Source organism: Microbacterium ulmi (genome assembly GCF_011759705.1).
Classification (GTDB): domain Bacteria; phylum Actinomycetota; class Actinomycetes; order Actinomycetales; family Microbacteriaceae; genus Microbacterium; species Microbacterium ulmi.
The window spans coordinates 500247-555267 of sequence record NZ_JAAOZF010000001.1; the positions used below are offsets into that span (position 1 = coordinate 500247).

Annotated in this window: 54 protein-coding genes and 2 pseudogenes (1 of these 56 running past the window's edge); 27 read left to right on the forward strand and 29 right to left on the reverse strand. The window is 71.6% G+C overall.

All coding sequences use genetic code 11. The features are described 5' to 3' along the window. Positions 1 to 408 precede the first annotated feature (408 nt). Entirely contained in the window at positions 409 to 834 is a 426-nt protein-coding gene (locus tag FHS08_RS02350; protein ID WP_167035119.1) for a CoA-binding protein, read from the forward strand. 190 nt (positions 835 to 1024) lie between these two features. Here the strand turns inward: FHS08_RS02350 and FHS08_RS02355 are convergent, their stop codons facing one another. The 4 genes from FHS08_RS02355 to FHS08_RS02370 form a co-directional block, all read right to left on the reverse strand. Continuing rightward, positions 1025 to 1789 (reverse strand): hypothetical protein, encoded by a 765-nt coding sequence (locus FHS08_RS02355; RefSeq protein ID WP_167035121.1) that lies wholly within the window; start codon positions 1787 to 1789, stop codon positions 1025 to 1027. A gap of 349 nt (positions 1790 to 2138) precedes the next feature. Further along, the gene (locus FHS08_RS02360) at positions 2139 to 2672 is read right to left on the reverse strand and encodes a bifunctional nuclease family protein (RefSeq protein WP_167035122.1); all 534 of its coding nucleotides are present in this window, start codon (positions 2670 to 2672) and stop codon (positions 2139 to 2141) included. 218 nt (positions 2673 to 2890) lie between these two features. Further along, complete coding sequence (locus tag FHS08_RS02365) at positions 2891 to 3787, reverse strand: EamA family transporter (RefSeq protein ID WP_167035124.1); 897 nt, start codon at positions 3785 to 3787, stop codon at positions 2891 to 2893. Between the two features lie 131 nt (positions 3788 to 3918). Further along, positions 3919 to 4095 (reverse strand): hypothetical protein, encoded by a 177-nt coding sequence (locus FHS08_RS02370; protein ID WP_167035126.1) that lies wholly within the window; start codon positions 4093 to 4095, stop codon positions 3919 to 3921. A gap of 136 nt (positions 4096 to 4231) precedes the next feature. Between FHS08_RS02370 and FHS08_RS02375 the strand changes: the two genes are divergently transcribed. Next, positions 4232 to 4594, forward strand: coding sequence for an HNH endonuclease (locus FHS08_RS02375; protein ID WP_167035128.1), 363 nt, complete (start codon positions 4232 to 4234; stop codon positions 4592 to 4594). A gap of 25 nt (positions 4595 to 4619) precedes the next feature. Here the strand turns inward: FHS08_RS02375 and FHS08_RS02380 are convergent, their stop codons facing one another. Beyond that, positions 4620 to 5843: an MFS transporter gene (locus FHS08_RS02380; protein ID WP_167035130.1), complete on the reverse strand. Its 1224-nt coding sequence runs from the start codon at positions 5841 to 5843 to the stop codon at positions 4620 to 4622. Positions 5844 to 5969: 126 nt separating this feature from the next. Here FHS08_RS02380 and FHS08_RS02385 point away from each other — a divergent pair, with 126 nt between their 5' ends. After that, a complete protein-coding gene (locus FHS08_RS02385) occupies positions 5970 to 6422 on the forward strand; it encodes a MarR family winged helix-turn-helix transcriptional regulator (RefSeq protein WP_167035132.1) in 453 nt (150 codons plus the stop codon). A gap of 78 nt (positions 6423 to 6500) precedes the next feature. Continuing rightward, positions 6501 to 7529, forward strand: coding sequence for an LLM class flavin-dependent oxidoreductase (locus FHS08_RS02390; protein WP_167035134.1), 1029 nt, complete (start codon positions 6501 to 6503; stop codon positions 7527 to 7529). A gap of 9 nt (positions 7530 to 7538) precedes the next feature. Here the strand turns inward: FHS08_RS02390 and FHS08_RS02395 are convergent, their stop codons facing one another. From FHS08_RS02395 to FHS08_RS02410, 4 genes are all read right to left on the reverse strand, one after another. Beyond that, positions 7539 to 7844, reverse strand: a complete 306-nt coding sequence (locus FHS08_RS02395) for a monooxygenase (RefSeq protein WP_167035136.1) — start codon at positions 7842 to 7844, stop codon at positions 7539 to 7541. 63 nt (positions 7845 to 7907) lie between these two features. Next, positions 7908 to 8768, reverse strand: a complete 861-nt coding sequence (gene fdhD, locus FHS08_RS02400; protein ID WP_167035138.1) for a formate dehydrogenase accessory sulfurtransferase FdhD — start codon at positions 8766 to 8768, stop codon at positions 7908 to 7910. Position 8769: 1 nt separating this feature from the next. Further along, a complete protein-coding gene (moaA, locus tag FHS08_RS02405; protein ID WP_167035140.1) occupies positions 8770 to 9861 on the reverse strand; it encodes a GTP 3',8-cyclase MoaA in 1092 nt (363 codons plus the stop codon). A 231-nt stretch (positions 9862 to 10092) separates the two neighbouring features. Further along, positions 10093 to 10968 (reverse strand): NAD(P)H-binding protein, encoded by an 876-nt coding sequence (locus tag FHS08_RS02410; RefSeq protein ID WP_167035142.1) that lies wholly within the window; start codon positions 10966 to 10968, stop codon positions 10093 to 10095. 99 nt (positions 10969 to 11067) lie between these two features. Between FHS08_RS02410 and FHS08_RS02415 the strand changes: the two genes are divergently transcribed. The 6 genes from FHS08_RS02415 to FHS08_RS02440 all read left to right on the forward strand — a co-directional run bounded on the left by FHS08_RS02415 (position 11068) and on the right by FHS08_RS02440 (position 18840). Beyond that, complete coding sequence (locus tag FHS08_RS02415) at positions 11068 to 11460, forward strand: winged helix-turn-helix transcriptional regulator (RefSeq protein ID WP_167035144.1); 393 nt, start codon at positions 11068 to 11070, stop codon at positions 11458 to 11460. A gap of 93 nt (positions 11461 to 11553) precedes the next feature. Further along, a complete protein-coding gene (locus FHS08_RS02420) occupies positions 11554 to 12996 on the forward strand; it encodes a cytochrome ubiquinol oxidase subunit I (RefSeq protein WP_167035146.1) in 1443 nt (480 codons plus the stop codon). A 9-nt stretch (positions 12997 to 13005) separates the two neighbouring features. Next, positions 13006 to 14037 carry a cytochrome d ubiquinol oxidase subunit II gene (gene cydB / locus FHS08_RS02425; RefSeq protein WP_167035148.1) on the forward strand — a complete coding sequence of 344 codons (1032 nt, stop codon included), beginning with the start codon at positions 13006 to 13008 and terminating at the stop codon, positions 14035 to 14037. Between the two features lie 102 nt (positions 14038 to 14139). Then, on the forward strand, positions 14140 to 15858 hold the full coding sequence (gene cydD / locus FHS08_RS02430; protein ID WP_167035150.1) for a thiol reductant ABC exporter subunit CydD: 1719 nt from the start codon (positions 14140 to 14142) through the stop codon (positions 15856 to 15858). A 131-nt stretch (positions 15859 to 15989) separates the two neighbouring features. Then, positions 15990 to 17621, forward strand: a complete 1632-nt coding sequence (cydC, locus tag FHS08_RS02435; RefSeq protein ID WP_167039527.1) for a thiol reductant ABC exporter subunit CydC — start codon at positions 15990 to 15992, stop codon at positions 17619 to 17621. Between the two features lie 364 nt (positions 17622 to 17985). Then, a complete protein-coding gene (locus tag FHS08_RS02440) occupies positions 17986 to 18840 on the forward strand; it encodes a DUF2690 domain-containing protein (protein ID WP_167035152.1) in 855 nt (284 codons plus the stop codon). A gap of 79 nt (positions 18841 to 18919) precedes the next feature. On the opposite strand, the gene FHS08_RS02445 is transcribed toward FHS08_RS02440, so the two are convergent. The 5 genes from FHS08_RS02445 to FHS08_RS02465 are packed head-to-tail and all read right to left on the reverse strand — an operon-like array spanning position 18920 to position 22688. Further along, on the reverse strand, positions 18920 to 19522 hold the full coding sequence (locus FHS08_RS02445; protein WP_167035154.1) for a GNAT family N-acetyltransferase: 603 nt from the start codon (positions 19520 to 19522) through the stop codon (positions 18920 to 18922). A 9-nt stretch (positions 19523 to 19531) separates the two neighbouring features. After that, positions 19532 to 20671, reverse strand: coding sequence for an ABC transporter ATP-binding protein (locus FHS08_RS02450; protein WP_167035156.1), 1140 nt, complete (start codon positions 20669 to 20671; stop codon positions 19532 to 19534). A gap of 31 nt (positions 20672 to 20702) precedes the next feature. After that, entirely contained in the window at positions 20703 to 21506 is an 804-nt protein-coding gene (locus tag FHS08_RS02455) for an ABC transporter permease (RefSeq protein ID WP_167035158.1), read from the reverse strand. Further along, entirely contained in the window at positions 21503 to 22297 is a 795-nt protein-coding gene (gene modA / locus FHS08_RS02460; protein ID WP_167035159.1) for a molybdate ABC transporter substrate-binding protein, read from the reverse strand. Before modA ends, FHS08_RS02455 begins: the two co-directional genes overlap by 4 nt. 1 nt (position 22298) lies before the next feature. Next, positions 22299 to 22688, reverse strand: a complete 390-nt coding sequence (locus FHS08_RS02465) for a TOBE domain-containing protein (RefSeq protein WP_167035161.1) — start codon at positions 22686 to 22688, stop codon at positions 22299 to 22301. A 135-nt stretch (positions 22689 to 22823) separates the two neighbouring features. On the opposite strand from FHS08_RS02465, the gene FHS08_RS02470 reads away from it, so the two are divergent. From FHS08_RS02470 to FHS08_RS02495, 6 genes and pseudogenes are all read left to right on the forward strand, one after another. Continuing rightward, a complete protein-coding gene (locus tag FHS08_RS02470) occupies positions 22824 to 23930 on the forward strand; it encodes a ThiF family adenylyltransferase (protein WP_167035163.1) in 1107 nt (368 codons plus the stop codon). Continuing rightward, positions 23927 to 25177, forward strand: coding sequence for a molybdopterin molybdotransferase MoeA (locus FHS08_RS02475; protein ID WP_167035165.1), 1251 nt, complete (start codon positions 23927 to 23929; stop codon positions 25175 to 25177). The genes FHS08_RS02470 and FHS08_RS02475 overlap by 4 nt, the downstream gene beginning before the upstream one ends. After that, a pseudogene (gene moaC, locus FHS08_RS02480) lies at positions 25174 to 25638 on the forward strand (cyclic pyranopterin monophosphate synthase MoaC); the annotation flags it as partial. The gene FHS08_RS02475 and the pseudogene moaC, both read left to right, overlap by 4 nt. A 778-nt stretch (positions 25639 to 26416) precedes the next feature. Next, positions 26417 to 27088 carry a molybdenum cofactor guanylyltransferase gene (gene mobA / locus FHS08_RS02485; RefSeq protein WP_167035166.1) on the forward strand — a complete coding sequence of 224 codons (672 nt, stop codon included), beginning with the start codon at positions 26417 to 26419 and terminating at the stop codon, positions 27086 to 27088. Next, positions 27085 to 27348: a DUF6457 domain-containing protein gene (locus tag FHS08_RS02490; RefSeq protein WP_167035168.1), complete on the forward strand. Its 264-nt coding sequence runs from the start codon at positions 27085 to 27087 to the stop codon at positions 27346 to 27348. The genes mobA and FHS08_RS02490 overlap by 4 nt, the downstream gene beginning before the upstream one ends. Next, positions 27348 to 27581: a MoaD/ThiS family protein gene (locus tag FHS08_RS02495; RefSeq protein WP_167035169.1), complete on the forward strand. Its 234-nt coding sequence runs from the start codon at positions 27348 to 27350 to the stop codon at positions 27579 to 27581. The genes FHS08_RS02490 and FHS08_RS02495 overlap by 1 nt, the downstream gene beginning before the upstream one ends. 6 nt (positions 27582 to 27587) lie before the next feature. On the opposite strand, the gene FHS08_RS02500 is transcribed toward FHS08_RS02495, so the two are convergent. From FHS08_RS02500 to FHS08_RS02520, 5 genes are all read right to left on the reverse strand, one after another. Continuing rightward, positions 27588 to 28016, reverse strand: a complete 429-nt coding sequence (locus FHS08_RS02500; protein ID WP_167039529.1) for a molybdenum cofactor biosynthesis protein MoaE — start codon at positions 28014 to 28016, stop codon at positions 27588 to 27590. Beyond that, positions 28013 to 28489, reverse strand: coding sequence for a MogA/MoaB family molybdenum cofactor biosynthesis protein (locus FHS08_RS02505; RefSeq protein WP_167035171.1), 477 nt, complete (start codon positions 28487 to 28489; stop codon positions 28013 to 28015). Before FHS08_RS02505 ends, FHS08_RS02500 begins: the two co-directional genes overlap by 4 nt. A 46-nt stretch (positions 28490 to 28535) precedes the next feature. Then, entirely contained in the window at positions 28536 to 31037 is a 2502-nt protein-coding gene (locus tag FHS08_RS02510) for an FdhF/YdeP family oxidoreductase (RefSeq protein WP_167035172.1), read from the reverse strand. A 69-nt stretch (positions 31038 to 31106) separates the two neighbouring features. Further along, on the reverse strand, positions 31107 to 33110 hold the full coding sequence (locus tag FHS08_RS02515; RefSeq protein WP_167035174.1) for a helicase HerA-like domain-containing protein: 2004 nt from the start codon (positions 33108 to 33110) through the stop codon (positions 31107 to 31109). 51 nt (positions 33111 to 33161) lie between these two features. Further along, a complete protein-coding gene (locus tag FHS08_RS02520) occupies positions 33162 to 33809 on the reverse strand; it encodes a phosphatase PAP2 family protein (RefSeq protein ID WP_167035176.1) in 648 nt (215 codons plus the stop codon). Positions 33810 to 33911: 102 nt separating this feature from the next. Between FHS08_RS02520 and FHS08_RS02525 the strand changes: the two genes are divergently transcribed. Next, positions 33912 to 34403, forward strand: a complete 492-nt coding sequence (locus FHS08_RS02525; protein ID WP_167035177.1) for a nitroreductase family deazaflavin-dependent oxidoreductase — start codon at positions 33912 to 33914, stop codon at positions 34401 to 34403. Between the two features lie 49 nt (positions 34404 to 34452). On the opposite strand, the gene FHS08_RS02530 is transcribed toward FHS08_RS02525, so the two are convergent. Then, positions 34453 to 35844, reverse strand: coding sequence for a multidrug effflux MFS transporter (locus FHS08_RS02530; RefSeq protein ID WP_170283211.1), 1392 nt, complete (start codon positions 35842 to 35844; stop codon positions 34453 to 34455). Between the two features lie 341 nt (positions 35845 to 36185). On the opposite strand from FHS08_RS02530, the gene FHS08_RS02535 reads away from it, so the two are divergent. The 3 genes from FHS08_RS02535 to FHS08_RS02545 are packed head-to-tail and all read left to right on the forward strand — an operon-like array spanning position 36186 to position 38062. Further along, positions 36186 to 36905, forward strand: coding sequence for a DUF3105 domain-containing protein (locus FHS08_RS02535; protein ID WP_167035179.1), 720 nt, complete (start codon positions 36186 to 36188; stop codon positions 36903 to 36905). Between the two features lie 40 nt (positions 36906 to 36945). Then, a complete protein-coding gene (locus tag FHS08_RS02540) occupies positions 36946 to 37605 on the forward strand; it encodes a DUF305 domain-containing protein (RefSeq protein WP_167035181.1) in 660 nt (219 codons plus the stop codon). Between the two features lie 49 nt (positions 37606 to 37654). Next, positions 37655 to 38062, forward strand: a complete 408-nt coding sequence (locus FHS08_RS02545) for a hypothetical protein (protein ID WP_167035182.1) — start codon at positions 37655 to 37657, stop codon at positions 38060 to 38062. Here the strand turns inward: FHS08_RS02545 and FHS08_RS02550 are convergent. The 8 genes and pseudogenes from FHS08_RS02550 to FHS08_RS02585 form a co-directional block, all read right to left on the reverse strand. After that, a pseudogene (locus FHS08_RS02550) lies at positions 38026 to 40495 on the reverse strand (HAD-IC family P-type ATPase). The gene FHS08_RS02545 and the pseudogene FHS08_RS02550 sit on opposite strands and share 37 nt — an antisense overlap. Before the next feature lie 9 nt (positions 40496 to 40504). Continuing rightward, positions 40505 to 41524, reverse strand: a complete 1020-nt coding sequence (locus tag FHS08_RS02555; RefSeq protein WP_167035184.1) for a substrate-binding domain-containing protein — start codon at positions 41522 to 41524, stop codon at positions 40505 to 40507. A gap of 90 nt (positions 41525 to 41614) precedes the next feature. After that, positions 41615 to 42532 carry a carbohydrate ABC transporter permease gene (locus FHS08_RS02560; RefSeq protein ID WP_167035186.1) on the reverse strand — a complete coding sequence of 306 codons (918 nt, stop codon included), beginning with the start codon at positions 42530 to 42532 and terminating at the stop codon, positions 41615 to 41617. After that, positions 42529 to 43503 carry a carbohydrate ABC transporter permease gene (locus FHS08_RS02565; RefSeq protein ID WP_167035188.1) on the reverse strand — a complete coding sequence of 325 codons (975 nt, stop codon included), beginning with the start codon at positions 43501 to 43503 and terminating at the stop codon, positions 42529 to 42531. The genes FHS08_RS02560 and FHS08_RS02565 overlap by 4 nt, the downstream gene beginning before the upstream one ends. Before the next feature lie 69 nt (positions 43504 to 43572). Next, positions 43573 to 44853: an extracellular solute-binding protein gene (locus FHS08_RS02570; RefSeq protein WP_167035190.1), complete on the reverse strand. Its 1281-nt coding sequence runs from the start codon at positions 44851 to 44853 to the stop codon at positions 43573 to 43575. A gap of 215 nt (positions 44854 to 45068) precedes the next feature. Further along, positions 45069 to 45458 (reverse strand): 50S ribosomal protein L7/L12, encoded by a 390-nt coding sequence (gene rplL, locus FHS08_RS02575; protein WP_167035192.1) that lies wholly within the window; start codon positions 45456 to 45458, stop codon positions 45069 to 45071. A 45-nt stretch (positions 45459 to 45503) separates the two neighbouring features. Further along, positions 45504 to 46019 carry a 50S ribosomal protein L10 gene (gene rplJ, locus FHS08_RS02580; protein WP_167035194.1) on the reverse strand — a complete coding sequence of 172 codons (516 nt, stop codon included), beginning with the start codon at positions 46017 to 46019 and terminating at the stop codon, positions 45504 to 45506. A 264-nt stretch (positions 46020 to 46283) separates the two neighbouring features. Then, a complete protein-coding gene (locus tag FHS08_RS02585; protein ID WP_167035196.1) occupies positions 46284 to 46919 on the reverse strand; it encodes a VOC family protein in 636 nt (211 codons plus the stop codon). A 138-nt stretch (positions 46920 to 47057) separates the two neighbouring features. Between FHS08_RS02585 and fdhA the strand changes: the two genes are divergently transcribed. The 6 genes from fdhA (at position 47058) to FHS08_RS02615 (ending at position 53124) form a co-directional block, all read left to right on the forward strand. Then, positions 47058 to 48275, forward strand: coding sequence for a formaldehyde dehydrogenase, glutathione-independent (gene fdhA, locus FHS08_RS02590; RefSeq protein ID WP_167035198.1), 1218 nt, complete (start codon positions 47058 to 47060; stop codon positions 48273 to 48275). Between the two features lie 76 nt (positions 48276 to 48351). Beyond that, on the forward strand, positions 48352 to 48753 hold the full coding sequence (locus FHS08_RS02595) for a GlcG/HbpS family heme-binding protein (RefSeq protein ID WP_167035200.1): 402 nt from the start codon (positions 48352 to 48354) through the stop codon (positions 48751 to 48753). 117 nt (positions 48754 to 48870) lie between these two features. After that, a complete protein-coding gene (locus FHS08_RS02600) occupies positions 48871 to 49527 on the forward strand; it encodes a YqaJ viral recombinase family protein (RefSeq protein ID WP_167035202.1) in 657 nt (218 codons plus the stop codon). Between the two features lie 178 nt (positions 49528 to 49705). Next, positions 49706 to 51400 carry an MDR family MFS transporter gene (locus FHS08_RS02605; protein WP_243847203.1) on the forward strand — a complete coding sequence of 565 codons (1695 nt, stop codon included), beginning with the start codon at positions 49706 to 49708 and terminating at the stop codon, positions 51398 to 51400. Between the two features lie 10 nt (positions 51401 to 51410). Beyond that, positions 51411 to 51926, forward strand: a complete 516-nt coding sequence (locus tag FHS08_RS02610; protein WP_167035204.1) for a MarR family winged helix-turn-helix transcriptional regulator — start codon at positions 51411 to 51413, stop codon at positions 51924 to 51926. 166 nt (positions 51927 to 52092) lie between these two features. Next, positions 52093 to 53124 (forward strand): NADP-dependent oxidoreductase, encoded by a 1032-nt coding sequence (locus FHS08_RS02615; protein WP_167035206.1) that lies wholly within the window; start codon positions 52093 to 52095, stop codon positions 53122 to 53124. A 718-nt stretch (positions 53125 to 53842) separates the two neighbouring features. Here the strand turns inward: FHS08_RS02615 and FHS08_RS02620 are convergent. Beyond that, positions 53843 to 54733, reverse strand: a complete 891-nt coding sequence (locus FHS08_RS02620; RefSeq protein WP_167035208.1) for a LysR family transcriptional regulator ArgP — start codon at positions 54731 to 54733, stop codon at positions 53843 to 53845. A gap of 71 nt (positions 54734 to 54804) precedes the next feature. Between FHS08_RS02620 and FHS08_RS02625 the strand changes: the two genes are divergently transcribed. Continuing rightward, positions 54805 to 55021, forward strand: partial view of a LysE family transporter gene (locus FHS08_RS02625; protein WP_167035209.1) — the 5' end (the start) only. The gene runs 635 nt beyond the window's last position; the window shows 217 of its 852 coding nt (coding positions 1-217); the start codon lies at positions 54805 to 54807; the stop codon falls past the right edge of the window.

The window sequence follows — 55021 nt, forward strand, 5'->3', positions numbered from 1 at the left end:
CGAGTCCGGCACAACTCCGATCCGGGACTGTTCGATCCCGGCACAACTCCGATCCGGGACTGTTCGATCCCGGCACAACTCCGATCCGGGACTGTTCGATCCCGGCACAACTCCGATCCGGGACTGTTCGATCCCGGCACAACTCCGATCCGGGACTGTTCGATTCCGGCACAGCTCCGATCCGGGACTGTTCGATCCCGGCACAGCTCCGATCCGGGACTGTTCGATTCCGGCACAGCTTTGGGTCTGACACCTCGTGGGTCTGACACCGCTTGGGTCTGACACCGCGCGGTCCTGGCACAGCCCAGCTCTGGCGCGGCGCGGAGGAGGCGGCAACCCACCCCGTGAGATGCGGCACGACTTCGCGTTCACGGGAATCGCCGGCGGCGCCCCCGCGTTGCGCCAAGCATGAACGACAGTGAGCTCGCGTCCCTGCTCGAATCGTCGCAGACGGTCGCGATCGTCGGCCTGTCGACCGACCCCGCGAAGCCGTCGCAGGCGATCGCGCGCATCCTCCTCGATGCCGGTTTCGACGTGATCCCTGTGCATCCGACCGCCGGCGAGATCATGGGCCTCACGGCCTACCGATCGCTGTCCGACATCCCCGTGCCCATCGACGTCGTCGACGTGTTCCGGCCGTCAGGTGAGACCCCGCGCATCGCGGAGCAGGCCGTAGCCGTCGGGGCGAAGACCCTGTGGCTGCAGCTCGGCATCGCCTCGGCCGAGGCGCGCACGATCGCGGAGAGCGCGGGCCTGCAGGTCGTCGAAGACACCTGCATCGGCGCGACGACGAGGCGACTCGGCGTTCGCAGCGCAGGAGCCGCGACCGTCTGACGACGTCCCGCGGTCTCAGAGCACCCACAGCTCAAAGCACCCACAGCTCAAGCACCCACGGCACAGAGCACCCACGGCACAGAGCACCCACGACTCAGAACATCCACGACTCAGAACATCCACGACTCAGAGCACCCACAGCTCAGAGCATCCACGGCTCAGAGCATCCACGGCTCAGAGCATCCACAGCTCAGAGCATCCACGGCTCGAAGCCCGTGGTGCTGCCCGTGGGCGGATCGGCGATGACCGCAGGCGGAGTCTGCCGGCGACGCCACCGACGCCGGAACACGTTGGCGAGCCGGCCCGCGAGTCCCGTCCTCCCCGCACGCAGCCGCACGAGCTCGCGGGCGCGCGGACCCGTCGGGATGTCGCGCGGCAGCTCCCCCGCGCCGACGATCCAGCGCGGCATCCCGAGCAGCCGCAGCACGCTGCCGAGACGCTCCGACTCGAAGACGCTGTCCGGGTCGAGATCCTCCTCGAGCAGCTCGGCGAGCTCCTCGGCGGCGTCGGCGCGACCCCACAGGTGCGCGATCGCCTCGGCGTGCTCGGAGCCGAAGGGCTCCGCCAGCACGTCGTCGTCGGCGCCGGGCTCGTTCGCCGGATCGCTGCAGTACCGTCCGATCTCTTCCGGGCCGCGCCATCCCACGATCGAGAGCTGGCGGTCGCCGCGCACGCGTGCCGCGAGCACCGGCATCCCGAGCTCATCGGCGATCAGCGCGCCGACCTCGATCACCCCGCGTCTGTCCCGCGCGACGACGCCGTCGCCCGGGTCTCCCAACACGACGGTCCAGCCGTCGCGCTGCGGGGCGATCCACCCCGAGAAGCGGATGCCGCGCAGCAGTGCGAGGACGCCGGGCAGCGCCGCCACGTCCCCGCGGAAGAGCGCGGCCCCGTACGAGTACCCGCCGGACGCCTCTTCGCCGAGCGGGGCGGGCTGGATGGGGGGCAGGTACACGCGTCGATCATCCCGCACGCGCGCCGCGGTCGGGCAGGGATGGCCGGGGGCACGTACGGACTCACGGCAGGATGAGCCGCGGGGCAGGGACGCCCCGGCACAAACGGACACACGACAAGACAAACCCCAGGCAGGTACGCCCCGGAACGAACGGGGCCCACGGCAGGATGAGCCCCCGGGCAGGTACGCCCCGGCACGAACGGACTCACGGCAGGATGAGCCCACGTGCAGCTACGCCCCGGCACCAGCAGTCCTGCTGCAGGGATGGCCTTCCGGCAGGGATGGCCTTCCGGCAGGGAGGGCCGGCGGCGCGGGCGCGCCGCGATGCCGCCGGTGCTGGCGCAGGCGATCAGCTGCCGAAGTCCTCCGGCTCGACGTCGTCGAGGAAGCGCTTGAACTCGTCGAGCCGCTCTGCCGTCACCGTGTCGGCATCGGTCTCGATCTCACCGTCCGCGTCGGCATCGGCGCCCGTCACGGTGTCGGGAACGCTCGCCTCGTCCATGACGGCGTCGGCCACCCAGATCGGCGCGCCCACGCGCGACGCGAGGGCGATCGCGTCGGACGGCCTCGCGTCGACGATGCGCTCGCCGAGCACCGTCGACAGCGTGATCTCGCCGTAGAAGGTACCCTCCTCGATGCGCGCGACCTCGACGCGGACGACCGTCGCACCGAGCGTCTCGACGAGAGATCGCATGAGATCGTGGGCGAGCGGCCGCGGCACGACCGCGCCCTCGATGGCGATGAGGATCGACGTCGCCTCCTGCTGGCCGATCCAGATGGGCAGGATGCGGCCGCCGCCCTCTATCTCGCCGATCGGCTTGAGCAGGATGACGTGCTGCTCGGTCGCATCGAGCGCGACGCCGGCGACGCGGACCTGGACCATGCCGCCTCCTTCCATGTGGGGAGGTGTCCTGCCATGGTAGGCACGCTCAGCCGGTGGCGGGGGCGGCATCCCACCGATGCAGCGCCCGCGTCGCGAAGAACGTGACCCACTTCGGGGGCTCGCCCGGCGCACGTACACCTCGAACCAGGCGCGACCTACAGGCGAGCCGCGCCCCACGATGCATGCGAGATGCTCCAGCCCTACGCGGGACCATCCGGTCACGTCGACAGGCTGGCCGCGCTCGATGGTGCGGGCGAGCGGACACGGCCCGCGAGCGCCGCGCTGCCTCCGCCCGCAATCGCGACGAGAAGGATTCCCAGCCAGGTCGTGGCATCCAGCGTCTGCGCGAGGAGCGCGACCCCGAGGAGGGCCGCGAGCACGGGGTCGAACGACAGCATGACGGCGACCGTCCTGGCCGAGGTGGCCCGCACCGCGAGGAAGTCGGCGGCGAAGGCCACGACGACGCCCAGCACGGCGGCCAGGGTCAGGATGCCGGCATCCGTCCACTGCAGGGAGGGCAGCGCCTGCAGCGCGAACGGCGCGGTCAGCACGGCGGCGAACACGAAGGCCAGCGCGAGCCCGTCGAATCCGCGCGCGTCGCGCCCCACCCGCTCCGCGAGCAGCGTGTAGGCCGCGAGAGCGGCCGCCGCGAGCGCCCCGAAGAGCAGGCCGATCGGGTCGAGCGCCCCTGACGGCCGCACGACGAGCACGACGCCGACGAGGCCCGCGACGGGGAACAGCGCTGCGAGAGGCCGCCGGGCGCCCAGCGCGGCGACGGCGAACGGACCGAGGAACTCGAGCGTCAGCGCGATGCCGAACGGCAGTCTGTCGAGCGCGAGGTACAGGAACACGTTCATGCTCGCGATCGACGCGCCGAAGCATCCGATCGCGATCCACTCGACGACGCTGCGCCCACGCAGGCGAGGGCGTACGATCACGGCAGCGATCACGGCGGCGATCGCGAACCGCAGGCCGCTCACGCCGATGGGCCCGAGGCGTTCGAAGAGCACGTGCGCGAGCAGAGCCGACGACTGCACGCCGAGCGACGCGGCCAGGACGAGCCCCAGCGCGCGAAAGCCCGCGACGCGCGGTGCGGGCAGAGCTGCGGAGACCATGTCGATCACTCCGTGGATCGAGCGCCGGACGTCGTCGGCCGGTGGCGGGGAAGGGGATGCCGAGCCTCGTCGCACAGGCGCGGCGCGTGCTCGGACGGGAGTGTGCGGGCCAGAGCCCGGACGGTCGAGCGCTAGGCGATCTCGACGGGAGTGGGCATGAAGGCACCGCCGCTGAGACGATGCCCCGCCGAGGCGGCGAGTCCGTCGACGACCCGCCGGAAGACGAGTTCGACGAGGCCCTCCCGCAGCACGACGACCCCGGCTGCCGTGGCGGCTGCCGAGAGTGCGACGACGGTGCGGCGGTTCATCGGATGCTCCTGTGCGGATCTGGCGCGGGTTCGCGTTCGACAGGAAAGAGCCGTGCGTGCCTGACCTGATACACGCCTTCCCTGATACACGGTGGGTGCGCGCGTCGAGAGGCTCGCCCGCCGGTACTGTGACGCCATGCCCGTCAGCCGGAGCCGCCGCGCCACCGCCTCTCGCCGGCGCGCCCGCCGGGTGGCGGCATCCGGGAGCGATCTGACCGACGCGGAGTGGTTCGCGATCCTCGACGCCTGGGCGCGCTGCGCGTACTGCGGAACCCGGGGGGTCGCGCTGCAGCGCGACTGCGTCCTGCCGATCTCGCGAGGGGGGCGCTACACGCTCGACAACGTCGTGCCCGCCTGCCGCTCGTGCAATGCGAGCAAGTGCAACGACGAGGTGACCGGCTGGATGCGCCGCAAGCGCCTCGACGAGCCCGCGTTCCTGCTGGGGCACCTCGCGGTGCTCAGGATGCTGCGCCCCGCCGACTCCGCCCGCGGGGCGTGAACGGGCCCGCGTCGGCCGGGACCGGTCAACGCACGGGCGGGGCGAGCGCAGCGGATGCGGCATCCGTCGCGTCGGAGACGAGCTCGAGCGATGCGGACCCGATGTCGCGACGGGCGGCCGATGCGGCGAACAGCATCACGACGAGCCCCGCCGCCGTGATCAGGGCGCCGATCCAGATGGGGGACGTGTATCCGAGGCCCGCGCTGATGCCGAGGCCGCCGGCCCACGCGCCGAGCGCGTTGCCGAGGTTGAAGGCACCGATGTTGGCGCCGGAGGCGAGCGTCGGGGCCTGGCCGGCATAGACCATGACGCGGCTCTGCAGCCCCGGGACAGTGCCGAAGCCGAAGCCGCCCATGAGCGCGAGGAGGACGACGGTCGCCGGCTGCGACCCCGCGAGAAGGCCGAATGCGACGAGGACGACGACGAGAGCGGCCGTGAAGAGCACGAGAGTGCCGTCGATCGAACGGTCGGCGAGGCGCCCGCCGAGCCAGTTGCCGACGACGAGCCCCGCACCGAACAGGACCAGGAGCCACGGCACGGCGGCCGCCGAGAAGCCGCTCACCGCGGTGAGCGTGTAGGCGATGTACGTGAACGCGCCGAACATGCCGCCGAACGCGAGGATCGTCACGACGAGCGAGAGCCAGACCTGGCTCGAGCGGAAAGCGCGAAGCTCGCCGCGCAGACTCACGTGCTCCTGTGGGGCACGCGGAGCCGGCACGAGGGTCGCGATGCCGACGAACGAGACGACGCCGATGAGCGAGATGGCCCAGAACGTCGATCGCCAGCCCAGCTGCTGGCCGAGGAAGGTGCCGAAGGGCACGCCGAGGACGTTGGCCGCCGTGAGGCCCGTGAACATGAGGGCGATCGCGCCCGCCCGCTTCTCGGGCGCGACGAGGCTCGCCGCGACGACCGAGCCGATGCCGAAGAAGGCGCCGTGGCTGAGCGCCGCGAGGATGCGTCCCGCGAGCGCGATGCCGTACTCGGGAGCGAGTGCCGTCAGGACGTTGCCGGCGATGAAGAGGACGACGAGACCGAGCAGGACGGCCTTTCGGGGAAGCCGGGTCGTGGCGGCAGTGATTCCGAGGGCGCCCACGACGACCGCGAGCGCGTAGCCCGAGATGAGCCAGCCCGCGCCGGCCTCCGTGACGGAGAAGTCGGCCGCGACCTCGGGCAGCAGGCCCATGATGACGAACTCGGTCAGACCGATGCCGAATGCGCCGATGGCGAGAGCGAGAAGGCCCAGAGGCATGAAGGGATCTCCTGTTACACTTGACGGGATAGTTGCACACGCGGGATGTTGCGCGAACGAGATAGATCGTTGCACACGCAAGTAGGACGCGCAAGCAAGTATTCATCTGAATGGATCGAGGGAGAAATGGGCATCGCCGACGACGCCGTCGAAGTGCGTGCGCAGGGATGGCGCACGCTCGCGGCCCTGCACGGACTCATCGAGTCGGAGCTCGAGCGCGCGCTCTCGGCATCCGTCGAGCTCTCGGTCGTCGAGTACACCGTGCTCGACGCCCTCAGCCGACAGGACGGCTGGCACATGCGCATGCAGCAGCTCGCGCGCGCGGCGGCTCTCAGCGCGAGCGCGACGACGCGCCTCGTGACGCGTCTCGAGGACCGCGGGCTCCTCACCCGCGTCCTGTGCGCCGACGATCGCCGCGGCATCTACACCGAGCTCACGCCCGCGGGCCGCACGCTGTACGATCGGGCGCGTCCCATCCACGACGAGACGCTCCGACGCGTGCTGGCGGATGCCGCGCAGCAGCCCGAGCTCGCTCCCGTCGTCGAAGCGCTCCACGCGGGAGCCGCCGTTCCCGCGTAGCGTCGACGGCGACGCGGATGCGGCCGAGCGGCATCCATTCATCGGAATGAACATCGCGGAAGCGAGGTTGTGACAGCCATGCAGCGCTTCGGAACCCTCTCGTTCGGCCACTACGGACCGCTCGGCGGCGGGAGGCAGCTGTCGGCGGCGGACTCGCTCATGCAGGCGATCGAGCTCGCCGAGGGGATGGACGAGCTCGGCGTCAACGGCGTCTACTTCCGCGTGCATCACTTCGCGCGCCAGCAGTCCTCTCCCATGCCGCTGCTCGCGGCGATCGCGGCCCGCACGCAGCGCATCGAGATGGGCACGGGCGTCATCGACATGAGGTACGAGAACCCGCTGTACCTCGCGGAGGAGGCGGCGGCCGTCGACCTCATCAGCGGCGGACGACTCGCCCTCGGCGTGAGCCGCGGCTCACCCGAGTCGGTCGTCCGGGGGTATGAGGCGTTCGGCTACACGGGCTCGGACGATCCGCGGGGCGCAGACCTCGCGCGCGACCACTTCGCGACGTTCCTGCGCGCGATCGAGGGCGAAGGACTCGCGGAGCGGGATGCGTCGTCGCCCTTCGGCGGCGGCACGGGCATGCAGCGCGTCGAGCCCCACTCCCCCGGACTGCGCTCGCGCATCTGGTGGGGCGCCGGCACGCGCGAGACCGCCGAATGGGCGGGACGCGTCGGGGTCAACCTCATGTCGTCGACACTCCTCACGGAGGCCGACGGCCGCCCGTTCGACCTGCTGCAGGCGGACCAGATCGACGCCTTCCGCGCGGCCTGGCGCGAGGCGGGGCATCCCGGCGAGCCTCGCGCATCCGTGAGCCGGTCGATCTTCCCGCTCACGACGGCGGAGGACCACCTCTACTTCGGCGGACGCCAGGAGGGCGACGGAGTCGGCTACATCGACGGCTTCCGGTCGACGTTCGGGAAGACGTACGCCGCCGAGCCCGACGTGCTCGTCGGGCAGCTGCTCGACGACGCCGCGATCCGCAGCGCCGACACGCTCATGCTCACGATCCCCAGCCAGCTGGGCGTCGCCTTCAACCTGCGGATCGTCGAGGCCTTCGCGAAGCACGTCGCGCCTGCGCTCGGCTGGCAGAGCACGCTCGACTGAACGGGCGCGTCACGCGAGCGGAGCGCGGGTGATCCTGGACAGGCCCTCGTTGACGGCGAACTCGCTCGCCTCGATGTCGGTGACGCCGAGGCTCTGCAGCCGCCTCGTGTGCAGGGCGAGGTACCGGTCGCCGTCGGCCTTCGTCGCGAAGAGATAGACGCCGCCGGCGAGGCCGGCCTCGGCATCCTCCGTCCAGACCTTCCAGACGAGACCCTCCTCGCCGGCGATGTCTTCCGCGAGCCCGCGGTACGCCTCGAGCGCCTCAGCGCCGAACGGACCGTGCGAAGGGAACTCGAAGACGAGCAGATGAGCCATGGGGTGTCCTTCCGTCCCGGTCCATCCTGAACGGGACTCCCGGCGGACGCAGGGGATGCCGTCTCATGCCGAAACAGTCGACCCGACGCGGACGCGCTCCGCGTGCGCGTAGACGTTCATCGACGACCCCCGGAGGAAGCCGACGAGCGTCACCCCCGCCTCGGTCGCGAGGTCGACGGCGAGCGACGACGGCGCCGACACGGCCGCGAGGACCGGGATGCCGGCCATGACGGCCTTCTGCACGAGCTCGAAGCTCGCGCGGCCCGACACCTGGAGCACCGTGCCCGAGAGGGGCAGCCGGTCGTGCAGCACGGCCCAGCCGACGACCTTGTCGACCGCGTTGTGGCGTCCGACGTCCTCCCGCAGGACGAGCAGCTCGCCGTTCGCCGCATCGAACAGCGCCGCCGCATGCAGCCCGCCGGTCTTCTCGAACACGGCCTGATCGGCGCGGAGCCTGTCGGGAAGCGTCACGAGGGTCTCGGCATCCACCGTCACGGCGTCGGAGGCGACGTCGTACGTCGAGACCGTCTCGACGGCGTCGATCGACGCCTTGCCGCACAGTCCGCACGAGCTCGTCGTGTAGAAGTTCCGGTTCGGCTGCGGGAGCGGGATCCCCGGCGCGAGCGCGACGTCGAGCACGTTGTACGTGTTCTCGGCCGAAGCCGCCGCCGAGCCCGCGGTCCCCGGCCCGCCGCAGTGGATCGCCGAGCGGAAGTCCTCGCCGCGCGACACGACGCCCTCCGACACGAGGAACCCCGCCGCCAGCTCGACGTCGTCTCCCGGTGTGCGCATCGTGACGGCGAGCGGCGTGCCGGCGACGCGGATCTCGAGCGGCTCCTCGACCGCGAGCGTGTCGGGGCGGCGCGTCGGCTCCGCTCCGAGCGTGATGCGGACGACGGGCCTGCGCGCCGTGATGCGTCCCATGTCAGCCTCCGATCGCGTTCATGCCGCGCGCGGGCTGCAGGAACGAGGGGTCGTCGATCGCGTGCCCGGGGAGCTTGCCGCGGACACAGGCGCGCAGCATCCCGTCGATCGCGGTGTCCGCGCCGCCGCCGTCCGTGCGCAGGATCGGCAGCAGGTCGTACTCGGTCGTCGAGAAGAGGCAGTTGCGCAGCTGTCCGTCGGCCGTGAGGCGCAGGCGGTCGCAGTCCCCGCAGAACGGCGCCGTGACCGACGCGATGACCCCGACCGTGTGCCCTTCCCCGTCGAGCATCCACCGCTCCGCAGGTGCTCCGCCGCGTCCGGGAACGGGCGTCAGCGTCCACTCGCCGGCGAGCGCGCCGAGGATCTCGTCGCGCGTGACCATGCGCGCGCGATCCCACGTGTGCCCCGCGTCGAGCGGCATCTGCTCGATGAACCGCATCTCGGCGCCGTGGTCGATCGCGAACCGCACGAGGTCGGCGAGCTCGTCGTCGTTGACCCCGCGCATCGCGACGGCGTTGAGCTTGAGGGGACGGAGCCCGGATGCCGCGGCAGCCGCGATCCCGTCGAGCACGTCTCCGAGCCGGTCGCGGCGCGTGAGCTCGCGGAACCTGTCAGGCCGCAGCGTGTCGAGCGAGACGTTGAGGCGCGTCAGCCCCGCGTCGACGAGGGCAGGGAGCACGGCGCCGAGCCCGATGCCGTTCGTCGTCATCGCGAGCTCGACGGGTTCGCCTTCCGGACCCGTGATCTCGGCGAGCCGACGCACGACCTCGGGCAGGTCCTTGCGCAGCAGCGGCTCCCCGCCCGTCAGCCGGAACGTCGTGATGCCGTCCGCCGCCGCGACCCGCGCGACCCGCGCGATCTCGTCGAGCGTCAGGATGCTCGTCCGCGCGAGCCACTCGTTGCCCTGCTCGGGCATGCAGTACGTGCAGCGAAGCGAGCAGCGGTCCGTGAGCGAGATGCGGAGGTCGCGGTGGACGCGCCCGTGCGTGTCGACGAGCGGGCCGGATGCCGCACCCGGTGCGGCGGCCACGTCGCGCATCGGTGCGACGGGGCTCGGCATCCGGACCCCGATCGTGACCGGCACGGCGCTCATCGGCGTCGTGCCCCTGCCGCGGTGGCGTCCATGCGAAGAGCCTAGCCCCGGCCCGGATCGCGGGATCCGTGCGGGGGGCGCCCTTCGAGTGCGGGTGCCCCGGCGGCGTCGGTCACGGGCGGAAGGCGCCTCGACGGCGAGCGGCCGGCGAGGCGCCGTGCGCGGGGGCGTCGTGCGGGCGCGGACGACGCGAACGGGCTGGTGGAGGCGCCGCCCGCGCGGGGGGCTCGTTCAGATGGAGGCCGCCCGCTCCGTCGCAAGGGCGCGCAGCCCGGCCTCGAGCGGCGTCGTGGGGCGCCCGATGAGCCGCGACAGCGTGCCGTCCGTCTCACCGAGCACACCGGTGCCGATGACGTCGTCGAGAAGCAGGACGTATCCCGCGAGCTCGGGGGTGACACCGGCGCCGTCGAGCCGCGCGACGAGCTGCTCGCGGCTGAGGGGCAGATGCGCGACGTCGCGACCGAGCACTGCGGACGCCGCCGCCGCGAGGTCGAGGTGGTCCCATGCGACGTCGCCGGCGAGCTCGTAGGTCCTGCCGAGGTGGCCGTCATCGAGGAGCACGACGGCGGCGGCCTCGGCGTAGTCGGCTCGGCTCGCGCTCGCGACCCGCGCGCCGCCCACCGCCGATGCGATGACGCCCGTCTCGGCCGCGACCGCGAGGTCGTGCGCGAAGTTCTCGGTGTACCAGCCGTTGCGGAGGATGACGTACGGGATGCCGGAGGAGACGATCGCCTCCTCCGTCGCACGGTGGTCGGGCGCGAGCACATAGTCGAACGTCGTGACCTGTGGGGCGCTCGTGTAGACGAGCCGCGCGACGCCCGCGGCCTCCGCCGCCGCGACGACGCTCAGGTGCCCGGCGAGGCGCGTGCCGGGCTCCGACCCCGAGATGAGCAGGACCCGGTCGACGCCGTCGAGCGCGGCGGAGATCGTGCCGGGACGGTCGTAGTCGAGCTCGACGACGGCGACGCCCCGCGCGGCGAGGTCGTCGAGCTTTGCGGGCGTGCGCGCGCCGGCGACGATGTCGGCGGCGTGAGCGCCGCGCGCGAGGAGGGCGTCGACGACGAGTCGGCCGAGCTGACCGCTTGCCGCGGTGACGAGGATGGTCATGATGATCTGTTCCTTTCGGTGGGCTGCACGGGAAGGAACGAGATCGCGCACCGCTTGCATTCCGCAGTGATGGTACCCACTTTTGGGTAAGGTACCCACATGACGGTGAGTCTTGCGCAGATCCGGGGTAGACAGGGCGACATCTTCACGGTGGGGTGCCCCACCCGTGTCGTGCTCGACCACATCATGAGCAAATGGGGGGTCCTCGTGCTCCTCGCCCTCTCAGAGGGCACGCGCCGATGGGGCGAGCTGCGCCGCGAGGTCGACGGCATCAGCGAGAAGATGCTCGCGTCGACGCTGCGCACGCTCGAAGCGGACGGGATCGTGCGCCGCGAGGCCTACCCCGAGGTGCCGCCGCGGGTCGAGTACTCGCTCTCGCCGTTCGGCCGCGAGCTGATGGAGCGGATGCTGCCGCTCGTCGAGTGGGTCGCCGACAACGCGGCCGGCATCGTCGCCGGCGCGGCGGCGGGGCCCGACGTCCTCCGCTCCTGACGCCCGCTCCTTCGCAGCGGCATCCGGCCCGTCGCCTCCACGGCCCGTGGATCGGTGTGTACCGTGACCTTCAGACGGGTGGAAGGAGCACGCATGGAATGGCTCGATCCTCTGCTGCTGGCGCGCTGGCAGTTCGGGCTGACGACCCTCTACCACTTCCTCTTCGTGCCGCTGACGCTCGGGATGTCGTTCACGGTCGCGATCTTCCAGACCGCGTGGTTCCGCACGGCGAACGTCGCGTGGCTGCACCTCACCCGCTTCTTCGGCCGGATCTTCCTCATCAACTTCGCGATGGGCGTCGTGACGGGGATCGTCCAGGAGTTCCAGTTCGGCATGAACTGGTCGGACTACAGCCGGTTCGTCGGCGACGTCTTCGGCGCTCCGCTCGCGTTCGAGGGCCTCATGGCGTTCTTCTTCGAGGCGACCTTCATCGGCCTGTGGATCTTCGGCTGGGACCGGCTGTCGAAGGGGCTGCACCTCGCGACGATCTGGATCGCGGCGATCGGCGCGACCCTCTCCGCGTACTTCATCATCGCGGCCAACGCCTTCATGCAGAACCCCGTCGGATACCAGATGGCCGCCGACGGACGCCGCGCCGAGATGACCGACTTCGTCGGCGTCATCACGAACCCCGTGGCGCTCGCGGCCTTCCCGCACACGATCTTCGCATCGTGGATGTTCACGGCGGGTGTCATCATCTCCGTGTCGGCGTGGCAGCTCGCGCGGGGCAGGAACGTCGAGATGATGCGGTCCTCCCTGCGGTTCGGCCTGTGGGCGATGATCATCGCGTTCGCCGGCACGTTCTTCTCGGGCGATCAGCTGAGCCTCGTGATGGTCAAGACGCAGCCCATGAAGATGGCCGCCGCGGAGGCCATGTTCGACAGTGCGTGCGGAGCGGATGCGTCGTTCTCGATCTTCACGCTCGGCACCCCCGACGGCACGAGCGAGCTGTTCTCCATCCGCATCCCCTACCTGCTGGCCTTCCTGTCGCATCACGACTTCAGCGCGTGCGTCGAGGGCATCAACGACCTCAACGCGGAGTTCTCGGCGCGCTGGCCCGAACAGGCCGCGCAGGTCGACGGCAGCTTCGCACCCGTCCTGTGGATCACGTACTGGGCCTTCCGCTGGATGATCGGACTCGGCGGACTCGCCGTCCTCGTCGCCGTCGCGGGCCTGTGGTTCACGCGCAAGGGCGCCAAGAGCGACGTCCCCGCGTGGGCGTGGAGGCTCGCCGCGTGGTCGTTCCCGCTGTCGCTGCTCGCGATCCTCGTCGGCTGGATCTTCACCGAGATGGGCCGCCAGCCCTGGATCGTGTTCAGCCTGCTCCTGACGCAGAACGGCGTCTCGCCCACTGTCCCGGGCTGGACCGTGCTGATCTCGCTCGTCGCATTCACGGCGATCTACGCGACCCTCGCGATCGTCGAGATCGGCCTCATCGTCAAGACGGCGCGCAAGGGCCCGGATCCGCTGCCGGGCCCGGACGATCCGCACCCCTCGGCCCTGTCCGTCGAAGACACTCCCACGACGGTGTACTAGGAGCACGCCATGGACCTCGCCTACCTCTGGTTCTTCATCGTCGGCATCCTGTTCGTCGGGTACTTCGTGCTCGACGGGTTCGACTTCGGCGTCGGGATGTCGCTGCCCTTCCTCGGCAAGGACGACATCGGCCGCCGCCAGATCATCAACACGATCGGCCCCGTGTGGGACCTCAACGAGACGTGGGTCATCGTGGCGGGCGCGTGCCTGTTCGCCGCATTCCCCGAGTGGTATGCGACCCTCTTCAGCGGCTTCTACCTGCCTCTCCTGCTGATCCTGCTCGCCCTCATCGCCCGCGGCGTCTCGTTCGAGTACCGGCATCAGCGCGATTCGCTGCGCTGGAAGAGGGGCTTCGACACGATGATCGTCGTGGGGTCCGCCGTTCCCGCACTCCTGTGGGGCGTCGCCGTCGGAAACATCGTGCAGGGCGTGCCGATCGACGCCGACAGGAACTTCACGGGCTCGCTCTTGACGCTCCTGAACCCCTACGGACTGTGGGTCGGCGTCACGACGCTCCTGCTGTTCTTCCTGCACGGCGTGTACTTCGTCGGCCTCAAGACCGACGGGCAGGTGAAGACGGATGCCGAGACCCTCGCGCGCCGCCTCGCCGTCCCGACCGTCGTCTTCGCGGCCGGCGCCGTCGTGTGGACGATCGCCATCGCGGCGGGCCGCGACGCTCCGCTCCTGTGGCTCTCGATCGCGTGCGGCGCCGTGGCGGCGGTCGCGCTGCTCGCCTCCGTCGCGGCGAACTGGGCGCGGCGCGACGGCTGGGCCTTCTTCGCGGGCGCGCTCACGATCGTCTTCGCGGTCCTGACGCTGTGGACGGCCCTGTTCCCGTACGTCATGCCCTCGACGACGGATGCCGCGAACAGCCTCACGATCGAGAACGCGTCGAGCACGCAGTACACCCTCACGATCATGACGTGGGCCGCCGTCATCTTCCTGCCGCTCGTCCTGCTCTACCAGGGCTGGACGTACTGGGTCTTCCGCAAGCGCGTCTCGCGCACGCGCATCGAGCGGGCGGTCGTCGTCGCGCATTGACGGCGTAGTGCGCCGACGGCATCGCGCGCCCGCCGTCGCAAGCCCACGCGTCGCGAGCCCCTGCGTCGCGAGCGCCCGGCATCCGTAGGGCAGGATCGAAGCATGCCTTCCGACGAGGACAGCGCCCCACCGGCCCGCCGTCGGACCCCGCCCGTCGACCCCAGGCTCCTGCGCTACGCCCGCGCGTCGCGCGGCTTCTTCGTCGCGATCGGCGTCATCGGGGCGGCGCAGACCGTCACGATCGTCGCGTTCGCGTGGCTGCTGACACGTGCCGTCGTCGGCGCGATCGACGGGATGCCGTGGTCCGAGCTGACCGAGACGCTCGGCGGGCTCGCGGGGATCGTGGGGCTGCGAGCGCTGCTCGTGTGGCTGCGCGAGACCGTCGCCGCCCGCGCCGCCGCGCACGTCGAGGAGCAGCTGCGCGCACACCTCGTCGAAGCCGTCGGGGTGCTCGGACCGGCCTGGCTCGAGACGAGGAACACGGCGCAGCTCGCCGTGACGGCGGGCCGCGGCCTGGACGCGCTGGACGCCTACTTCGGCCGCTACCTCCCCCAGCTCGTGCAGACCGTCATCGCGACCCCGGTCGTCCTGCTCGTGATGTGGTGGCAGGACTGGATCTCGGGGCTCACGGTGCTGCTGACGCTGCCCCTCATCCCGATCTTCATGGTGCTCATCGGGCTCGCGACGCGGGCGGTGCAGGAGCGGCAGTGGCAGACGCTCCAGCGGCTGGCCTCCCGGTTCGCCGACACGGTGCAGGGTCTCTCGACGCTCACGGTGTTCGGACGGCAGCACCGGGCAGCGGCATCCATCGAGAAGGTGACCGAGACCTACCGGATCGAGACGATGCGGGTGCTGCGCGTCTCGTTCCTGTCGGGCTTCGCACTCGAGTTCCTGGCGTCGATCTCGGTCGCGATCGTCGCCGTGTCGATCGGCTTCCGCCTCCTCGACGGCTCGCTCGCGCTCGGCGTCGGCCTCTTCGTCCTGCTCCTCGCGCCAGAGGCGTACCTGCCGCTGCGTCAGGTCGGCGTGCAGTTCCACGCGGCGGCGGAGGGCGTCGCCGCGACCGACGACGTCTTCGAGGTGCTGGATGCCGCGCGCGACGAGGCGCGGATCCGGCCGCTGGATGGCCGAGACACCCCGCTCGCCGAGCCTCCGGCGCGGCGCGTCCTGGAGGCTCGGCGGCCGGCGAGCGGGCTCAGCGTTCGGGGCATGCGCGTACGGCGCGGGGACGGGATGCTGCCGCCCGTCGACCTCGTCGCTCTGCCGGGCACCGTGACCCTCGTCGAGGGGCCGAGCGGCTCGGGGAAGTCCAGCATCCTCGCGGCTCTGCGAGGTGCGGCGCTGTTCGACGGCGCCGCGACCTACGAGGGGCGCGATGTGCGAGCTCTTGCACCGTCGCAGTGGCTCGCCTGGGCGGGGCAGCAGGCGGGTCTGGTCGCCGGCACCGTCGCGTCGAACGTCGCGCTGGGCGACCCTGCCCCCGACTCCGATCGCGTGCGACGCGCGCTCGATCTCGCAGGCGCACGACTCCTCGACCCCGCACGGGGCCTCGGCGTGCAGGGTGCCGGCCTGTCGGGCGGGCAGGCGCAGCGCGTCGCCGTCGCCCGCGCCTTCTACCGCCGGCTCGCCGGACACGCGGGCGTGATCGCCCTCGACGAGCCGAGCGCTGCGCTCGACGCCGCGACCGAGGCTGCGCTCTGGGTGTCCGTGCGCACTCTGGCCGGCGACGGCGCGGTGGTCCTGCTCGTGTCGCACCGCACGACCGCGCGGACGATCGCCGACTCCGTCGTGCGGCTCGAGTCGATCGAGGCGATCGCGTGACCCTCCGCGCCCGCAGGCGCTACGCCGTCTCGACGCGCACGGAGCGCGCGCGGGAAGCGACAGCCGAGCGGCCGGTCGAGGACTCGCGCTCGTCCGACGCGGCGACGCCCGCCCGCGTGCTGCGCGGAGCCATGCCGCCCCTCAGGCGATTCTGGCCCGGGGCAGCATCCGCTCTCCTGTCGGAAGGGTCCGCCGTCGCTCTGCTCGCCGTCAGCGCGTGGCTCATCGTGCGGGCGAGTGAGCGCCCGTCGATCATCTTCATCACGGCCGCCGTCGTGGGCGTGCGCCTGTTCGCTCTCACGCGGGCCGTCTTCCGGTACACGGATCGCCTCGCGTCCCACGACGCCGCGCTTCGCCAGCTCGCCTCGACGCGGTCGACGCTCGTCCGCCGACTCATCCCGCTGGCTCCCGACGGGCTGGCCCGCACGGGCCGGGGGTCGGTGCTCGGCGCCCTCGTCGACGACGTCGACGACCTCCAGAGCCTTCCGCTGCGGGTCGTGCAGCCGCTCGTCGCGTCCGCGGCCGTCGCGCTGGGCGCGGTCGTCCTGGTCGCCGTCGTGCACGGCCCCGCAGCGCTGACGCTCCTCGCGTGCCTCGGCGCTGCGGCCGTCCTCGCCGTCGGGTGGGGGTGGGCTGCCGGCGCGAGGGCCGAGCGGGCGATCGCGCCCCTGCGCGGACGGCTCGCGGATGCCGTGCTCGACCACCTCGGGAGCCTCGACGTCCTGATCGCGAACGGGGCGGAGGCCGGCAGCCGCGAGCGCATCGCGACAGCGGATGCAGCGCTGCGCCGTGCGCTCGTGCGGAGGGCGGGCGCGGAGGCCGGGACCGCGGCCCTCGTGTCGCTCCTCGCAGGCGCCGCGTCGATCGCGGCCGTCGTCGTGTCGGCGCCGGCGGCGGCATCCGGAGCCCTCTCCGGACCTGCTCTGGCCGTCGCGGTCCTCGTGCCGATGGCGACGTTCGAGGTCTTCGCCGCGGTCGCGCTCGCCGCCTCGGCGTGGCGCCGGGTGCACGCTTCCGCGGCGCGCATCGCGGACGCGCTCCCGTCGGCGCTTCCTGACGGGCTCGTGGCCGAGACGGTGCCGGCCACGGGCGACGCCCCGCCGCTCGGGCGGGGGGTCGTGCTGCGAGGCGTCACGGCGTGCTGGCCCGGGGCGGCGGAGCCCTCGCTGGACGGCCTGGACCTCGACGTCCGCCCCGGTGAGCGCATCCTGGTCGTCGGGTCGTCCGGCTCGGGCAAGACGACGCTCGCGCATGTCCTCGTGCGCTTCCTCGACATCGAAGGCACGTACGAGATCGGCGGCGTCTCGGTGCGCGGGCTCGCGGGCGACGACGTGCGACGCACCGTCGGGCTGTGCGAGCAGCGGCCCATGCTCTTCGACGAGGACATCCGCCAGAACCTGCTGTTCGCCCGCGACACGGCGACGGATGCCGAGCTCGAGGACGTGCTCGCCCGTGTCGGCCTCGGGGAGTGGCTGAGCGAGCGCGGCGGCCTCGGCGCGCGCGTCGGCGAGCGCGGCGGCCTCGTCTCGGGCGGGCAGGCCCAGCGCATCGCGCTCGCCCGCGCCCTCCTGCGAGGCTTCCCCGTGCTCGTGCTCGACGAGCCGACGGCGGGGGTCGATCCCGAGGCGTCCGATGCCCTCCTCACGGATCTGCTGTCGGCGGTCCGCGAGGATCAGGCCGTCGTGCTGATCTCGCACGTCGCGGTGCCTGCGGGACTCGTGGACCGCGTCGTGAGGCTCGACGCCGGTCGTCTGGTCGTCTGAGGGACAGGAGGGGCGGCGCCGCGTCTCCCCAGACGGTTCGGAGCCACCCCTCCTCCTTCGCACGCCCATGTGCGGCCCCCACAGCGCACATGTGCCGCTCGCTGCTCGGCGACAGGTGCGCCGCGGCGAGTCGTTGCGTGGACCACGCCCGACGTGGGCCACGAAGCACAGGGGACAGCATCCCTCAGGCGATCGCGGGGATCCGACCGGAACCGTCCGATCCGGAAAGTCCGGAATCTCCGACGGCGCCCCGTCACCGGGATCCCGAGTCGTCGAGACCCGCCTGCGGATGCCGGTTCCGGCGACGGCCGATGGTATATATGGGAGACCTTTCGGGCACCGAAAGGCTTATCTGGGGAGATGAATGTCCAACGACGTTTCCGCGTCGGTGCTCGCTGAGGACGGGCCCGCGCATGACACGGTCGAGCGGCTCGCAGCCGACCTGCGAAAGCTCCGCCTCGAAGCCGACAGCCCGACGCTGTCGAAGCTGCAGAGCGACACCGGCATCTCGCGCACCGTGCTCTCGGAGGCCTTCGCCGGCAAGCAGCTGCCTTCCGCGCGCACGATCGACTCGATCGCACGCGCGTGCGGGTCCGACCCGCACGACTGGATCGATCGCCGCGACGCCCTGGCGAGGGCACGGGCCTCGAGCTCCGCTCCCGCCGGCGAGCAGCCCGCCGCGCACCCTGCCGCGCACCCTGCCGAGCAGCGACGGGCCGGGGTCTCACGCCGCGCGGTCGCATGGCTCGTGGGCGGAGCCTTCGCAGCGGGGGTCGCCGCGAGCGCCGTCGTCACGCTCGTGCTCGTGCCGATGCTCGTCCCCGGCGCACCCGCCGCACATCGGGCGGAACCGGCGATCACGGTCGCGTCGGGCGAAGACCCCGCGCAGACCCCGTGCGTCGACGACGCCCGGGTCGCGACGGCAGACACGCGCGCCGACGACTCGCTGCTCGAGATCGTGTGGTCGGACGCGTGCCAGGCGGGCTGGGGCCGCGTCACGCGCTATGACGGCCTCTACGCCGGCAACACGGTGACGATCGCGATCTACCCCGAGCCCGCGCCTGACGGCCCCGATCGCCAGGAGGCGACGGAGCACGACGTGCAGGGTGCGTACACGACTCTCGTCGTGCGGCCGACTCCCGACACCCTGCTGTGCGCGGAAGGCAGCGTCACGGTCGACGGCGATCGCATCGACCTCGGCGACCCGCTCTGCATCTGAGTCGGCCGGAGTGGCTCCGGTTCCGGCCTGGCTCTGGTTCTGGTTCTGGTTCTCGCTCTGGCTCTGGTTCTGGCTCTGGCTAGGGCTCGAGCGAGAGTCCGAAGGCCTGCACGCCCTCGTGCGACGGAAGCGGCTCGAACCCGAGCCGGGGGTAGAACGCGATGGCACCGCCGTTGTCGATCGACGCGGCCAGATGGAGGCCCGTCGCACCGCGTGCACGGAGCGCCGCGACGAGCGTCTCGACGAGCCGGCGCCCCCACCCCTGTCGCTGGGCCTCGGGCAGGAGGTCGATGTGCAGGTGCGCGGGGTACGCGTCGCCGTACGGCTCGGCACCCGCCCTGCGCCCGTAGGCGTAGGTCAGGATGCCGTCCTGGCGCGTGCGCACCTCTGCGGGCAGCGGCCACCTCCCCGCGAACCGCGGCCACCACTCGTCGTGGAACCAGTCCTCGAACGCACGCGTGTCGGGTGCGCACACGACGTAGCCCACGACGCGGCCGTCGTCGGACTCGACGACGAAGGCGAGATCGGGATGCCGCGCCACGTACGGCAGCACGAAGACCTCCGCCCAGAGGGCGTCGTCGTCGAGCACGCCGGTGGCATCCGTGCCGCTGTCGGCGGTGCGGAGGCAGATGTCGGCGAGCGCGGGCTCGTCGCCGTGTGCGAAGGGGCGGATCCGCGGCATCCGCCGAGTCTACGACTCGGGTGCGGGGGCGTCGGCGGACGCCGGCCGGACGACGGGGAGGAACCGGACGTTGGTCTCGGCGAGTCGCAGCTGGACGGGCACGCCGGGCGCGAGGCCGAGCGCGGCATCCGGGGCGAGATCCACCGCGACGACGGGCGGATCGGTGTGCACGCGCACGCCCGCGGGCGTCTGCTCGAGGCGCACGACGCGCGCGACCCACTCCCCCGCGGCCTCGCGGCCGGCCGTGAGGCGGAGCGTACCCGTCCATGTCGTCGCGTCGACGCGCTCGAGCCGCACGGCGCCGGGACGGAACACGGCGGCGGCCTCCGCTCCCTCGCGCAGCTCGTCGTCCTGCCCGCCGAGTCCCAATGACAGCCCGCCGCGCTCCCAGCGCCCGTCGGCGACGCGGCCCGTCACCCGGTTGAGCCCTGCGACCGCCGCCGCGAATCCCGTCGCGGGAGAGGAGAGGATGTCGCGGACCGCTCCTTCCTGCGTCACGACGCCCTCTTCGAGCACGACCATGCGGTGTGCCAGCGCGACGGCGTCGACGGCGTCGTGCGTCGCGACGATCGCGGTCGTGCGCGTCGAGGCGAGCTGCTCCTGCAGGACGGCGCGCACGGCGTCGCCCGTCTCGGGGTCGAGCGATGTGAGCGGCTCGTCGAGGAGCAGGACGGCGGGCGTCGTCGCGAGCGCGCGGGCGATCGCGACCCGCTGCTGCTGTCCGCCCGACAGCTCGGCGGGACGCCGCCGGCCCATGCCGTCGAGACCCACGCGCCACAGCCACTCGTCCGCCTCGGCGTCGGCGACCGACGCCACGATGCCCTGAGCGCGCGGCCCGAACGCGATGTTCTCGTGCGCCGTGAGATGCGGGAACAGGCGTGCGTCCTGGCTGAGGAGAACGACCCGGCGGGCAGAGGGCTGCACGTGCATGCGGCGCCTGGCACCCGAGTCGACGATGCGGTCGCCGACGCGGATCTCGCCTTCTGCAAGCCGCACGAGACCCGCGAGCGCCGCGAGCAGCGTCGACTTGCCCGCGCCGCTGGGGCCCATGAGGGCGACGACCTCGCCGGCGTCCGCCGCGATCGCCGCGTCCAGCCGGAACACGCCGCGCCGCACGACGACGTGGGCGTCGAGCGTCTCGCCGCTCATCGCGGCCCGGCCGTCGAGAGAGGCATCCGGGTCATCGCGGCGACCCCGGGCGCCAGGCGCGCACGAGGAGCAGCACCGCGATCGCCGTCACGAGAAGGAGCAGCGCGAGCGCGACGGCCGTTCCCTGCGACACCCCCGCGCCGTTGAAGGCCGTGTAGATCGCGAGCGGCATCGTCTGCGTCACGCCGGGGCTGTTGCCCGCGAACAGGGCCGTCGCGCCGAACTCCCCGATCGCGCGCGCGAAGCACAGCACGATGCCCGCGACCAGCCCGGGCGATGCGAGGGGCAGCGTGACGCGTCCGAGGATCGTCCAGCGTCCGGCGCCGAGCGCCGCGGCCGCCTGCTCGTAGCCCGTGCCTGTCGTGCGCAGCGACCCCTCGAGCGCGAGCACGAGGAACGGCAGCGCGACGAACGTCTGCGCGAGGACGACCGCGGTGGTGGTGAACGGGATCCGCAGGCCCCATTCGCCCAGCACGCCGCCGAGCCAGCTCGTGCGGCCGAACAGGAACAGCAGCGCGACGCCCCCCACCATGGGCGGGAGGACGAGCGGCACCGTCACGACGGCGCGCAGGACAGCCGCCAGGCGCGGGCCGCTGCGCGCGATCACGAGCGCGAGCGGAACCCCGACGAGAACGCACGCCGTCGTCGCGACGGCGCCCGTCCCGAGCGAGAGCAGGAGCGCGGAGAGCGCTTCCGGAGAGCTCACATCGGCCCACAGCGTCGGCCAGTCGACGCGCGCGACGAGGGCTGCGAGCGGGAGGACGAGAAGCGCGAGGCCGACGATCGCGGGGATCAGCAGGACCTGCGGCACGAACCCCGCTCGCGCCGGCGTCACGGGGCTCCGAATCCCAGGTCCTGGAGGATCGCCTGGCCCTCGGGGCCGCGCACGAAGGCGACGAAGGCGGCTGCGGCATCCGGGTTCGCACTGTCTGCGAGCGCCACGAGCGGATACCGGTTGACGACGTCGGCAGCGCCTTCGGGCACGAACGACTCGACGTCGTCGCGCGAGCGCACGTCCGTCGCGTACACGAGTCCCGCGTCGGCTTCGTCGGCTGCGACCTTCGTGAGGACGGCCGTGACGTTCTGCTCGAGGCTCGCGGGCGTCACGACGACGCCGGCGTCGTCGAGGAGCGTGCGCGATGCCGCGCCGCACGGCACCTCGGGTGCGCACAGCACGACCGTCACGCTGTCGTCGCCGAGGTCGGAGAGATCCTCGACCTCGCCGGGATTGCCGGTCGGAACGACGACGACGAGCGTGTTCGTCGCGAACAGCTCCGCACCCGTCGCGAGACCGGCATCCGTCACCTTCTTCATGTTGGCCTCGTCGGCCGAGGCGAACACGTCGACCGGAGCGCCCTCGATGAGCTGCGTGGCGAGTGTGCTCGAGCCGTCGTACACGATGGGCAGGATATCGACACCGGGGTTCGCCTGCTCGAACTCCTCCGCGATCGTGTCGAACGCCGCCTTGAGGGATGCCGCGGCGAACACCGTCAGGGTTCCGCCGAGCTCCTCGGTCTCGCCCGGCAGCGGTGTGGCGGTGGGTGAGGAGTCCGCCTGCGACGCGCAGCCGCTGAGAAGGAGGGACGCCGCGACCGCGGTGGTGGCGAGGATGCGGATCGTGCGCATGTCAGTCCTTCGGGGTCTCGACGATGACGGTCGTGGCTTTCACGACGGCTGTGGCGAGCGAGCCGACCTCGAGGCCGAGCTCGCGGACGGCCTCGGCCGACATGAGCGACACGACGCGGTGCGGACCGGCCTGCAGGTCGACCTGGGCCATGATCCCGTCGACCTGCACGCGCGTGACGATCCCCGTGAAGCGATTGCGGGCGCTCGAGAGCACGTCGCCGGGCTCGGCCGGCGCCGCCGCGAGCTCGACGGCCCGCGCTGCGAGCGCGTCGCCGGGGATCTCCGCAGGCGTCCCGATCGCGGGAAGCAGGCCCTGGTCGACCCAGCGGCGCACGGTGTCGTCCGAGACTCCGAGCAGTCGGGCGGCGTCGGCGATGCGATACCTCTGCATGGAGCGACCGTAGCACCCGCATGTGCGGATGCTCCACGAGCAATCGTCCGCACCCGCGGAGATGCTCGATCGCGTGCCGCGCGATGCGCACCGGGGCCCGGACCCGCGGCGAGCGTGCGCGCGTACGCTGAACGCATGCCGTTCCCTCCGCTCGTCGAGCCCGTCGCAGCGCTCTCCGACGCCGAGCGCGCACGCACCGCCCGGCACGTGATCCTCGCGGGTCTCGGCGACCTCGGTCAGCGCCGGATCGCCGCCGCGCACGTCGCCGTGATCGGCGCGGGGGGGCTCGGCTCGCCCGTCGTGCTCGCGCTCGCCGCGGCCGGCGTCGGAACCCTCACCGTCGTCGACGACGACGTCGTGGAGCTGTCGAACCTCCAGCGCCAGGTGCTGCACCGCAGACAGGATGCCGGCACGTCCAAGGCCGACAGCGCCGTCCGCGCTGCCGCCGCCCTCTCCGACACCGTCGTCGTCCCCGTGAGAGAGAGGCTCACGGCCGCGAACGCGGCGGGCCTGCTCGCGGGAGCCGACCTCGTCATCGACGGGTCGGACCTGTTCGAGACCCGCGAGGCGGTCGCGGCCGCGGCGGAGGAGCTCGGCATCCCGCTCGTGTGGGGCACAGTGCAGGAGTTCGATGCGCAGGTCACCGTCTTCTGGAGCCGTCCTCCCGCGGGGGCCGCGCCCGTCGTCCTCGCCGACCTCTACCCCCCGGGCAGCGTCGGCGCCGTGCCGTCGTGCGCCGACGTGGGAGTGCTCGGAGCCCTGTGCCTCCAGGTCGGATCGCTCCTCGCGCTCGAGGCGATCAAGCTCGTCGCGGGGATCGGCGAGCCGCTGCTCGGGCGCGTCCTCGTGATCGACGCGCTGCGCGCCCGGCAGACCGAGGTGCCCTTGCGGGCGACGGATGCCGCGGCCTCCGCTGCCCCCGCACGCACGGCCGCGGCGGCGCCGGCTCCCGCAGGACGCCATCCCATCACGGCGGTCGGGCCGAGCGCCCTCGCCGACACGCTCGTGATCGACGTCCGCGAGGCCCACGAGGTCGCGACCGGCATGATCCCCGGCGCGCGGCATGTCCCGCTCGGAGAGCTCCTCGCGAACCCCGGCGCCGTCGAAGGCCCCGTCGTGATCGTGTGCCAGACCGCGGTCCGGTCGCGGTACGCCGCCGAGGCGCTGCGCGCCGCGGGGGTCGAGGCATCGATCCTCGCGGGCGGCATGGAGGCGTGGACCGCGTCGAAGGCGACCGCATGACGTCGCTCCGACCGGTCGAGGAGCAGCTCGGTCTCGTGCTCTCTCGCGTGCGGCTGCTCGCCGCGCAGTCCCTGCCGCTCTCCGCGGCGGGAGGCAGAACGCTCCGCGAGCCCGTGCGCGCCCGCGTCGACATCCCGGTCTTCGACAACTCGGCGATGGACGGCTTCGCCGTGCGCTTCGAGGACGTGAAGGATGCCGCGCCCGACGCGCCCGTCCGGCTGCGCGTCGTCGCCGACCTCCCCGCAGGCAGCCCGCTCGATCCACCGCTGGGTCACGGCGACGCGGCACGCATCATGACGGGCTCGGCGGTGCCGACGGCGGCGGATGCGATCGTTCCGTTCGAGGACACGGCCGGCGGGCTCGCGGACTCGCTCGGCGAGATCGCCGTCACGTCGGCACCCGCCGCCGTGGGCGCGCACGTGCGTCGACGCGGCGGCGATGCCGCCGTCGGCGATGTCGTGGTCGCCGCGGGCATCCGGCTCGGGCCGCTCCAGCTCGCGGCCGCCGCGGCCGCGGGCGTTCCCGATGTCGTCGTCGCGGCGCGACCTCGCATCGCCGTGGTCTCGACAGGCTCGGAGCTCGTCGCTCCGGGCCGAACGCTGCAGCGAGGGCAGATCCCCGAGTCGAATAGCGAGCTCCTGGCGGGACTGGCTGCCGACGCCGGTGCCGACGTCGTGCTGCGCGCGTCCGTCGCCGACGACGGCGGCGGGCTCGCGCGGGTCATGGCGCGGGTCGCGGCAGCGGGTTCGCCCGAGCTGGTCGATGTCGTCGTCTTCTCGGGCGGAGTCAGTGCGGGCGCGTACGAGGTCGTCAAGAACGAGCTCGCCGGCACGATGGAGTTCGCGAAGGTCGCGATGCAGCCGGGCAAGCCGCAGGGCTTCGGCGTCACGGCGGACGGCGTCCTCCTCTTCGGCCTCCCCGGCAATCCCGTCAGCGCCGCCGTGTCGTTCGAGGTCTTCGTCCGGCCGGCACTGCTCGCGCTCCAGGGGCGGACGCACCTCCAGCGGCCGCTGCTCCGGCTTCCCGCAGCCGCCCGATGGCGCACACCTCCAGGGCGCCGCCAATACCTCCCCGCCGCAATCGACACGGCCGATCCCTCTCGCTGGACCGTCTCTCCCGCGACGGCGGGGGGCTCGGCATCCCACCTCGCAGGGGGGCTCGCGCGCGCGGACGCCTACGCGATCGTCCCTGCAGAGGTCGACGTCGTGACGGAGGGCACGTTCGTCGATGTCATGCTGATCTCATGAGCTTCACGCATCTCGACGACTCCGGGAACGCGCGCATGGTCGACGTCACGGCGAAGGAGCCGACCGTCCGTGCCGCGACGGCGCGCGGGTTCGTCCGGTGCGCTCGCGAGGTGGTCGCGGCGCTGCGCGACGGCGCCGTCCCGAAGGGCGATGTCCTCGCGGTCGCGCGCATCGCCGGCATCCAGGCCGCCAAGCGCACGCCCGAGCTGCTGCCGCTCGCGCATGTCATCGGCGTGCACGGCGTCGTCGTCGATCTCGAGGTCGCCGACGAGGGCGTCGAGATCGAGGCGACCGTGCGCACGGCCGACCGGACGGGTGTCGAGATGGAGGCGCTCACGGCGGTGTCGGTCGCCGCCCTCGCGATCGTCGACATGGTGAAGGGCCTCGACAAGTCGACATCGATCGAGAACGTGCGCATCACGGCCAAGGAGGGCGGCCGCTCGGGGTCGTGGACGCGGCCGGGCGAGACGGCCGGATCGCTTCCGCATGCGTCGGGCTCGCCGCACGGCAGCGCGCGCGGCACGGCACACGGATCCGGGGAGCCCCGGCCTGGACCCGAGCCCCGGTCGACGGCATCGCCCGAGCCGCCGCCGTCGTCGGCGGCCCCCGGCACACCGGCGCCCGGATCCCCCTGGTCCGGACCCGAGCCCAGGTCGACGGCATCGCCCGAGCCGCCGTCGTCGGCGGCCCCCGGCACACCGGCGCCCGGCTCGGACATGCGCGCGTCCGTGACGCCGCTCCCGCCGGTCCACGCCCCCTTCGCCGTCCCGCCCACACCCGCTCCCCCCGTGCCGCCGGGGCCGGGTCTGCCCGTCGGCGCCACGGCGCCCGTGACCCCGCCGACGACGTACACGGCCGCGCCCATCCCTCCCGACATCGCGCCCCCCGCCCCGCCGATCCCTTTGCACCCCGACGGCTCCCGGCGCGAGTCCGGACGCCGCGGCGCCGCACGACCGGGGCCCCTGCGCTCGAATGCCTCACACTCGGACCCGTGGCATCCCGAACCGTCGCGTCCCGAACCGTCGGCTCCCGGCCCGTCGCTCCAGGAGCGTCCTCCTGTCGGCGCCGGCCCTGTCGGCGAGGCGGGGAACGGGGGGACGGGAACGAACGGCGCGGGCGCCGTCGACCCGCCCGCCGTGACGCCTCCCCTTCCGACCCGACGCGTCCGCGCCGCGCGTCGTGCATACGGGACCCCGCAGCTCGGCGAGTCGTGACGGCACGAGCCGTGACGCACGGAGCATGACCGCCGGCCGGGGCGACGCGACGGGCAGCGGTCCGGGCGAGCTCGACACGGTCGGCGCGATCCTGCTCGCGGGGGGACGAGCCACGCGGATGGGCGGCGCGACCAAGCCCCTCCTGGAGATCGACGGGCGCTCTCTGCTCGCGCGTGCCGTCGCCGCCGTCGCAGAGGCGGGAGCCCGGCCGGTCACGGTCGCGGCCGAGGTCCTCGATCCCGCGCTCGAGGTCGAGTGGGTGCGCGAAGACCCTCCCTTCGGCGGGCCCGCCGCCGCGACGATCGCCGTCCTCGACGCGTGGGCGGCGCGCGGCGACGACCCCCCGTGGACGTTCCTGCTCGCGTGCGACCTCCCGCACGTCGACGCCGCCGTCGCGCGACTGAGCTCCGACATCCTGCTCCTGCCCGCCGACACCGACGGCATCTGCCTCGCGGACCCGTCGAGCAGGCCGCAGTGGCTCACGGGCCTGTATCGCACGGTCGCGCTGCGGCGCGGAGCCGCTGCCCTCCCCGATCGCGGGCGAGGCGCCTCGGTCCAGGCGCTGCTGGACGACCTCGCGATCGCGGTCGTCCCCGCCCCCGAGGGGCTCACCGCCGACGTCGACACGTGGGAGGATCTCGTACGAGCCCGCACCGAGGCTCGGCATCCCGTCGCGCGCACCGAGGAGGACGCATGACCGAGCACCTTCCCCCCGAGGCTCTCGACGTGTGGGCCCAGGCGCTGCGCGAGCGTTTCGGGCTCGGTCCGAACGACATCCCGATCCCGCTCATCCTCGATCTCGCGAAGGATGCCGCGAACGGCGTCGCTCGCCCGGCGGCTCCCGTGAGCGCGTTCGTCGCGGGACTCGTCGCGGGGCGAGCGGGCGGGAGCATCCCCGACCATGCCCGCGACGCCGCGGTGCTCATCTCGAAGCTCGCATCGGAGTGGAGGGCCTGATGGCCCGCGTCCGATTCTTCGCCGCAGCCGAGGAGGCGGTGGGCGCCGACGTCCTCACCCGGTCAGAGCCGACGCTCGGTGCGCTCAGATCCGCTCTTGCGGCGGAGTTCCCCGGGCTCGGCGGCATCCTGCCCCGCTGCGCCGTGCTCGTGGGCGGAGCCCGCGTCTCCGACGAGACCCCGCTGTCGACGGACGAGCTCGTCGACGTCCTGCCGCCCTTCGCGGGAGGCTGACGCGCCTCAGCCGCCGAGACCCTTCCAGGCGATCGTGCCGTCGGCCTCGACCTGGCGCTTCCACACGGGCAGGTCGGCCTTGATCGCCTCGATGACGGCGCGGCAGACCTCGAAGGCCTCTGCGCGGTGCGCCGCCGCGACGGCGATCACGACGGCCGCGTCGCCGACCGCGAGCCGGCCGATGCGGTGCGAGACGGCGACGACGGCGCCCGTCTCGCCGACGGCATCCTCGGCGAGCAGGCGCAGGACCTTCTCGGCATCCGGATGGGCCGTGTACTCGAGCGCGACCACGGCGGTGGCGGCATCCGGATCGTGATCCCGCACGCGCCCCACGAACGTCACCTCCGCGCCCATCGCGACGTCGTCGACCGCCGCGACGTGCGCGTCGAGGTCGAGGGGCTGCGCGCTGATCGCGGCGATGCGCACCGACATCAGTGATCGCCCCCCTCGAGCTGGTCGATGACGTGGCGTGCGACCGACACGATGACGGGCATGCCGGATGCCACGGCCTTCGGCGATCCCGGCAGGTTGACGACGAGCGTCCCGCCCGCGACGCCCGCGATCCCGCGGGACAGCATGCCGCCGGGTGTCTCTGCCGTTCCCCGCCGCCGCAGCTCCTCGGGGATGCCGGGGATGCTCCGCTCGATGACGGCGGTCGTCCCTTCGGGGGTGCGGTCGCGGGGGCCGAGCCCCGTCCCGCCCGTCGTCACGACGAGCCGCGCTCCGTCGGCGACGGCGCCGCGCAGCGCCGAGGCGACGCTGTCCGCTCCGTCGGGGACGACCACGGCGTCGGGGCAGTCGAATCCCGCATCGCGCAGGGCGGCGACGGCGAGCGGGCCTGCCGCGTCCTCGCGACCACCCGCCGCCGAGCGATCGGAGACGGTGATGACGACGGCGCGCAACGGCATGTCGTCAGCCTAGACACGCGCGGCGGTCGCCGCCTGCGCGGCGAGGTCAGCCCCGCCGCTCGAGGCGCACGACGACGGACTTCGAGGTGGGCGTGCCGCTCACGTCCGCGACCGAGTCGAGCGGCACGAGCACGTTCGTCTCGGGGTAGTACGCGGCCGCGTTGCCCCGAGGCGTCGAGTAGGCGACGATGCGGAACTCCTGCGCGCGGCGCTCCTGCGTGACTCCGTCGGCGCCCGTCCACTCGGACACGAGGTCGACGATCTCGCCGTCCGCGAAGCCCAGCGCCTGGATGTCCTTCGCGTTCACGAGCACGACTCGACGCCCGCCGTGGATGCCGCGGTACCTGTCGTCCTTGCCGTAGATCGTGGTGTTGTACTGATCGTGCGACCGCAGGGTCTGCAGCAGCAGGCGCCCCCGAGGGATGCGCGGATACTCGAGTGCGTTCACCGTGAACCGTGCCCTGCCGTCAGGCGTCGCGAAGCGCCGCTGGTCGCGCGGCCCGTTCGGGAGGAACAGGGTGCCGCCCTTGTCGATGCGCGTCTCGTAGTCGTCGAAGCCTGGGACGACGTTCTCGATGTGCGCGCGGATGAGCGAGTAGTCGGCTTCGAGCGCCGCCCAGTCCGCGTGCGGGACATTGAGCGGATGCCGCGGGGCAGCGGGATCTGGGGCGTCGGCTGCTGCCCCGTCCAGGTGCGGGATGTCGAGCGGATGCCGCGCGGCCGCGGGATCTGGGCCGTCGGCTGTTTCTGAGGGTGTGCGCTCGGGCAGGCCGCGTTCGGGGTCGCCCGCATGGCGCGGCGAATCATCCGGCGCGGCCCCGTCGCCGAAGAGCATGCCGCACAGCCGCGCGACGATCGCGACCTCGCTCAGCAGGTCGTCGGCGGGAGGAGCGAGCCGGCCGCGCGACGAGTGCACGGCGCCCATCGAGTCCTCGACGCTGACGCGCTGCTCGCGGACGGTGCCGTCGGCGCCCGCGCGTCTGTCGCGATCGGTCCGGCCGAGCGTCGGCAGGATGAGCGCGCGCCGACCCGTCACGACGTGCGAGCGGTTGAGCTTCGTCGACACGTGCACCGTGAGACCGACGTCGGCCATCACGGCCTCCACGACCGCCGTGTCGGGGGTGGCCGACACGAAGTTGCCGCCCATCCCCATGAAGAACCGCACGGCGCCGTCGCGCATCGCGCGGATCGCGCCGACCGTGTCGAACCCGTGCGGGCGAGGGGCGGAGAACGCGAACTCGGCGTCGAGCGCGTCGAGGAACGCCGCCGACGGCTTCTCGTAGATGCCGACCGTGCGGTCGCCCTGCACGTTCGAGTGTCCTCGGACCGGGCACAGGCCCGCACCGGGGCGCCCGATGTTGCCCTGGAGCAGGAGCACGTTGACGATCTCACGCAGCGTCGCGACGGAGTGCTTGTGCTGCGTGAGCCCCATGGCCCAGCAGACGATCGTGGCGCTCGACGTGCGGACGCGCTCAGCGACACGACGGAGCGTCTTCTGCGGGATGCCGGTCGCGGCGACGAGCTCCGGCCACGGCACGGCGGCCATCGCGTCGCGATACGCGGCGAAGCCGCTCGTGTGCTCCTCGATGAACGCGTGGTCGAGGATGCCGCCCTCGCACTCCTCGGCCTCGATGAGGTGCTTCCCGATGGCCTGGAACAGCGCCTGGTCGCCGCCGAGCCGGATCTGCACGAACTGGTCGGCGAGCTTCGTCCCGCCCAGCAGCACGCCCCGCACCGTCTGCGGGTTCTCGAACCGCATGAGCCCCGCCTCGGGCAGCGGGTTGACGGCGACGATCGTCGCGCCGCGCTCCTTGGCCTTCTCGAGCGCGCTCAGCATGCGCGGATGGTTCGTTCCGGGGTTCTGTCCTGCGACGATGAGCAGGTCGGCGCTGTGGACGTCCTCGATCGACACGGTGCCCTTGCCGATGCCGATCGTCTCGGTGAGGGCCGACCCCGACGACTCGTGGCACATGTTGGAGCAGTCGGGGAGGTTGTTCGTCCCGAGGCCTCGCACGAGCAGCTGGTACAGGAAGGCCGCCTCGTTCGAGGTGCGGCCCGACGTGTAGAAGACGGCTTCGTTCGGATCGTCGAGCGCCCGCAGCTCGTCCGCGACGAGCCGCAGGGCGTCGTCCCAGGCGATCGGGCGGTAGTGCGTCTCGCCCTCGTCGAGAAGCATGGGATGCGTCAGCCGCCCCTGCTGGCCGAGCCACCAGTCGTCATGTCCGCGCAGCTCGTCGATCGAGTGCTCCGCGAAGAACTCCGGACCGACGCGACGCAGCGTCGCCTCCTCCGCGACGGCCTTCGCGCCGTTCTCGCAGAACTCCGCGATGTGGCGCTTGTCGGTCTCGGGCCAGGCGCATCCGGGGCAGTCGAAGCCGTCCTTCTGGTTGACCCGCAGAAGAGCGGCGACGCTGCGCCGCACGCCCATCTGCTCGTTCGCGATCTCGAGGGCGTGCAGCACGGCGGGCACGCCGACCGAGACGCCCTTGGTCCTCGTGGCGCGGACCTTCGACTCGTCGATGTCGGTCGTCGGTGCCTTCGTGGCCATGATCCGATGCTAGGCCTCTGCAGGCGTTCACGTCCCGTGCGCGGCGTGGCGGGCCGTCAGCACCGGCCGTCAGCGCCGGCCGGTTCCGAAGATGCCCCTGATCACTCCGTTCAGCAGCGTCTGCGTCGTCTTCGAGTTGAGCACCTGCTCGAGACCCGATTTCGGCGCGCGACTGGAGGTGCGGCTCGTGCCGCCGGTCTTGCGCAGGAGACGCTCGTACTCCTGCTGCGCCTTCTTGTCGGCCGCCGCCTGGGCCTTCTCGATCGCGGCCTGCTGCTTCGCGTGCTCGGCATCCGCCTTCGCCTTCGCGAGCGCGGCCTCCTCGGCGGCCGCCGCCTCCTCCGCCGCGTTCATCTTGGCCGTGAGGATCTCGCGCGCCGACTCGCGGTCGATCGCCGTGCCGTACTTCGCGAGCAGGGGCGACGCGTGCACGGCGCGCTCGATGTCGGGATCGGGGGTCGGCGACATGAGGCCCTGCGGCGCGCGCAGGCGGGTCCACGCGACAGGCGTCGGCGCGCCCTTCTCGCTCATGACGGTGACGATCGCCTCGCCCGTGCCGAGCTCCTGCAGGACGCGTTCGAGGTCGTAGCCGCTGGTCGGATAGGTGCCGACGGTCGCGCGCAGGGCCTTCGCATCGTCGGGCGTGAAGGCGCGCAGGGCGTGCTGCACGCGCGATCCGAGCTGCGCGAGCACGGAGGAGGGCACGTCCTTCGGCGTCTGCGTCACGAAGAAGACGCCGACGCCCTTCGACCGGATGAGCCGTACGGTCTGCGTGATGGCGGCGAGGAAGTCCTTCGACGCGTCCGCGAACAGCAGGTGCGCCTCGTCGAAGAAGAAGACGAGCTTGGGCTTGTCGGCATCCCCCACCTCGGGGAGGATCTCGAACAGCTCCGCGAGCAGATACATGAGGAACGTGGAGAACAGCGCCGGCTTGTCGACGACCCCGGGCACCTCGAGCAGGGAGATGACCCCGCGGCCGTCTGCGGCGACGCGGAGGAAGTCGCGCACGTCGAACTCGGGCTCGCCGAAGAACACGTCGGCGCCGTCGTCGGCGAACGTGATGAGCTCGCGCAGGATGACTCCAGCGGTGGCGGCGGAGAGGCCCCCGAGGTCCTTGAGCTCGGCCTTGCCCTCATCGCTCGTGAGCCAGCTCAGCACGGCACGCAGGTCGGACAGGTCGACGAGGGCGAGCCCGTTCGCGTCGGCGTAGTGGAAGACGAGGCCGAGGCTCGACTCCTGCGTCTCGTTGAGCCCCAGGACCTTGCTCAGCAGCAGGGGTCCGAACCCGCTCACCGTCGCGCGCACGGGAACGCCCTTGCCGATTCCGCCGAGCGCGAAGTACTCCGTGACGGATGCCTCGGCCCTCCACTCCTGCCCGATCGCGCGGGTGCGCTCGAGGAGCTTCTCGTTGGCCTCTCCCGGGGTCGCGACGCCGGAGAGGTCGCCCTTGATGTCGGCGGCGAACACCGGCACACCGTTCGCCGCGAGCTGCTCCGCGAGGCCCTGGAGCGTGCGCGTCTTGCCCGTGCCCGTCGCGCCGGCGACGAGTCCGTGCCGGTTCATCATCGCGAGCGGGATGCGGATCTGCGCTCGCGGCACGGGGTCGGTGTTCACGAGCGCGCCGAGGTCGAGCGTCGCGTCCTGGAACGTGTAGCCCGCGACGACTCTCGCGACCTCGTCCGCGTCGAGGGGTCCCTGCCCGGCGACCGCCGCCGCGGGCTCGGACTGTGCCACGGGCTCGGCGGGTGTCGCGGGCTCGGCAGGTGTCGCGGGCTCGGCAGGTGTCGCGGCGGGCTCGGCCGGCGCGGGCCCGGCCTGCGCGGGCTCTGCGCGTGTCGCCACAGGCTCAGCCGGTGCCGTCGCGGCACCTGCGCCGGGCGCGAGGACAGGCGCGTGCGTGGAGGCGGGCGGAGGGGCGACGGATGCCGCGGCCGCCGCAGCCGCCTCCGCGGCGGCGAGCGCGGCCTTCGCCTGCGCGGCTCTCAGCTGTGCTTCGGCGGCCTCCGCCTCGGCACGCAGGCGTGCGAGCTCGGCTTCTGCAGCGGCGACGGCGGGGTCGTGGGAGCCGGTCATGCGCTCAGCCTAGCGACGGCCCTCTCCGCGCGCCGCGACCCGCACGCAGGCTCAGCCGCCGTCGTCACGCCGTGCGAGCTCCCCCGCGAGCGGCCCCGAGAAGGCCGCCGCGAGCACGAGCGCGACCCCCGCTCCGATGAGCGCGCCGCCGATCGTGTCGCTCAGCCAATGCGCGTGCACGTACGTCCGGCTGAAGGCCATGCCGGCGATCCAGAGCCCGCCCACGACCGCCACCCACAGGCGGGGGAACAGCACGAGCGCCGCGATCGCGAGGGTCGTGGCGTTCGCGACGTGCCCGGAGGGGAACGAGCCGAAGTCGGACACGACGAGGATCTCTTCGGGGCGCGCGCGTCCGAACGTGTGCTTGAGCACCTGGACGACCCCGGCGCTCGCGGTCGCCGAGACGAGGAAGTACGCGGCAGACCACGGCCGCCGCACCGCGACCAGGGCCGCTGCACCTCCCAGCGGCACGATGACGATGCTGATCCAGCCGCTGCCGAGCACGTCGAGGACGCGCGAGATCCGCTCGGCCGCCGGGCTCCACCACGCCGCGAGGAGCGTGTTCCATGCGTCGTCGACCACGAAGGCCACGTTGCCGCGCAGATAGATCCACGCGCCCAGCGCGACGCCGGCCGCGAGGAGCACGGCGCCCGCGACGGCGAGCACGACCGCACGGCGGCGGGCTGCGGCATCCTCCATCGCACCATTGTGCCGGGCCGCCCGCCGTGCGCGGGGCGACGGGCGCGGGGCGAGGAGCACGAGGGTGGTGCGGGTCCGGGCGGGTTCGGCCACAATGGGCGGATGACCGCCGTCGTCGATGTCGTGCGCGCCGCCATCGCACCGCTCACCCGCACTCGCGCGTTCCGCCGCTGGGCGCCGCAGGCGCTGCCTCCCGTCGAACGCGCCCTCACGGCGCTCACGGGCGGTCGCGTCCAGCTGAGCGCGCTGCTCGTGCCGTCGCTCGTCCTGCACACGACGGGAGCGAAGTCGGGCGAGCCGCGCGATGCGCCCCTCATGTACACGCCGGACGGGCGGGGTCGCGCGATCGTCGCGGGCACGAGCTTCGCGCAGGAACGGCATCCCGCGTGGACGGCGAACCTCCTCGCCCACCCGGATGCCGCCATCACCGTCCGCGGCAGGCGGCTCGCCGTGCGCGCGAGCCTCATTCCCGACGACGAGCGGGATGCCGCGTGGGAGCGCATCGAGCGGCAGTGGCCGGGCTACCGGGGCTACGAGCGGGACTCCGGCCGCACCGTGCGGCTCTTCCTGCTGCAGCCCGTGCGCGAGGACTGACGCGTCGCCTCGAGCGCGGGATCGGGCGAGGCGGTGCCGGCGGACACCGCTACGGCGCGAGGCGCTCGACCGTGCGGGGGCGCACGACGAGCCACAGCGACAGCAGTCCGACCGCCGCACACGAGACCATGACGGTCGCCATCGTCGTCGCCGTGATGCCGGCGTCGCTCGCGATCCAGCCGACGACGGGAGTGATGAGACCGGCGACGCCGAAGTTCGTCGCGCCGATGATCGACTGCGCCGTGCCGGCGGCCTTGCCGTGCCTGTCGAGCGCGAGCACCTGCACGCACGGGAACGTGAAGCCGCACGCCGTCATGAAGACGAACAGCGGCACGATCGTGCCCCACAGGCCGAGGCCCAGCTGGTCGGTCGCGATGATGGCCGCGCCGGCGACGAAAAGGACACCGGTCGACCACGCGAGCACCCACTGCGGGCCGAACCTCGCGGCGAGGCGCGATGCGGCCTGCACGCCCAGCACGACACCCAGCGAGTTGACGGCGAACAGGATGCCGTACAGCTGCGCGTCGAAGCCGTAGCCGTCCTGGAAGAGGAACGGCGACGCGGACAGATAGGAGAACAGCCCGCTGAAGGTCATGCCGCCGATGATGAGGACGCCGATGAAGACGCGGTCGCTGAACACGCTCAGATACCGCTGCCAGACCGTCGTGGCGCCGCGCTCCTGCCGGCGCGCGCGTGGCAGCGTCTCGGGGATGAAGAAGACGGCCGAGACGAGCATGACGGCGCCGTAGACCGCGAGCACGACGAAGATGCCCCGCCAGGGCATGACCCGCAGCAGCTGGGATCCGACGAGCGGCGCGAGCACGGGTGCGACGCCCGACACGAGCGCGAGGCGCGAGAGCATGACGACGAGGCGCTTGCCGCCGAAGAGGTCGCGCACGATCGCCGCGGCCACGACGCCGCCCGCTGCCGCGCCCGCCCCCATGAGGACGCGTGTCACGGCGAGCAGCTCGAGCGTCGGCGCGAGCGCGGCCGCGACGCTCGCGAGCACGTGCAGCGCCGTCACGGCCAGCAGCGGGATGCGGCGTCCGACCTTGTCGCTGAGCGGGCCGACGATCAGCTGACCGAGGCCGAATCCGATCATGGTCCCCGTGAGGGTCAGCTGGATCGCCGCCGCCGTCGTGTGGAAGTCGGCCTCCAGCACGGGGAAGGCCGGCAGGTACAGGTCGATCGTGAACGGGCCGAGCGCCGTGAGGGCGCCGAGAAGGATGACATAGAGGAGCCGGCGGCGGGCCGTGATGGCGTCGCCCGGGTGCAGCACGATCGGGGCGGTCGCGGGGTTCGACCCGAGCGTGCGGATCGCGCCGGTGCCGCCGCCTTGCGTGCGCGCGGCTGCGGCGGGGGCCGGCTGCGGTGCCGGCTGCGGTGGCGGTACGGGCGGGTCGAGAGGCTTCGGAACGGGAACGGACGCGGTGTCGGGCAAGGCGGAAGTCACTTCGGTGCGGAGGCGGGATGCGTCGGCAGCGGGCGGACCGTCAGCTCAGGCGCGTGGCAGCGAATCGCTGGACGAGGGCGCGGCCGGAGGTCGAGGGCTCGAATCGATTCGAGCTCTCATGATACCGGAAAGCGCCGTCCGGTCGAGAGGCACGGAGGGAGGGATCCGCGCGTCGACGCGCCCCGGAGGCGAGGCGGCCCAGGCTCGTCGGCCCGCGGTCACGTGCGGTTCACAGCCACCTGTCCGCGTGACGGCTTAGGCTTGTCGAGCCGCGGAGCCGCGGCGTCCTTCCTCCGCCGCCTTCGGGCACCGAGCCGAGATCACAGCGAATGACCCCGACACCCCCGAGCCCCGCCGAGAAGCGGGCGAGCGGCAACCCTGCCACGCAGGCCAGGATCGCCCAGACCGTCAAGCAGCAGCGCGAGCAGCGGCGCCAGGAGAAGGTCGCCGAATATCAGCGGATGCTCGCGAAGCGCAAGCGCAGCCGGCTCGTGTGGTGGGTCGTGGGTGGCGCTGCCGCCGTCGTCGTCGTGGCGCTCGTCGTCGCGTCGATCGTGTTCGCGCCGAAGCCCCCGCCCGAGTACGGCGCGGGCGACAGCACGGGCGTCGACATCGAGGGCGTCCAGACCTTCGAGAACGAGACGAAGCACGTCGAAGGATCGGTCGACTACGCGCAGACCCCGCCGGCCGGCGGACCCCACAACGCCGTCTGGCTCAACTGCGGCATCTACGACCAGCCGCAGCAGAACGAGAACGCCGTGCACTCGCTCGAGCACGGCGCCGTGTGGGTCACGTACGACGCTGCGACGGTGTCGGGCGACGAGCTCGCGACGCTGAAGAGTAAGATGCCGTCGAGCTACGGCATCCTCTCGCCGTACGAGGGCCTCCCCTCGCCGATCGTCGTGAGCGCCTGGAACGCGCAGCTCCAGGTCGACTCCGCCGACGATCCGCGCATCGCGGAGTTCTTCACGGAGTACTGGCGCAGCCAGAACGCGCCCGAGCCCAACGCGCTGTGCACGGGCGCGATCGACGGCCCCGGCAAGCAGTGACGCAGGCCGTGACGCGAACAGTGGCGCGTCCCGTGGCGCCATGAGCGACGACGTGCGCCCGGCGCGGCGGTGGCCGCTCGTCGTGCTCGCCGTCCTCGCCGCCGCGGCCGTCGCCTTCGCGATCGGCAGGTTCTCGACGTTCGGATCGGGCGCGTCCGGCCCGAACGATGCCGACGCCGGCTTCGCCCGCGACATGCAGGTGCACCACGCGCAGGCGGTCGAGATGGCGATGGAGCTCTACCGCAAGACCGGCGACGACGAGCTGCGCACGCTCGCGTACGACATCGCGACCGCCCAGTCCGCTCAGAAGGGCGAGATGTTCGACTGGCTCGTGCAGTGGGGCCTGCCGCAGTCCGGCGCACCGCTCATGTCGTGGATGACGGATGCCGGCTCCGGCCACGCGGGCCACACCGGCGCGGACGGCGGCCCGGCGACCGATGCCGACCTCCGCGTCGCGATGGGCATGGCGACGGATGCCGAGCTCGCCGACCTCCGCGCTGCTGTGGGCCGCGACGCGGACTGCCTCTTCCTCGAGCTCATGATCCGTCATCACGAAGGCGCGATCCCGATGGCCGAGGCCGTCGTCGGTCTCGGCTCGGTCCCGCGTGTGCGGGCCGTCGCGGAGGGCATGATCGCGAACCAGACCGCCGAGATCGACGCCATGACCTCGGCACAGGAGCGGCTCGGCTGCGCCGGCTGACGCAGCCGGGGCCGGAGTCGCCGGATCGCGACGTCGATACAGTGTTCGCGTGAGCGCAGTCGCGCAGCCCCCGAGACGGCCCGTGGTCGTGACGATCGTGGTGGCGCTCGTGTACCTCGTCGGCTTCTTCGACGCCGGGATCGGCATCCTCGTCCTCCTCAGTCGCTACCGGGTGCCCGACGACCAGGTGCTCACGGTGTCGCTCCTCGGCGCGGGCATCATCCTCTTCGGCCTCCTCGCCGTCGCCGTCGCAGGCGGGGTCGCGCACGGCAGCCGACTGTCGCGCATGCTCGTGACGATCTATCTCACGCTGCACGTCATGACGATCGCCTCCGAGCCGGACTGGACGTGGTGGTCGCTCGCGACGCTGGCGCTCGAGATCGCGGTCGTCGTCGTGCTGTGGACGCCCCCTGCGACGCACTACTTCCGCGCGGCGGCGCTCGCCGCTCCGGTCTGAGCCGCCACCAGCGCCCGCGCGACGAAGCGGCGGTGGAAGAGCCGCACGACCTCGATCGCCGCGATCACGACGACGATGACGATCGTCAGGAGGATCGCGGCCTCCTCGCCGGGATCGACGAGCTGGAAGAACTCCGTCGACACCGGGACGGTGAAGATCACGACGAGCGCGACGAACATGGCCCCGATCACGAGCACCTTGTAGCGGTTGAGCGGCCGCGACAGCACCGTCAGCACCCAGATGCCGACGACGGCGAGGATGATCGTCGAGCCCGTCTTGAGCTGCTCCTCGTCGACGCCGAGCGGACGCAGCAGCAGCGTGTAGGCGGTCAGGCCCCCCGCGATGATGAGACCCGCAGGGATCGCGAAGCTCAGCGACCGCCGGAGGAACCCCGGGACGTATCGCTGCGTGTTCGGCATGAGCGCGAGGAAGAACGCCGGGATGCCGATCGTCAGCCCGTCCGTGATGGAGAGCTGCCGCGGCAGGAACGGGAACTCCAGCACGAGCAGCCGAACACGATCGCGAGCGACGTCGCGTACGCGGTCTTCGTGAGGAAGAGCATGGAGACGCGCTCGATGTTGGCGATGACCTGACGCCCCTCCGCGACGACGTCGGGCAGATGCGAGAACTGTCCGTCCAGCAGCACGAGCCGTGCGACGGCCTTGGTCGCAGCCGAGCCCGAGTTCATCACGATGCCGATGTCGGCCGTCTTGATCGCGAGCGCGTCGTTCACGCCGTCGCCCGTCATCGCGACGGTGTGCCCGTTGTCCTGCAGGGCGACGACCATGCGCCGCTTCTGCTCGGGCGTGACGCGCCCGAAGATGCGCTGCGTCTCGACGAGCTCGCGAAGCTCCGCCTCGTCGTCGGGCAGCCGGCGCGCGTCGAAGCCCTCGTCGACGTCGAGTCCCACCTCACGGGCGATCGCCGCGACGGTGCGCGGATTGTCGCCCGAGATGACGCGGATGCCGACCCCCTGCTGCCGGAAGTACTCCAGGGTCTGCGCGGCGTCCGGCCGCACCTCTTCGCGGAAGGTCAGCACGACGGCGGGCGACACGCGCTCGGGGAGCCGCTCCTCCTCGACGTCGGCTGCCGTCAGCGCCGCGCCGGCGTACCCGAGGACGAGGGTGCGGCGACCTGTCGAGGCGAGTCCCGTGACGACGCGGCCGAGCTCTGAGTCGGCGTCGGAGGCGGCATCCCCGAACACCATCTCGGGCGCGCCCAGCACCCACGTGCCCCCGACCCCGTCGAGCCGCACCGCGCTCCACTTGCGTGCGGACGAGAAGGACACAGAGGCGGTCTCGCCGATCGCGTCGGCGGGATACGGCTCGCGCAGGCACCGAGCCGTCGCGTTGGCGTCGGGCGCCGCGCCGAACCAGCCGAGCGCCGTCTCCCAGCCGGGCGCCGGATCGGCGAGCGGATGCGCCGCGTCGAATTCGATCTCCCCCATCGTGAGGGTTCCCGTCTTGTCGAGGCACACGATGTCGACGCGCGCGAGGCCCTCCACCGCGGCAGCTCGTTGACGAGCACCTGCCGTCGTGCGAGCCGCGCGGCGCCGACGGCGAACGCGATGCTCGTCATGAGGACGAGCCCGAGCGGGATCATGGCGGTCAACGCCGCGACCGTGTTGACGACGGCCTGCACCCACGACCCCGTCTGCCACGCCGTGCGCCAGCCGCCCGCGACCATCACCTGCGCGTTGAGCACGAGCAGCCCGATCGGCCCGATGCCCCAGCCGACCCACGTGAGCACGCGATTCACCGACGTCCGCAGCTCGCTCGTCACGAGCGAGAACCTCTTCGCATCGGAGGCGAAGCGGTTGGCGTAGGAGTCCGCCCCGATGCGCGTGACCCTCGCAGCGCCCTCGCCCGCCACGACGACCGACCCCGAGAGCGCTTCGTCGCCCGGGCGCTTGTCGACGGCATCCGACTCGCCCGTCAGCATCGACTCGTCGATCTGCAGCGCTCGCGACCCGACGACCTCGGCGTCCGCCGAGACCTGGTCACCGGCACGAAGGACCAGGATGTCGTCGAGCACGATGTCGGCAGGGAGCACCTCCGCCTCGTCGCCCTCGCGGCGCACGCGCGCGTGCGGGGCGTTCAGCAGCGCGAGACGGTCGAGCGCGGCCTTCGCGCGGAACTCCTGGACGCACCCGATGATCGCGTTGGAGAGGGCCGCCAGCCCGAACAGCGCGTCCTGCCATCGCCCCAGCGCGAACAGGACGGCGAAGCACGCGAAGATGATGCCGTTGAAGAGCGTGAAGACGTTCGCGCGGACGATGTTCCACGCGCTGCGGCTCGAGTCCGGCGCATACGCGTTCGTGAGGCCCGCCGCGATCCGCTCGGCGACCTGCGCCGCGGTGAGGCCGACGAGCGGGTCGACGTCGACGTCGACGGATGCCACGGCGACTCCAGGATCGCGGGACGTGGCATCCATGTGCTCACCCTAGAAGGAGAGCGCGCCCGCCCGCACCCCGCCCGTCGAGCCGCGCACGACGAGCGTCGGCTCGGCGACCCTCGTGCGGGGAGGCGGGTCGGGGACCTCGATGCCCGACGCCATCACGACGTGGTCCACGAGGAAGTCCGCGACCGCCGCGAACGGCTGCGTGAGCGACGTGAGCTCCGGATGCGTGAGCCGCGCGAGCGGCGAGTCGTCGTAGCCCGTCACGGCGAGGTCGCTGCCCACCGCGATGCCGCGCCGATCGGCCGCGCGGACGACGCCGGCCGCGAGCGTGTCGGACGCGCAGACGACGGCCGTCGGCCGCCACCGCTCGAGGAGCTCGGCGGCACGCTCGGCCCCCGCGACGACGGTGTCGCCCGATGCGTGGGCGTGCGGGCGGGCGTCGAGCCCGCGCGTCGTCATCGCCTCGAGCCACCCCCGCTCGCGATCGTCGCCGCCGGCCTCGTCGTGCCCCCAGCCGAGGAACGCGATGCGGCTGTGCCCCGACGACGCGAGGTGGTCGACCGCGAGCCACGCGCCGCCGTGTCCGTCGACGTCGATCCACGGATGCGGGCTGTCGGGAGCGCCCCAGGGGCGGCCGAACGCCGCGAACGGCACGCCTCGCTCGCGCAGCCAGGCGGGGCGCGCGTCGTCCGTGTGCGTGTCGGTGAGGATGACGCCGTCGACGGCACGCCTGCGCCAGACGTCGTCGAACGCTGCGATCTGTCCCGCGTCGTCGCCGAACGAGCCCAGGACGACGAGCCGGAAGCCGTGCCGGGCGGCGGCACGCACGAACTCGGCCAGCAGGGGCTCCGGCGTCGACGCATGGCTGTGCGCCGTGGGGCCGATGTGGATGCCGATGAGGCGGGTCCGCCGCGACGTCAGGGCGCGCGCCGCCTCGTCGGGCACGTAGCCGAGCTCGTCGATCGCCGCGCGCACGCGTGCCAGGGTCGGCGCCGTCAGCCGCTGCGGCGCGTTGAGCGCGTTCGACACCGTCTGGCGTGACACGCCCGCGTGGGCGGCCACGGCCCTGATGGTCACTCGGCTTTCGTCGCCTGGCATGTTCCGGGCCCCGAGGGGTCGGGTCCGCCGTGGCGAGCCCGGGGCGCGGTCACCTCATCCCTTCACTGAGCCCGCCGTGACCCCCTGGACGAAGAAGCGCTGCAGCAGGAAGAACACCAGCAGCGGAACCGCCATCGAGATGAACGCCGCCGCCGTGACGAACTGCCAGTTGCCGCCGAAGTTCGTCGTCAGGTTGGCGAGCGTGACGGGCAGCGGCAGGTTCTGCGGCACGGGTCCGAGGAACACGAGGGCGACGAGCAGGTCGTTCCACACCCACAGGAACTGGAAGATGACGAGAGACGCGAGAGCCGGGACGCTCATCGGGATGACGAGCCGGAAGAAGATCGTGGCGTGCCCCGCGCCGTCGATCTCGGCGGCCTCGAACACGGAGCCCGGCAGTCCGCCGATGTAATTGCGCAGCAGGTAGACCGCGAAGGGCAGGCCGTACCCCGTGTGGGCGAGCCACAGCGCGAGGAACGAGCCCGCGAGCTCCGTCCCGCGGAACAGCGACAGCACGGGAATGAGCGTCACCTGCAGCGGCACCACGAGCAGGCCGACCATCACGAGGAAGATGAAGTCCCTGCCCGGGAACTTCATCCACGCGAACGCATACGCGGCGAAGCCCGCGACCATCGTGACGAGCACGGTCGCGGGGATCGTGATGTAGAAGCTGTTGAGGAACGCCGTCCAGATGCCGGCGCGCTCGAGCACGAAGATGTAGTTGTCGAACGTGAAGTCCCACGGCGGGACGAACGCCGTCCACCATCCGCTCTGGTTCGTCGCCTGCGCGGTGCGGAAGGACGCGACCAGGAGGCCGAGCGCCGGCACGATCCACACGACGCACGCGACGACGAGCAGGATGTGAACGAGCGGATTGGCCTTCTTCTTCGGCTCCGCGAGCCGTTCGGCGCGACGCTGAGAGCGACGCGACTTCGGCGCCTCGGTCTTCGGGATCTCGACGATGGCAGTCATCGCTGCTCCTCCTGCTGACGGAACCGTCTCACCTGCAGCACCATGAGCGGCACTGTGGCGAGGAAGAGGACGGTCGCGACGGTGGCCGCGCGGCCCTCCTGCGTGAACGAGAAGAGTTCCTTGTACATCTTGTTGGCCATGACCTCCGTGCCGAAGTTGCCGTTGGTCATGACGAAGACGACGTCGAACGTCTTGAGGGCGAAGATGAGGACCGTCGTCGTCACGACCGCGATCGTGGGCCGCAGCAGCGGATAGATGACGCTCCAGAAGACCCGCCACTCGTTGGCGCCGTCGAGGCGAGCCGCCTCGAGCAGCTCGAGCGGCACGCCCTTCAGCCCCGACACCAGGACGACGACCGCGAGCCCCGTCATCATCCACATCCCGACGATGATGAGGTACACGTTGTTCCACGGCTCCGTGCTGAGGAACGCGACGGGATCGCCGCCCGTGGCGGTCACGACGGCGTTGAGCGTGCCGACGCGCGGGTCGATGTCGTACATGAGCCGCCAGATGACGCCCGCCGCGACGGCCGAGATCGCCATCGGGAGGAAGATGATCGACCGCACGGCGACCTCGTAGCGCACCTTCTCCGCGAAGACCGCGACGAGCAGGCCGATGCCGACGACCAGCAGCGGCAGGAGGATCGCCCACAGGATGTTGTTGCGGATCGCGACGAGGTTGTCGCTGCTGCCGAAGAACCAGCCGTAGTTGTCGAGCCCGACGAAGTTGTCGCCTCGGCGATCGAACAGCGACCGCCAGACGGTCGCGATCGCGGGATAGACGAGGAAGATCGTGACGAACGCTATCGCGGGAAGGATCCAGAGCCACGGCCTGATCCTGATCCCCGTCGCGGGCCGCAGCCGCTTGAGGATCGCCTCGACGAGCAGGATGTAGCCGCAGATGACGACAGGAACGCCGACGACGACGATGAGCCCGAGCAGGAGCTTGTTGTTGAGCAGGTCAGTGAGCATGCACGTTCCTCCCTCGCTCCCTCAGGAGGGCGGCCGGTTCCCCGCCGCCCTCCGGGAGGAGTCATCCGATCAGTTGGCGGCGTCCTGCCGGGCGGCCTCGATGCTCTGCAGGATCGAGTCGAGGTTGCCCTGGTTCTGCGCGAACTGGACCATGGCGCGGTTGAACGCGTCCGAGACGGCAGCGGGCATCGTGTCCGAGGCGTCGAAGCGGAAGACCTCGACGCTCTGCAGGATCTCGGCGGACTTGCGGTTGATGTCGTCCGGATACGCGTCCAGCGGCACGTCGAGGTTGGCCGCGAGGAAGCCCCCGCGCTCGACCCAGATCTGCTGGGCCTCGGGCGTGATCAGATATTCGATGAGGGAGCGCGCGGCCTCGGTGTCGTTGAACATGCCGATGATGTCGCCGCCGCCGGTGACGCCGCCCGTGAACTGCGTGTTGACGTCGGGGAACCGGTAGAACGCGTACTGATCGGGCGTGGCGCCCGCCTCGTTCTGGAAGAAGTCCGTGATGAACGTCGCCTGCTGGTGCAGGAGGCATCCGGGCGGGTCGGAGAACAGCGGGTTGCCCGCGCGGCCGAAGTTCGTGTTCACGATGAAGTCCGACCCGCCGAACGAGTTGTCCAGCACCTCGCCGAACGCTTCGAACGCCTCGCGGATCTCGGGCGAGGTCCACTCGAGCTCGCCGCTGGCCCACTGGTCGTAGACATCGGGACCGGACTGGCGCAGGACGAACGACTCGATCCAGTCGGTGCCGGGCCAGCCGGAGGCCGCGCCGGACTCCAGGCCGACGCACCACGTCGTCTCGTCACCGGTCTTGAGCGAGTCCGCCGTCGCGTTCAGCTCGTCGTAGGTCGCAGGCTCGCTGCCGTCCCAGACGCCCGTGTTGTAGAACACGAGACCCTTCACGGCCGCCTTCGTGAAGACGCCGGCGAGAGTGTCGTCCGCGGTCGTGCCGAGCTCGGCGAACCCCGGTGGGGTCGACGCCTCGTATGCGTCGATGTCGAGGAAGTCGAGCGGCTGCAGTGCGCCGGAGTCGTACCACTCCTTGACCTGACCGGGTCCGGGGATGCCGGCGACGTCGGGGAGGTTGCCCGACGCGATGCCTGCCGTGATCTGCGCGTTGATGTCGCGGCTGCCGGTGTACTGCACCGTGTAGCCGGTCTCCTCCTCCCACGGTGCGACCATGGCGAGGAACGAATCCTGCTCGGCGCCGCTCCACACGCCCAGGACGCTGACGGTGTTGCCTCCACCGCCGCCGCCCCCTCCGCACGCCGTGAGCACGAGCGATGCCGCCGCGACTCCGAGGACGACCATCCGTCGACGGGTCGAGCGCTTCGATGCTGCTGACACGAGTCTTCCTCCCGTTGCTGTGGTCAGCGACATCGTCACCGCTGACGAGCCCGATGCTAGACCTGTCCATTTGACCGATCAAGAGGGTTCGTCGACGAGGGCTTCGGATGCCGCATCCCCCCGCGCCCGACGCGTTCGAGGTCGAGGCACGGTCGGGGAGGACGACGAAGGCCCCCGGGACAACCCGGGGGCCTTCGCTTCGCGAGAGAGCGAGATTACTTGAGCGTGACCGTCGCGCCGGCCTCTTCGAGAGCGGCCTTGGCCTTCTCGGCGGCCTCCTTGTTGGCGCCTTCGATGACGGCCTTGGGGGCGCCGTCGACGACGGCCTTGGCCTCGCCGAGGCCGAGCGAGGTGAGCTCGCGGACGACCTTGATGACCTGGATCTTCTTGTCGCCGGCGGCCTCGAGGACGACGTCGAACGAGTCCTTCTCCTCGACCTCTTCGACGGGGGCGCCACCGGCGGGCGCGCCGGCGGCGGCCACGGCGACGGGGGCGGCGGCGGTGACCTCGAAGGTCTCCTCGAACGCCTTGACGAACTCCGAGAGCTCGATGAGCGTGAGCTCCTTGAACGCGTCGAGCAGCTGCTCAGTCGTGAGCTTGGCCATGATGATTCTCCTTGATATGGGGTTCTACTACGCCGGGGCCCGATGTCAGGCCGCGGACTCCTGCTTCTCACGCAGCGCGTCGACCGTGCGGACGGCCTTCGACAGCGGAGCGTTGAACAGATAGGCGGCGCCGAACAGCGAGGCCTTCATCGCGCCGGCGAGCTTCGCCAGCAGGACTTCACGGCTCTCGAGGTCGGCGAGCTTGTTGACCTCGTCCGCGCTCAGGGGGGCACCGTCGAAGTAGCCGCCCTTGATCACGAGAAGAGGGTGTGCCTTGGCGAAGGCACGAAGACCCTTCGCGACGGCGACGGGGTCGCCGTGCACGAAGGCGATGGCGGACGGGCCCTTGAGCTCGTCGTCCAGCGCCGAGATCCCGGCCTTGTTGGCCGCGATCCTGGTCAGCGTGTTCTTCACCACGGCGTACTCCGCGTCCTGACGGATGCTGTTGCGCAGCTCCTTGAGCTGCTTCACCGTCAGACCGCGGTACTCGGTCAGCAGAACGGCAGTCGAGTCCTCGAAGTTCTTCGTGAGCTCGGCGACCGATGCGTCCTTCTGCGCCATGGCCACTCCTTGTGTGTACGAGACGCTCCGCGATGGCGGGGCGTCGGCCTCGGCGCCGGTCTTGTCGTCACGGCAAAGAGAAAAGCTCCGGCGCAAGCGCACGGAGCTCGGTTCCTGTCTCCAGGAGAATCGTTCGTGACACCTGCGCGGGCCCCTGCGATGCAGTGCTTCGATCGTCTCGTGCTCGCGCACACGACGATGACCGGCGGTCTTCGGTTGGGACGAGTCTACGGGATGCCGGGCGCCCGGCCAAATCGCGGGACGCTACGAACGCCACGGGCTGAGGTCGACCTTGTGGCCGTCCGCATCGGAGAGGGTCCACCACCTCGGGGCATGGGTGTCGTCCGCGACCGTTCCGCCTGCCGCGATCGCGGCATCCAGCCGTGCCTCCAGGACGTCGCGGGGACCGTTGACGTCGAGGTGGGACCTCCCGCGCAGCGGGCGGTCGACGTGCTGGAACCAGATGAGCGGCCCACGGCCGTCCGCGTCGAACAGCACGCCCTCACTCACCTCGCGGAACCCTGTCACGGCTCTCCAGAACGGCACGATCGCCGCGGGATCGGGGGTCGCGACGGCGATCATGAGGTCTTGCATCCGGTCGGTCTCGGCCGCGACGCCCAGCTCGCGCGCGGCCGCCGAGATCTGCCGCGCGAGCTCGAGGTCCTTCGTCGTGAGTCCGCCCGCCGAGTGGGTGATCGTGCGCACGCGCACGGTGGCGAACCGCACGTCGACGTCGGGATGATGGTCCGCCGCGTCCGCGAGCTCGGCGATGGCTGCGAACAGCCTCGCGCCCGTCGCGAAGTCGCCCGTGCGGAACAGTGCGAACGCGCCGGTGACCCGCGCGCGCCAGTCGTCGACGCCAGCCGCGGCGCGGAACTCCCGGGGAGTGATCGTGTCCATGCACCCAGACTGCTCTTCCTCGCGCGACGCGCAAGGTGCCGCTCGTGTGGCGAGGCGGTCCTGACGCACGCACGGTTGCGCCCGGCGCGGCGGACGGCGAAGCTGGGTAGCGGGGATCCCCGTTCAGGGAGGACGACGATGTCTGGCAACAGGGCTGTTGCGTACAAGGGTCCCGGCGTGGTCGAGGTCATCGACACGGACTATCCCGGGTTCGAGCTCAAGGACGGGCCGGGGGTGAATCCCGCCAATGTGGGCCGCAAAGTGCCGCACGGCGCGATCCTCAGAACCGTCAGCACGAACATCTGCGGCTCGGACCAGCACATGGTGCGAGGGCGCACGACCGCGCCGGAGGGCCTCGTCCTCGGTCATGAGATCACCGGCGAGGTCGTCGAGGTGGGGCCGGGCGTCGAGTTCATCCACGTCGGCGACATCGTCTCCGTGCCGTTCAACATCGCATGCGGCCGCTGCCGCAACTGCAAGGAGGGGAAGACGGGCATCTGCCTCAACGTCAACCCCGATCGCCCGGGCAGCGCGTACGGCTATGTCGACATGGGCGGGTGGGTCGGAGGCCAGGCCGAGTACGTCCTCGTCCCGTACGCCGACTGGAACCTCCTGAAGTTCCCCGATCGCGACCAGGCGCTCGAGAAGATCCTCGACCTCACGATGCTCTCCGACATCTTCCCGACCGGATTCCACGGCGCCTACACGGCCGGCGTCAAGCCGGGATCGACCGTGTACATCGCGGGCGCGGGCCCCGTCGGCCTCGCCGCCGCCGTCGGGGCGCAGCTGCTCGGGGCAGCCGTCGTGATCGTCGGCGACCTCAACGAGGAGCGTCTCGCGCAGGCCCGCTCGTTCGGGTGCGAGACCGTCGACGTGTCCAAGGGCGAGCCGGCAGACCAGATCGAGCAGATCCTCGGCGTGCCGGAGGTCGACAGCGGCGTGGACGCCGTCGGCTTCGAGGCGCGGGGCCACGGATCGGACGCCGCGCACGAGGCGCCGGCGACGGTGCTGAACTCGCTCATGGGCCTCACGGCGGCGGGCGGGGCCCTCGGCATCCCGGGTCTGTACGTCACGGGAGACCCCGGCGGCATCGACGATGCCGCGAAGGTCGGCTCGCTCTCTCTGCGGCTCGGCCTGGGCTGGGCCAAGTCGCTCGCCTTCACGACGGGCCAGTGCCCCGTCATGCGCTACAACCGGCAGCTCATGATGGCGATCCTGCACGACCGGGTGCAGATCGCGAAGGCCGTCAACGCCACGCCGATCGCCCTCGAAGACGCGCCGCAGGGTTACGCCGACTTCGACAAGGGCGCCGCCAGGAAGTACGTGCTCGACCCGAACGGCTACCTCACGGCCTGATGGACGACGGATGCCTCCGCCCGAGGCGCCCGATCGAGCAGCGGCGCACGCAGCGCCATCATCGAAAGGAAGCACCATGTCAACCGTCACCCTCGAGGACGCCCGCCGTGTCATCGCCGCCGCGGAGGCGCGTGCGGTCGAGGTCGGCCAGCCGATGAACATCGCCGTCGTCGACGTCGGGGGCAACCTCGTCGCGCACGTCCGTCAGGACGGAGCGTGGATCGGCAGCGTCAACATCTCGATCAACAAGGCCTGGACCTCGCGCGCGTTCGACATCGAGACGAAGGCGCTCGGCGAGAACTCGCAGCCCACGCAGCAGTTCTACGGCATCCACGCCACCAACGGCGGCAAGGTCGCGATCTTCGCGGGCGGCGTCCCGCTCAGCCGCGACGGCGTCGTCGTCGGCGCCGTCGGCGTGAGCGGAGGGTCGGGCGAGCAGGACCAGACGGTCGCCGAGGCGGGCGCCGCCGCGTTCTAGCCTTCTGGAGGACGGCATGCCGGCGGAGCCGGGAGCGGATGTCGTCGCGTCCGCGGCTCGCCGAAGAGCGGGTGTCGCCGAGTGGCGACGTCGCCGACGCGGCGTAGGGTCGGACACGTGACTCCCGAGCTGGCCGCCCGCATCGTGGCGGATTCGCGCGACCGCGTCGCGTGGGTGCGCGCGCGGTCTCGCGGCATCACGGCGACGGATGTCGCGACCCTCACCTCGGAGCGCACGATCCCGCGCGCGGCCGACGCGAAGCTCCAGGGCTCGGGCTTCTCCGGCAACGCGTACACGGCCCACGGGCGCCGCCGCGAGCCCGAGATCGCGGCCTGGGTCGCGGCCACCCACGGCATCCAGCCCTCCTCCGCGCTGTTCCATGCCGTCGTCGAGAAGCGCCATCTCGCGACGCCGGACGGCGTCTCCGTCGACGCCTCGGGCCGCGTCACGCTCGCCGAGATCAAGACGACGAACAAGGCGTGGCGCAGCATCCCGCGCTCCTACCTCCGGCAGGTGTGGTGGCAGCAGCATGTCCTGGGGGCCGAGCGCACGCTCGTCGCCTGGGAGGAGCACGACGGCTTCGTGCCGGTCGGCGACGAGCCGCGCTGCGCGTGGGTCGACCGCGACGACGCCGAGATCGCGAAGCTCGTCGGACTCGCGACGGCGCTCATCGACGAGCTGCACCGCCGCACGATGCTGAGCAGACGCGCCGAGGGGATGCCGCGTCCCGCGATCGCCCGCGAGCCGTACCGGGCACTCGCCCTCGCCGACTGACGCCCTCCGACACGAGACGTGGCGGCCGGTGGTCGACCCTCTCGAATAGTTGACAGCGGTCAACGATCGGAATATAGTTGACAGATATCAACCGTTGATGATCGTCAACCTCTCTGCCGTCATCGACTCTGCGCCGCCGTCGTCGCGCCGTTTCCAAGCCGCTAAAGAAAGTCCTCTCATGTCTGCATCCTCCGATGCCGGGCTCGAGAAGCCCTCGATGAGCCACCGCCAGGTGCTCGAGGCGCTCTCCGGCCTCCTTCTCGGAATGTTCGTGTCGATGCTCGCATCGACCGTCGTATCGACATCCCTTCCCGTCATCGTCCACGACCTCTCGGGCGACCAGGCCGCGTTCACGTGGGTCGTCACCGCGACACTCCTGACGACCGCGATCTCCACACCGATCTGGGGAAAGCTCGCCGACCTCTCGAACCGCAAGGTGCTCTTCCAGCTCGCGATCGTGATCTTCGTCCTCGCGACGGCCGCGGCGGGCTTCGCGCAGAACCCCGGCATGCTGATCACGTTCCGCGCCCTCCAGGGCATCGGCGCCGGCGGCCTCGCCGCCCTCAGCCAGGTCATCATGGCCGACATCATCAGCCCGCGCGAGCGCGGCCGGTACATGGGCCTGTTCGGCGCCGTCATGGCCGTCGCGACCGTCGGCGGCCCCCTGCTCGGCGGTGTCATCACCGACGCGCTGGGCTGGCGCTGGAACTTCTTCGTTGCGCTGCCGTTCGCCGTGGCCGCGCTCATCCTCGTGCAGCGGACGCTCCACATCCCTGCCCGTCCCAAGAAGAAGACGCGCATCGACTACGTGGGCATCGTGCTGCTGTCGACGGCGGTCTCGCTCCTGCTCGTCTGGGTGACCAACGCGGGCAAGGACTACGACTGGTGGAGCGCGACGACGTTCTGGATGGTGGGCGGCGCCCTCGTCGCGGCCATCGTGTTCGTCATCGTCGAGCTGCGCTCGAAGGAGCCGCTCATCCCGCTGTCGCTGTTCCGCAACCTCACCTTCACGCTGTCCGTCATCGCGTCGATCGCGACCGGCATCGCGATGTTCGGCTCGTCGGTGTTCCTCAGCCAGTACATGCAGCTGGCGCGCGGAGCGACCCCGACCGAGGCCGGCCTCATGACGATCCCCATGATCGGCGGCCTGCTGCTCGCCTCGGTCGGCGTGGGCGCACTCGTGACGAAGTTCGGGCGCTGGAAGCCGTACCTCCTCGTCGGCAGCGTGTTCCTCATCGCAGGGTCCTACCTGCTCTCGACGATCCACTACGACACGAACTTCGCGCTCGTCTCGCTCTACATGTTCCTGCTCGGCGCCGGCGTCGGAATGACCATGCAGAACCTCGTGCTCGTCGTGCAGAACACCTCGAAGCCGACCGAGATCGGCGTCGCGAGCTCTGGCGTCACGTTCTTCCGCAGCCTCGGCGGCACGATCGGCGTCTCGGTCATGGGTGCGGCGCTCGCGTCGCGCGTCACCGACCTCGTCGGCGGTGCGAAGGACGACATCACGGCGGCCATCATGGGCCTCGGCGACAAGGCGCAGTACTGGGCCGATCAGCTGCAGTCCGGGTCGCTCCCCAAGGTCTCCTCGATGCCCGAGACGCTGCGTGTCATCTTCGAGGACATCTATGCGCAGGGCATCTCGCACTCGTTCCTCATCGCGGTGCCGTTCGCGGTCATCAGCCTCCTGGCGATCGCGTTCCTGCCGAACAAGTCGCTCACGAAGATGACGACGACCGAGCGCATCGAGGCGAGCGAGGCCGATCTCGCGACGGTCTCCGTCCCAGAGGGGATGGGCGTCCTGACGGCGACCGGCACGATTCCCACGCGGAACGGGCCGTCGGATGCCGATGCAGCCGACGGCACCCGCTAGGGTCTACGCCATGTCGACCGACGACACTCGAGAGGCCCGCACCGACGCGGTGCGGGCCCTCGAGGCCGAGTTCGGGGAGCTGATCAACCGGTTCCGCCGAATCCTGATGGACAACGCGAACCGCGTGAGCCCGGGCCTGCTCCCGGGTGCCTACAAGGTGTTCACGACGATCGTCCGGCGCGGCACGACGACGCACTCCGCCCTCGCCGAGTCGCTCATGGCGGACAAGGGCCAGATCAGCCGCACAGTGCGTGAGCTCGAGGATCTCGGGCTCGTGCAGCGCACGCCCGATCCGACCGATCGGCGCTCGAGCATCCTCTCCCCCACGGAGCTCGGTCTCGAGCGCCTCTCCGTCGCGCGCATCCCGCAGGAGGGCTCGCTGCTGCTCGCCCTCGAGGACTGGCCGATGGACGACATCCGCAATCTCACGCGACTGCTCCACGCGCTCGCTGCGGCCGACATCGATGCGGATCGCATCCCCTCGCCGCGCGACGCGACGACGCCTGCCGGGCCGGACCGCTCCTGATCGACGGGCCGCGCACGAGCCCTCCGATCGTGCGCGGCCAGTCGTCTTCCGGGTTTCGCGCAGCGGTAGCACTCGCGTAACACGACTGAGACAAATCCAGGGTTGACTGATGTCATCCCGGCAACGAGCGATGCCGATGTCGACACGCACGCGGAAGGAGCGACCGATGAGATTCCGGCCGCTGCGAGCAGCATCCGCCCCCGGGGGCGATTCGATCGCCCTCCCCGACCCGCCCGCCGAGATGCGCGCCATCGTCTTCGACGCGACGGGCTCCCCCGCCGTGCTGCACGAGGCATCCGTCCCCGTGCCGACGCCCGTGCTGAGCGAAGTCCTGGTCCGGGTCGTCGCGGCGGGCATCAACCCGATCGACGCCAAGACGCGCGCCGGCGCGGGCGTCTCCGGCGCCATCGCGACGTACCCCGCGACGCCGGGCTTCGACTTCAGCGGCATCGTCGTGCGGTCGCCGTACGAGGCGCACCCCTTCCCGGTCGGCACGCCGGTCTTCGGCATGGCGGCGTTCCCCCGGACGGGGGGCGCATACGCCGAGTACGTCGTCGCGCCCACGCTCTCGATCGCGCGCAAGCCGGTCTCCCTCTCGCACGTCGAGGCGTCGGGGGTGCCGCTCGCCGCGCTCACGGCGTGGGGCCTCGTCGTCGAGACGGCTCACGCCCACGAAGGCCAGCGCATCCTCATCCATGCGGCCGGCGGCGGCGTCGGGCACTTCGCCGTGCAGTTCGCGGCATACTTCGGCGCACACGTGACGGCGACGGGATCGGCGCGCAACGCGTCGTGGCTGCGCGAGCTCGGCGCCTCCGTCGTGATCGACTACACGACGACGCGCTTCGAGGACGTCGTCGGCGAGGTAGACGTCGTGATCGACCTCGTGGGCAACGTGCACGCCGACACGGGCACGCGCTCGATGCGGGTGCTGCGGCCCGGCGGCCTGTACATCGTCGTCCCGACGGGCTCGTGGCCGGGATACGCGGATGCCGCCGCCGCGGCGGGCGTGCGCACGACGAGCTACAGAGTCATCCCCGACGGCGGGTCGCTCGCGACGGTCGCACGCCTGCTCGAGTCGGGCGCCGTGCAGGTCTATGTCGACAAGGTCTACGACCTGTCGGATGCCGCGGCCGCCCACGTCGAGCTCGAACAGGGTCACACGCGCGGCAAGATCGTCCTGCGCGTCAGCGACGACTGACCCCCGGCATCCTGAGCCCGCTCTCTCGGCACGAAGGTCGCGCATCCGGCCGCTTCCCCGAGCCGCGAGCGACCACTCGCGCCACAATCTCCGGCCCCTGCCCCGCCCCTCCGGACGAAAGTGTCAGACCTGGCCGCATCCCCAGACCCGACGCGACCACTCGCACCACAATCTCCAGCCCCTGCCCCGCCCCTCCGGACGAAAGTGTCACACCTGGCGGCATCCCCAGACCCGACGCGACCACTCACGACACAATCTCCAGCCCTGCCCCGACGCCCAGCACGAAAGTGTCGCACCTGGCCGCATGCTGGGCCCGTGAGCGACCACTCGCGCCACCATCTCCAGCCCCTGCCCCGACGCCCAGCACGAAAGCGCCGCACCTGGCCGCATCCCCAGACCCGACGCGACCACTCGCACCACAATCTCGGGAAGCCCCGGCCGGTCCTCCAGCACGAGGGTGTCGAGCCTGGCCGCATCCAGGGCCTGTGAGCGACCACTCGCGCCACCATCTCGAGGCCACGCACCTCCCCTCGACACGAAGGGTTCGCATGTGGCCGCTTCCCCGGACCCGACGCGACCAGGCCCGTGAGTGACCACTCGCGCCGATCCCTCGGCGGGAATGTGGCGCACTTGGACGCCACCCCGAACCGCAAGCGACCACTCTCGCCACAATCCCCAGCTGTGCCCCCGACGACATCGAGACTGCGGGGAGCAATGATCAGCGGCTCGGGTCGAGCACCCTGCGGCCCTCGTCGACGACCTCGACGGCGATCGCGTCGAGCAACGGCGAGCGCAGGTTCCACTGCTGCCAGTGCAGTGGCACGTCGATCGGCGGACTCCCGAGACGCACGAGCCGTCCGTCGGCCAGCTCGTCGCGAGATTGGAAGGCCGGGAGCAGCCCCCACCCGAGCCCGAGCTTGATGGCCGTCGCGAAGTCGTTTGACGCCGGGACGTAGGTGCGCGGCGGCGCGTCCGCGTCGACGTCGCGCGCCGCGAGCCACTGCGACTGCAGGTCGTCCCGCCGGTCGAAGTCGACGAGCGGCGCGACCCCGAGTGCGTCGGACGTCGCGCCACGCGGCAGCCACCTCGCGAGGTAGGCCGGGGTCGCGACGGCTTCGTACCGCATCGTCCCGAGCGGCACGACGCGGCACCCCGCGACAGGCGTGGCCCGCGATGTCACGGCGCCCATGACGGTGCCGGACTCGAGGAGCCCGGCGGTGAAGTCCTGGTCGTCACGGTGGAGCTCGAAGACGACGGGATGCCGCTGCCCCAGCCGCGCGAGCGGCGCGAGGAACCAGGTGGCGAGCGAGTCCGCATTGACGGCGAGCGGGACGGTGAAGGGGCCTTCGGCGCCGACACCCAGCTCCCCCAGGGCATCGTGCTCAAGGAGCGCGAGCTGGCGCGCGAGCCGGACGACGACGGCACCTGCCTCCGTCGCGCGAACCGGCTTGGACCGGACGAGCACGACACGCCCGAGCTGCTCCTCGAGCGCCTTGATGCGCTGGCTCACGGCCGACGGCGTGATGTGGAGGCGGCGGGCGGCGGCATCCAGCGTCCCTTCGTCAAGGACAACCGCGATCGTCTCGGCGAGTTCCGACGATATCCGCATAGTAAGTCAGGCTAATGCCTCTGAAGAATCATGAGCTGTACTGTTCACGCGAAGACTCCTAGCGTGGTGACGTGCTCACCTCTGCCCTCGCCGGTCTCGGGCTCGGATTCTCGCTCATCGTCGCGATCGGCGCGCAGAACCTCTTCGTGCTGCGACAAGGCCTGCGCCGCGAGCACGTCATCGTGGTCGCCGCCATCTGCGCGGCATCCGACGCGCTTCTCATCGCGGCGGGCGTGTCGGGGATCGGGCTGATCCTGCACGCTGTCCCGTGGCTCATCGACGGCGTGC

What these genes read in the sequence shown, in the direction of transcription:
- FHS08_RS02350 (WP_167035119.1), top strand. Translation starts at nt 409, where the DNA reads ATGAACGACAGTGAGCTCGCGTCCCTGCTCGAATCGTCGCAGACGGTC.
- FHS08_RS02360 (WP_167035122.1), bottom strand. Translation starts at nt 2,672, where the DNA reads ATGGTCCAGGTCCGCGTCGCCGGCGTCGCGCTCGATGCGACCGAGCAG.
- FHS08_RS02365 (WP_167035124.1), bottom strand. Translation starts at nt 3,787, where the DNA reads ATGGTCTCCGCAGCTCTGCCCGCACCGCGCGTCGCGGGCTTTCGCGCG.
- FHS08_RS02370 (WP_167035126.1), bottom strand. Translation starts at nt 4,095, where the DNA reads ATGAACCGCCGCACCGTCGTCGCACTCTCGGCAGCCGCCACGGCAGCC.
- FHS08_RS02375 (WP_167035128.1), top strand. Translation starts at nt 4,232, where the DNA reads ATGCCCGTCAGCCGGAGCCGCCGCGCCACCGCCTCTCGCCGGCGCGCC.
- FHS08_RS02380 (WP_167035130.1), bottom strand. Translation starts at nt 5,843, where the DNA reads ATGCCTCTGGGCCTTCTCGCTCTCGCCATCGGCGCATTCGGCATCGGT.
- FHS08_RS02385 (WP_167035132.1), top strand. Translation starts at nt 5,970, where the DNA reads ATGGGCATCGCCGACGACGCCGTCGAAGTGCGTGCGCAGGGATGGCGC.
- FHS08_RS02390 (WP_167035134.1), top strand. Translation starts at nt 6,501, where the DNA reads ATGCAGCGCTTCGGAACCCTCTCGTTCGGCCACTACGGACCGCTCGGC.
- FHS08_RS02395 (WP_167035136.1), bottom strand. Translation starts at nt 7,844, where the DNA reads ATGGCTCATCTGCTCGTCTTCGAGTTCCCTTCGCACGGTCCGTTCGGC.
- fdhD (WP_167035138.1), bottom strand. Translation starts at nt 8,768, where the DNA reads ATGGGACGCATCACGGCGCGCAGGCCCGTCGTCCGCATCACGCTCGGA.
- moaA (WP_167035140.1), bottom strand. Translation starts at nt 9,861, where the DNA reads ATGAGCGCCGTGCCGGTCACGATCGGGGTCCGGATGCCGAGCCCCGTC.
- FHS08_RS02410 (WP_167035142.1), bottom strand. Translation starts at nt 10,968, where the DNA reads ATGACCATCCTCGTCACCGCGGCAAGCGGTCAGCTCGGCCGACTCGTC.
- FHS08_RS02415 (WP_167035144.1), top strand. Translation starts at nt 11,068, where the DNA reads ATGACGGTGAGTCTTGCGCAGATCCGGGGTAGACAGGGCGACATCTTC.
- FHS08_RS02420 (WP_167035146.1), top strand. Translation starts at nt 11,554, where the DNA reads ATGGAATGGCTCGATCCTCTGCTGCTGGCGCGCTGGCAGTTCGGGCTG.
- cydB (WP_167035148.1), top strand. Translation starts at nt 13,006, where the DNA reads ATGGACCTCGCCTACCTCTGGTTCTTCATCGTCGGCATCCTGTTCGTC.
- cydD (WP_167035150.1), top strand. Translation starts at nt 14,140, where the DNA reads ATGCCTTCCGACGAGGACAGCGCCCCACCGGCCCGCCGTCGGACCCCG.
- cydC (WP_167039527.1), top strand. Translation starts at nt 15,990, where the DNA reads ATGCCGCCCCTCAGGCGATTCTGGCCCGGGGCAGCATCCGCTCTCCTG.
- FHS08_RS02440 (WP_167035152.1), top strand. Translation starts at nt 17,986, where the DNA reads ATGTCCAACGACGTTTCCGCGTCGGTGCTCGCTGAGGACGGGCCCGCG.
- FHS08_RS02445 (WP_167035154.1), bottom strand. Translation starts at nt 19,522, where the DNA reads ATGCCGCGGATCCGCCCCTTCGCACACGGCGACGAGCCCGCGCTCGCC.
- FHS08_RS02450 (WP_167035156.1), bottom strand. Translation starts at nt 20,671, where the DNA reads ATGAGCGGCGAGACGCTCGACGCCCACGTCGTCGTGCGGCGCGGCGTG.
- modA (WP_167035159.1), bottom strand. Translation starts at nt 22,297, where the DNA reads ATGCGCACGATCCGCATCCTCGCCACCACCGCGGTCGCGGCGTCCCTC.
- FHS08_RS02465 (WP_167035161.1), bottom strand. Translation starts at nt 22,688, where the DNA reads ATGCAGAGGTATCGCATCGCCGACGCCGCCCGACTGCTCGGAGTCTCG.
- FHS08_RS02470 (WP_167035163.1), top strand. Translation starts at nt 22,824, where the DNA reads ATGCCGTTCCCTCCGCTCGTCGAGCCCGTCGCAGCGCTCTCCGACGCC.
- FHS08_RS02475 (WP_167035165.1), top strand. Translation starts at nt 23,927, where the DNA reads ATGACGTCGCTCCGACCGGTCGAGGAGCAGCTCGGTCTCGTGCTCTCT.
- mobA (WP_167035166.1), top strand. Translation starts at nt 26,417, where the DNA reads ATGACCGCCGGCCGGGGCGACGCGACGGGCAGCGGTCCGGGCGAGCTC.
- FHS08_RS02490 (WP_167035168.1), top strand. Translation starts at nt 27,085, where the DNA reads ATGACCGAGCACCTTCCCCCCGAGGCTCTCGACGTGTGGGCCCAGGCG.
- FHS08_RS02495 (WP_167035169.1), top strand. Translation starts at nt 27,348, where the DNA reads ATGGCCCGCGTCCGATTCTTCGCCGCAGCCGAGGAGGCGGTGGGCGCC.
- FHS08_RS02505 (WP_167035171.1), bottom strand. Translation starts at nt 28,489, where the DNA reads ATGCCGTTGCGCGCCGTCGTCATCACCGTCTCCGATCGCTCGGCGGCG.
- FHS08_RS02510 (WP_167035172.1), bottom strand. Translation starts at nt 31,037, where the DNA reads ATGGCCACGAAGGCACCGACGACCGACATCGACGAGTCGAAGGTCCGC.
- FHS08_RS02515 (WP_167035174.1), bottom strand. Translation starts at nt 33,110, where the DNA reads ATGACCGGCTCCCACGACCCCGCCGTCGCCGCTGCAGAAGCCGAGCTC.
- FHS08_RS02520 (WP_167035176.1), bottom strand. Translation starts at nt 33,809, where the DNA reads ATGGAGGATGCCGCAGCCCGCCGCCGTGCGGTCGTGCTCGCCGTCGCG.
- FHS08_RS02525 (WP_167035177.1), top strand. Translation starts at nt 33,912, where the DNA reads ATGACCGCCGTCGTCGATGTCGTGCGCGCCGCCATCGCACCGCTCACC.
- FHS08_RS02535 (WP_167035179.1), top strand. Translation starts at nt 36,186, where the DNA reads ATGACCCCGACACCCCCGAGCCCCGCCGAGAAGCGGGCGAGCGGCAAC.
- FHS08_RS02540 (WP_167035181.1), top strand. Translation starts at nt 36,946, where the DNA reads ATGAGCGACGACGTGCGCCCGGCGCGGCGGTGGCCGCTCGTCGTGCTC.
- FHS08_RS02560 (WP_167035186.1), bottom strand. Translation starts at nt 42,532, where the DNA reads ATGACTGCCATCGTCGAGATCCCGAAGACCGAGGCGCCGAAGTCGCGT.
- FHS08_RS02565 (WP_167035188.1), bottom strand. Translation starts at nt 43,503, where the DNA reads ATGCTCACTGACCTGCTCAACAACAAGCTCCTGCTCGGGCTCATCGTC.
- rplL (WP_167035192.1), bottom strand. Translation starts at nt 45,458, where the DNA reads ATGGCCAAGCTCACGACTGAGCAGCTGCTCGACGCGTTCAAGGAGCTC.
- rplJ (WP_167035194.1), bottom strand. Translation starts at nt 46,019, where the DNA reads ATGGCGCAGAAGGACGCATCGGTCGCCGAGCTCACGAAGAACTTCGAG.
- FHS08_RS02585 (WP_167035196.1), bottom strand. Translation starts at nt 46,919, where the DNA reads ATGGACACGATCACTCCCCGGGAGTTCCGCGCCGCGGCTGGCGTCGAC.
- fdhA (WP_167035198.1), top strand. Translation starts at nt 47,058, where the DNA reads ATGTCTGGCAACAGGGCTGTTGCGTACAAGGGTCCCGGCGTGGTCGAG.
- FHS08_RS02595 (WP_167035200.1), top strand. Translation starts at nt 48,352, where the DNA reads ATGTCAACCGTCACCCTCGAGGACGCCCGCCGTGTCATCGCCGCCGCG.
- FHS08_RS02605 (WP_243847203.1), top strand. Translation starts at nt 49,706, where the DNA reads ATGTCTGCATCCTCCGATGCCGGGCTCGAGAAGCCCTCGATGAGCCAC.
- FHS08_RS02610 (WP_167035204.1), top strand. Translation starts at nt 51,411, where the DNA reads ATGTCGACCGACGACACTCGAGAGGCCCGCACCGACGCGGTGCGGGCC.
- FHS08_RS02615 (WP_167035206.1), top strand. Translation starts at nt 52,093, where the DNA reads ATGAGATTCCGGCCGCTGCGAGCAGCATCCGCCCCCGGGGGCGATTCG.
- FHS08_RS02620 (WP_167035208.1), bottom strand. Translation starts at nt 54,733, where the DNA reads ATGCGGATATCGTCGGAACTCGCCGAGACGATCGCGGTTGTCCTTGAC.